The organism is Blautia sp. An249 (assembly GCF_002159835.1).
Taxonomy (GTDB): domain Bacteria; phylum Bacillota; class Clostridia; order Lachnospirales; family Lachnospiraceae; genus Blautia_A; species Blautia_A avistercoris.
Genome location: NZ_NFJL01000006.1, coordinates 115,343 through 173,013, shown reverse-complemented (window position 1 = coordinate 173,013; position 57,671 = coordinate 115,343). Strand labels below are relative to the sequence as shown.

The window sequence follows — 57,671 nt, the reverse complement described above, 5'->3', positions numbered from 1 at the left end:
CAATTGGCACATAGAGAGGACAGTCTCCGTCTTTTAATTCTTGAAAAATGCAATATGGCCTTAAGGCTTCTATCAATACAGCCGCATTTTCTTTTCTTCTTCGTTTGATAAAATCAATATCCAGATACTTTATTCTGTCAATATCCTCTGGAGCCGCCTTGTAAACTCCAACTAATTTATCAAGATATTTTTCAACTTCTGAAAACATTTCCATATATCGTTTGCTTATCGTTTTTCCATAGATATATTCTGACTTCTTCTTCATAGCCCGTCTACGAAGCTCTATTATCTCTTCCTTTCTTTCAACTGCTCTTTCTATAAAATCTCTTTTACTCCACGCAAATCCCCCTGAATAAACACCGCACCATTTTCGTAGGCTACCATAATAATAATCGGCGTCCATTTTTATTTCTGAAAAAAGAGAATGAGTAACATCTCTGATTACGATTCCGCTGTACCCATCGGGAACCGAACTATATCCGGAATATCCGAAATAATCCATAAGTAAGATGGCGTCACATTCGGTATTAACTGTTTGCTGTCGAATGCCATCCGTATAATAAAACATTACTCGAATACCAGAATCTATAAATGGTTTAATCATACTATCACAGCACCAGGATGGTAGTGCTGCCGTTTTAATTTTGTTAGATTTAAGAATAGCGCTTAAAGCACTACGCCCAGACAAATACCATTGTGTATTCCTAGGAAATAAATCATTTACATTATTGCTCACAGGGACATCCCAGAACTCACTGCCTATTTCCGTTCTAATCATGCTTTCCAATTCAAAAGAACTCCTGTCATATTTGGTTCATATGCTTTTACTCCATATGTTTGTCTAACATGGTTACGCCTTTCCTCGTTTTTGGAAATAAAAACTGATTTATTCCATTCCACACCATCCAAAGATTCAGACAGTTCAAACATGGTGCAATCTATTTTTTTTCTTCTAAGAATTTGATTATCATACGAAAAGTTATTTGAAAGTAAAGTGATACGCTTATTTTCATTTAAAGTCTGATAAATCAACAACATCATCAGGGGGTTTGTTTTATCATTAAGATCTAATGCTTGTATCCCATCAATGACAATATGGTCATATTCATATCCCAACTTATAACGTGTTATAAACATCTTATCTGCTTCGATTAGGCCATCATTATAATCAAAAATTACTTCTTTATTATCAAAATCTCTTATAGCCATTAAAGGAGTATTAATATCCATCCCCAATGTCAACGCAAATCCCCCAGCAAATCTTGATGCAATCTCCAATAATTTAAATTTTCCCTCTCCACTTTTTTTTACTTGAAAGAACCAAGGCCCTCGAAAAGATATCTTGTCATTGATCTGAATGGCAATGTTTTTAATCTCTTCGTTATTTATCAGACGCCTAGCATGGACATCAATACCAGCCAACATTCTGTCAGCTGCACGTGGGTTAATAAATCGTAATCTGCCATGACGATCTGTAAAACAATCGACTGTTACCTCTTCTCCTGGCAAGTATTCGCAAATTATCATTTTTTCTTGTGAGGCATAAAGCGTTAGCTGTTCCACATTATCAACTCGATAAGCATGCCTAGCTCCTTGATCATCATCTTTTTTTACAAAAACCGGATACTCTAAAACTTCTTCTATTTTGTACAACGTGGGGACGAAGTCACAACCTTTAAGAGCATCATAGGTCTTAGATTTGTATCTACACAAGACAGCTGTATCATAGCAAGAGCTAATTACTACTGCATTTATTTCATCAATATGCTGTTGAAAAAACAAGATCATATCCTCGTGTAGAGGAATGATGAAGTCAATCTTATACTTCACCAGTATTTTATTGAATTTAGGAATGAAATCGGATTCGTAAATAAAGGGGACATTACCGATATAATTCTCATACACAAAAGTCCCATGATCTTCATAACTTGAAGCACCATATATTTTATATTCATCGTTTCCCCTCAAGGCAAAATTAATATCAATCCCCGGAATCGATCCGCAGGAAAATACCATTACATTTTTCATAACATCCTCTCAATATTTCTCTATTCGAACTTTTGATATTATCTTTAGAATTTAAGATTATTTTATTATTGACTTTTTTTATCCCATTGTTGTTGTCGATATATTTCAAAATCCATCAACCCTTCATCACTACCTGATTCTTGGCGAGAGCCAATATCACTTCTATTAATAACTTTGTAAATTGTAAGAAAAAATATCTTGCAATCTAACAAAAAAGACAATTCATTAACATACTTTAAATCCCATGTAAATCTTTCTTCCCATGTTGTTACATTCCGTCCATTGACTTGAGCTAACCCGCTTAATCCTGGTCTGACATCATGGCGATGCATTTCATCATCGCTATAGAATGGCAAATACATCACTGACAATGGACGGGGACCAATTAAGCTCATATCTCCTTTAAGTATATTGATAAGTTCTGGTAATTCATCCAGACTTGTTGAACGCAACACTTTTCCATATCGATTCAGCCTCTTAGAATCTGGTAGTAGATTCCCATTCTCGTCCTTCTCCATGGACATTGACTTGAATTTAACCAATTTAAATATTACACCGTTTTTACCAGGCCTTTTTTGAAAGAAAAAAGGATTCCCCTTCATCTTGATCCACCCTAAGAATGACAAAATAAGCATAACAGGGCTTAAAAATAATAGTGCCATTAAGGAAATAACAATATCTAATATTCGTTTGATATATATTCTATACAACATATGATTATCTCTTTCAATACAATATCATCGCTTAGTTGCCTGCATTTTTTATATACTTTGATGGTATCGCTGCCAAGTCAATCCAATTTCCCATTTGAAGTTGCGCCTCGTATGGTTTAATATCGACACAACCTCCTCCATGAAAAAAAGTAATTTCGCCAAAATAAACCTTACCATCCAAATCGTATAAATCAACACGACAATGTGGGAATGGCTCTGACAACTTCGCCGCAATTTCCTTCATATATTCAAAATTTATGGGTCTTTTTATTAGCGCATTTACTTGTGACAAACAGCCTGAAGTAATTGAAGTCAACCTAAAATCCATATCATAGACATTTATAAAGCGTGTTCCAGAGGTATTTCTACGACCATTTTCATCACAAACTTCATTCTCTAAAAACAACAATTTAGGCTTCCCATGGAAACACATAAATTTGTAATCCCGTGGAAGTTTCCCATTCTTATCTCTTAATACCTGTTCGCACATAATTCTAGGAACAATATTTTTATAATTCCATTCCCTAGAATTCCAAAAATGATTTTGCCTTAAATCAAAATTGAAATCAGATATAAATCGTCTATGGTCAAAATTGCTTCGAGGGCGATAAATGCAATTTGTTCCTGACCCATGGGTACATTTAATAAACACTTCCTTTGAAAATGAATCTAAAGGCACCTGTTCAGCTTTATCGTATACACCGTATAGTTTATTCAAAATATCAGGATAACCACACTCCGCCACATATTCTCTTACTTGATACTTGTCTGTGCAACGTGTCATAAGCGGATTGCGTACATTTAATTTAATCCACCACAACTTTTCATTAAATAAATGAGGCTCTTTTAAATTAAGTGTAAGACCCGTATATCGTTTATACATCTGCTTTGCATATAATTCATCCGGAATAAACTTCTGTAAGCCCACAATTGCCACACTGCAACGATGAAGAATTTGATGAAACAATGGATGTTTCCTTGAAAAACGGCTCAGCGCAATTAGTATGTCTGTATAATTTTTAATCATCACCATCGATTTTCTCCAACATTATGTTTATCACATTTCCCGGTATGTAATTCCTAGCTTCTTTTAGACAATTTATTCTCATACCATCAATAATTTCAGGTTTGTTATAAATTTCTACAAGCTTTCCTTCTAATTCTTCCCAATTTTCCATTGCAAAGGATATTCCAGTTTTGTTTTCAGTCAAAACATCCTCATAAGATTGCCATCTTGCCGCAAGTGTAGGTGTTCCCGCCGATAAGGCATCCAATATAGATCCAGGATAACCTTCTGTACGATATGTTGTCGGAAAAACATGGAGAAAATAATTATGCATCACTTCACTTGTTTTTAAAGGATCTACTTGGCCTTTATAATGAATATATGGGGTAAACTCCTTCTTTAACTTTTCAAATTGCTCTGCAAAATGAGTTTCAATAGAACCATAAATATCTAGACTAAAGCGCGGCTGATCCTGATTCAACTTATTTACTATTCTAACCAGCTCGCGTATGCCTTTGCGCTCTGTCACTCTAGACATAAAAATTAGAGGATAAGGCTTAACAAAATCAACCTTCAACTTATCTTCTGTATAAACCTTTATTCTTTTAAAATTAGGAAATATTGTTGTTTTATTTACTCCTATTGTTCTTAATTGTTCAGCGAGTATCCTTGTTTGAACAAATAAGCCATCCAACTTTATTGTCCAATAACGGATAACTTTGTGCTTTTGCAGAAATTCAGGCAACCATCCTCCGATAACGTTATAATAAACTTTAGTACCTGTAACACCTTTCAATACTACTCCCAAAGGTACTAATGCATAAATAGCACGTAGATCCGGAAAAATAATCACATTTTCACTATATAATAGTAATTTCACAAATTCATAAAATGTCTGAATCGGCTTTTTCTTCCACTGCGTATAATCAACTTTACATAAAGTGTTTCTTCCTAATTTATTTTCAATCTCAGTTACTATTGATATACTTCTTATAACTTGCCCGTTCAAATAACCTTTGTCTAAATCAAAATTACCGCATACACCTATTTTATACTTCTTCATATTTTATCCTTACATCTGGTATAGATAAGTTACAAATTCTCCCTATACCACTCAATCGCAACCTTAATCCCTCTCTCGAAACTCCAGTCAGGATCATATCCAAGCAGCTCTTTCGCTTTACTGATATCCGCATTGCTATGCTTGATATCGCCCGCTCTGTCCGGCCCATACTTCGGCTCTATTTCAACACCAAGTGCCTTAGTTAAACCATAATATATATCGACCAGATACTCCCTGCCGCCATACGCAATATTAAAAGCCTCGCCGGCAACAGATGACGGAGCAAGACAGGCTTTCAGATTTGCTTCAATGACATTCTCAATGTAAGTGAAATCCCTACTCTGCTTTCCATCGCCGTTAATGGTCGGCTGCTCGCCGTCCAGAAGCTGTTTGACGAATTTTGGAATAACTGCAGCATATACACCATTCGGATCCTGACGACGACCGAAAACATTAAAGTAACGCAAACCGTACGTGTCCAAGCCATAGTGCTTGGTATACTGTTTCGCCCACTCTTCATTGGCTCTTTTGCTGACTGCGTAAGGAGATAAAAGTTTTCCTTCTCTTCCTTCCTGCTTCGGCAAATTCGGCTCATCTCCATATACGCTACTACTGGATGCATAGACAAACTTCTTCACACCGTTCTTTCGTGCTGCTTCCATCATATTCAAAGTCCCTTTGATATTGTTATCGCAGTAGTACAGTGGCATCTCAATACTCCGAGGAACCGAGCCCCAAGCCGCCTGATTTAGAACATAATCCACACCCTCACAGGCTTTCATACATGTATTCAGATCCTTAATGTCACCTTTTATAAATGTATAGTTTGGATTATCCAGAAACAGATCCACATTCTCCTGTTTGCCGGTTGAAAGGTCATCCAAACAACGAACCTTATATCCCAACTTTAATATCGATTCACACAGGTTAGATCCTATAAAGCCTGCTCCACCTGTAACAAGGAAGGTGCTTTCCTCCAAAAATTTCACATTCTCGTATCCCATGATTACAGCCTCCAGTAACTATATCCAACAGCTTCATATTCTTTTCGGTTCAGCAAACCTTTCAGATCAAGTAGAACCTTCTTTTCTTCTCCAAAGAAGCTATCAATCTGATCCATGGTAAGAGATGCAAATTCTGTATGAGCCACTGCCAGTACCACAGCATCCATATCTTTAATCGCATCCATAGTTACAAAATCTACATCATACAAACGTTTCGCCTCAGCTGCATCTGCAGTAGGATCCGCAATCATCGGATAGATTCCATACTCATTAAGTTCGTTGACTATATCAATTACTTTCGTATTCCGGGTATCCGGACAGTTCTCTTTAAATGTAAAACCCAAAATTGCAACTTTCGCTCCTTTGACAGCCTTATCTGCTGCGATCAGATTCTTCACCACATTCTCTGCCACATATTTGCCCATGTCATCGTTAATCCGGCGTCCTGAAAGTATGATCTGGCTGTGATATCCTAATTCCTCTGCCTTGTAAGTCAGATAATAAGGATCCACTCCAATGCAATGGCCACCTACAAGACCGGGGTAAAACTTCAAAAAATTCCACTTCGTTCCCGCTGCTTCTAGAACAGACTTGGTATCAATTCTCATCTTATTAAATATGATGGACAGCTCATTCATGAAAGCAATATTGATATCACGCTGACTGTTCTCTATGACTTTAGCTGCTTCAGCTACCTTAATGCTTTCTGCTCTATGTACTCCAGCATTAACAACAATCTCATAAACTTTAGCAACGGTATCGAGTGTCTCCTCATCCATACCGGATACAATCTTTGTGATTGTTGAAAGCCTGTGTACCTTATCACCCGGATTAATACGTTCCGGCGAATATCCAATCTTGAAATCTGCACCACACTTTAAACCGGACTCACGCTCCAGAATTGGTACACAGATATCTTCGGTTACTCCTGGGTAGACCGTTGACTCAAAGACAATGATTGAACCTTTTGTCAGATTTCGTCCAAGTATCTCACTTGCGCCCTCTATCGGAGTAAGATCCGGTGTATGGTCGTCATTGACAGGGGTAGGAACCGCTACAATATGAAATTTCGCTCTTTTCAAATCCTCTTCATTAGCAGTAAATTCAACCGTCGTATTCTTTATAACCTCATCTCCAACTTCATTAGTTGGGTCAATTCCAGATTTATAGGTCTCGATCTTCGTGGCGTTCAGATCAAATCCGATTACTTTTATTCCACGTTTAGCGAATTCTACGGCAATAGGCATTCCTACATAACCGAGACCTACTAAAGAAAGGGATTCTTCCTGGTTTTTTATTTTTTCGTACAGATCCATTGTTTTTTCTCCTCATCTTTCCAATTCATGAAATAACTTTTTAAAAACCTGTGCTGTTTACTTAGCCGAAAGAAACCTTTAATATCATTTAAAACAGCTTTTCACTATCTCAATAACCTTATCCTGCTCTTCTACCGTCATCTTGTTATCAGATGGTAAACACAGTCCTCTCTCAAAGATATTCATACCTACATCCAAACAGCCACATTCAATATAAGCATTACTCCGGCCACGTCCATTCCTATCTCTCCTCACAAACCCATTCATCCGATAGATTGGCTGCATGTGCATCGGCTTCCAGATCGGTCTGCCCTCAACATTAAAAGCCATCATTGCTTCCAGAATTTCCGTTGGGCAGCTCTTGCCAGACTCCGTCTTATACAATGCTTCCTGCTCCCCACGTATCTGCGGACACATTGCATCTTTGTCAATGATCAGACAACTCAGCCAGTAATTTGGTTCAATCTCCGCACCGGCTAGTTCGACCGGATTCATCGACATCGGCAAGCCCGCCAGTTTCTCCTTATACCTCTCATAAATCACTTTCTTCTGCGCTCTATGCTCCTCTATATAGGGAAGCTGCCCCCTTATCACACCAGCAATAATGTTGCTCATGCGGTAGTTGTATCCTATCTCCTCATGCTGATACCAAGGAGCATTCTCCCGGCTCTGTGTAGACCACTTTCTAGCCTTGTTCGCCCAATCGAATTTATCTGTCAGCAACATTCCTCCAGAACTTCCACAAATCAATTTATTACCGTTCATGGACACTATTGAGACATCACCAAAGCACCCCGTCTGGACACCGTTATATGTAGCAGCCAGAGATTCTGCCGCGTCTTCCACAATCAGCGCACCATGTTTATCCGCTATATCTCTGATCTCTCGTATTTTCCCAGGCGTACCATACAGATGAGCCACCACAATGAGTTTTACATCCGGATAAATTTCAAATGCTTTTTCCAACGCCGCTGGGTCCATGTTCCAAGTATCGTACTCTGTATCAATAAATACAGCTTCTCCCCCCTCGTATGCCACTGGATTGACCGTAGCGTCAAAGGTCATATCGGAGCAGAATACTTTGTGACCTTCCAAAGTGCCGTGACCAACCTTGGGCTGACCATATAGCTGCTCTCCACAAAGCTTCACTGCCAGATGAAGGGCTGCTGTACCGGAAGACAATCCAATCGCATATTTACGTCCAATAAACTTGGCAATCTGCTGTTCAACAACATTGATATTTTCACCGACTGTACTTACCCAATTTTTATGAATCGCATCCACAACCCACTTCTCCTCGTCTCCATGCATGGTTGGCGATGAGAGCCAGATCTTTCTAGCAAATGGAGTAATACCTTTAAATCTCGGATCGTTCAAATAATGATTTTTATCCATTTTGTTTCCTGCTCCTCTGTAATTTATTGTCTATGCCGTAATCGGCAGACACCTCCAAAATGATGTTCCTTACCAGTAGTGTGACCGTGCGGTCCGACTTCAATATGTACCTAATCAACATCCCTTTATACTAAATTAGCAACACCGCTTATGGCAACCAGAGCCTTAAGACAAACCGCCTGTTTTATACGGTCATTCTTCGCTCTTAATGTGCTAATCCACCTCTGAACCACTCCATCATCTCTTTGAAACGCTTATCGCTTTCTCTTTCCAATAAAATCTTTAACAAGCTACAGCATTCATGTAACCCACATTCCTGCCAATGACTCTCCATCCACTCATGTTTTGCTAGTGGTGAAAATGAAACCTTCATAGTCGCTTTTCTTTCTTAAAATCATGGTCTATAATTATTTATCTATCAAAAAATACTGATTAACGATAATACTCTCTATCTTTTTATAGCTGACTAGAACAATAGTATAGTTGATGTTTATTTAACAATCTGGGACTAATTCCACAAAAAACTAACACCATGCTACTTTATATCGTAAATTCATGTCATCTATTTTCTACCGTCACTGCCGCTTCTTCCATCATGGCTGTTTGTTCTGCAAAATATCTCTCTTTTTTCTTTATCTTTTCTTCCGGTTTCTCCTCCGCCGGATGGAATGTGGTCACCATTTCTTCCACCATCCCCACAATATCCTCACTGTTTCGGTTGCAGGCTTTTGCCAGATGTGTCAGCTGCAGGAGGAACACTTCTGTATTGAAGGGAATGGGTTTTCCGATATGTATCAGTTCATTTTTCGTCTTTTTCATTCCCTCTTCCGCCATCAGCTTTTCTTCAAAGAGTTTTTCTCCCAGCCTTAATCCGGTATATACAACCTGTATGTCCTCGTCCGGCTTGTAGCCGGATAACTTGATTAGATTTCGGGCCAGTGTATCGATTTTCACCGGTTCTCCCATGTCCAGTACGAAGATCTCGCCTCCTCTGGCCAGGACTCCCGCCTGGAGCACCAGGCTTACTGCTTCCGGTATGGTCATGAAGTAACGGATGATGTCCGGATGAGTCACGGTCACAGGGCCTCCGGCTTCGATCTGCTTTTTGAACAGGGGAATTACGGAGCCGTTGCTTCCCAGCACATTTCCGAATCTTACGGCTACGAATTCCGTCTTCGTTTTCGTTGCGGAGATTTTCAGGTTTTCATCGTTTTCCTCTGAATGTTCGTGGAGAAAGGGCAGGATCTCCATCCTTCCGGCTTTGGCAATGACGTCCATACTCTGGATGATCATTTCACAGAGACGTTTGCTGGCGCCCATGATGTTGGTGGGGTTCACTGCTTTGTCCGTACTAATCAGTACAAATCTCTGTGTTCCGTTTTTCAGCGCCGCATAGGCGGTTTTATAGGTACCTATTACATTGTTTTTAATAGCCTCATTCGGACTTGTTTCCATAAGTGGTACGTGCTTATGAGCCGCTGCATGGTAAACGATTTCCGGATGATAAGTTTCAAATACCTGGTTGATTCTCCGGCTATCCCGGACAGAACCAATCAGCGCAGTCAGATTCAGATTGGGATACTTTCTTTTCAGTTCCTGCTCAATATCATATACGCTGTTTTCATAAATGTCAAAGACAATTAATTGTTTTGGCTCATGTCCTGCAATCTGCCGGCACAGTTCGCTGCCGATGGAGCCGCCCCCGCCGGTTACCAGGATGGTTTTTCCTCTGAGATAGCGGAAGATTTCTTCCAGATCCACTTTAATAGGGTCTCTTCCCAGTAATTCTTCTACAGCCACGGCTTTCATCTTACTTAATGAGACTTCGCCGTTGGCCAGTTGGTAAACACCTGGCAGACTTTTCAGATCGCATCCGGTTTCCTTACAAATGTTTAAAATATCCCGGCGTTCTTCCGGTCTGGCTGTGGGGATGGCAAACAGGATTTCATCGATGTGGTATTTTTTCACGTTTTCCATGATACTGTCTCTGCCGCCCACGATGGGCACGTTATACATGAAGCGTCCCCATTTGTTGGAGTTGTCGTCGATGATACAGCAGGGCACGGCCCTGGTCTCGGAAGAGTTTTTCAGCTCTTTGATGATGATCTGGCCGGCAGCTCCTGCGCCGATGACCATGGCGTTTCGCACATTTTCCCCGGTCTGTTTCTTTTTCTTTCTCAGCAGGATGATATAACGGTAGCTGAAACGGACGCCCACTACAGCCGCGAACTGAAGAGCTGCTCCAATCAGATAGTAAGAAACCGGCATCCTCTGGCAGAATACGGTGATTCCCACAATCTGAAACAGGCTGGTAATTGCTGACGCGCAGACAATCCTGTTTAGTTCGCTCAGGCTGGCGAATCTCCACAGGCTTTTATATAAACGCAGTCTGTAAAATACTATGATAGAAAATATGGTATATACAGGGGTAAACTGAAGGAATGAAGACAGATAGTCCTGGGGAATATGGGAGAATTGAAGATCAAACCGCAGCCACAGGCCAAAGAAATAGGCAAAGTTAACCGCAACAATATCATAAGCCACCAGATAAAGGGCAATCAGCTCCCAGTGCTCGAATTTTTTCTTCCTATTAAATAATGTACCTCTCATATCTGTATCCCCTTACTCTTGTGAAAAAAGCCTGCGGGAGCATTTCCTGCAGGCTGCACAGAAAACTTCTTAATTAAATCCAATGGAATTATATCACAGTTAATAGGAATTTCAATTGGGTTTTCCATAATTGGAAAAATTAGCGCCTTTCCGGTTATGATTTAACCGGTTCTTCCCCGTACTGACGGAAAAATTTATGAAGCTTATTTAAAGCGGCAGTTAAAGAGCGTTCTTCTTCTTCGTTTAAATTTTCCAGTACTGCCTGCACCATCTGATCGTGGAACTGTTTGTGATGATAGAAGGCCCTTTTTCCTTTTGGTGAGAGAGAAATCAATACCACCCTGCGGTCTGTCTCACTTCTCTGTCTTACTACGTAGCCTTTCTTCACCAGGTTGTTAATGGCGATTGTTAAAGTTCCCACCGTGATTGACAGGTCTTTCGCCACTGCCGACATGCTTCTGGCTTCTTTAATTCCCACCGCTTCCAGGATGTGCATATCGTTTCCTGAAATATCTTTGAAATCAGAAGTTATGATTGCTCTTTCTTCTATTTCCTGTATCTCATGAAATAAATCCACTAATATTTTATTTACTGCCTCATAGGTTCCCATTCTTTCACCTGCCCTTTCCGGCTTTCTCTGCGAATATTATACACTATTTACTTTGATATTCAAAGTACTTTTTCAAAGGAATTATTTTCCTTTTTTTCCCACTCTCTCCCTTGCGGGAGTTTTTCTTGTCAACTCCCATCTGTTTTTGCTATAATAGGGAAATACAGAAACAGACCACCTTAGAATTTAAACATTAGTTTTGAAAAGGAAATATCATGAAAAAAAGAAGAAAGAAAAATCTACCTTTGAATTTTACTGAAAGAAGCAAGGCCAAAGTCAGTCTGATCTGTTCCATTGTGGTTCTTGTGCTCTTATGCATCGTTTTCCGCCAGATGGATCAGATGTTTGTAAAGCAGGAGGCTGAAAAGGAACAGAAACGGCAGGAAGAGGAGGCAAAAGCCCAGGCAGAGAGCCGGGAGGTCTATACGGCCAATATTGCTGCTGTAGGGGACAATCTCTATGGAAGCAGTCTCTATGCTTCCGGTCAGTCAGATACAACCAGTTCCTGGAATTTCGATCATGTTTACAGTCAGGTAAGCGCAGAGATCCAGGCGGCCGATCTGGCGCTTGTCAGTCAGGAAGCCCTGTTTACATCCAATCACGATGAGGTCAGCTCCTCCGATACCTGCGCCGCGCCCACAGAAGTCGGCGACGCTCTGGCCAATGCAGGTTTTGATGTGGTGGAGCATGCCTCGGAACATGCTTTTGATTATGGGAGCAGTCTTATTGACAATACGCTCAACTTCTGGAGTACGAACCACACCAATGTAACTCCTCTGGGAATTCACAGTTCTCAGGAGGAGGCCGGACAGTTAAAAGTGGTGGAGGTAAATCAGATACGAATTGCTCTTTTAAATTATACCTTTGGGGTAAACAGTGATTCTTTCTCTTCGGGGGATTCTTACCGCATTGATGTATTCGACAAGAGTAAGATAGATTCCATGCTTCAGGCGGCCAGAGAATCCAGCGACTGCATTATCTTCTGTGCCCACTGGGGCGAAGATGCCGATACCTCTCCTTCTGAGTTTGAAAAGCAGTGGGCGGTATATCTGATGCAGCAGGGCGTGGATGTACTTTTAGGCAGTCATCCCAGAACCCTTCAGCCCTATGGAACCCTCTCGGACGGCCAGGGAAATGAGATGTTAGTTTACTACTCTCTTGGAAGTTTTGTATCCAACGAGGAATCCCTGGAGCGCCTTTTGGGCGGTATGGCTAAGTTTACCATTGAAAAAACCGTTGACGGCGAGGAAACTACGGTTTCTGTCACGAATCAATCTCTGGAACCTACGGTGATGCACTATAATTATGATACCGGAGACTATGGGGTTTATATGCTGGCCGATTATACCGATGACCTTGCCTCTTCCCACAGTGTGCGGTATACCGTGGGAGACTCCTTCAGTGTCCAGGGGCTGCAGACAGAGTTTGATACGATTCTATCTGAGAATGTGACGCCATCCACGGTTACCACTGAAATAACGGATTCTTCCGCCGACGCCGAAGGTTCTGACTCTCAGACGGATAACGCAGAGAACAGCGGCGACGGTTCTACTGACGAGTCGGAGGATGATTCCTACGAGGATTCCGGCTCTTATGACGAGTCCTACGATGAGTCTTATGATGACTCCGGCTACTATGACGAGTCCTATGATGAATCTTACGACGACTCTGAATATTATGAATAATCCATTGCAGTTTTAAAAAGGTGTATCTGACCGGTTCTGTTCCGGGGTCAGATACACCTTTTCTTCTAAATCATTCTATTTTACGGCCTCCATCAGCACATCTCCCACTTTCGCATTTTCTGCCGGATGTCCCTGAATTCTGGAGTAATCATCTGTATTGGAAATGATGACCGGGGTAACCGTCCGATAACCGTCTTCCTGGATTTTTTCCATATCGAACCTTGCCAGCAGTTCTCCTGCTTTGACATTGTCTCCCTGATTTACCAGGATGTCGTAGTGTTTTCCATTGAGCTGTACGGTGTCGATGCCCACATGGATTAAAATTTCCAGTCCGTTTTCTGATGTCATACCAATGGCATGTTTGGTATCGAAAATCATGCTGATCTGTCCGTCAAAGGGCGCGTACACTTCTCCCTTAGCCGGTTCTATGGCTATGCCGTCGCCAAGCATCTTTTCTGAGAATACGCCGTCTTCTACCTGTTCCAGAGGAATTACATTTCCGGGGATGGGCACCAGAATATTCTCTGTCTGAACGTCTTTCTCCTGTGGTTCTTTTGCAGTTACTGCGGCAGACTCTTCCGTCTCTTCTTCCGCATGAGGATGAGCCAGATAATCTTCCAGATTGGATTTAATAACTGCTACCTGAGGGCCGTAGATAACCTGGATGCCCTGGCCTTTTTTCACCACGCCTCTTGCGCCTGTCTGTTTTAAGATGCCGTCATCCACTCTGGACGGGTCTTCAACGGTGATACGAAGCCGGGTGGCACAGCAGTCCACGTCGCTGATATTTTTCGCCCCGCCAAGTCCTTTGGTTATAGCGGCGCTCACCGGATCTTCTCCTGCTCCTGAACCGTCTTTTCCTGACTGTCCGGCTTTTCTTGCATTTACGTCTGCTTTGGTATACAGTTTCGTTTCTTCGGAATCGTCCTCACGTCCCGGTGTCTTCAGATTAAATTTCTTAATCAGGAAGGTGAATGCAAAGTAATAAAGGACGAAGTAGAGCAGTCCGGCCGGGATGATAAGAAGCCAGCTTGTCTTTGCATTTCCCTGGAGGATTCCAAAGAGGAATAAGTCTAAAAGTCCTCCTGAGAAGGTGAGTCCTACTGCGATTCCCAGAATGTGGGCTACCATATAGGCGGAACCTGCCAGGATTACCTGTACGCCGAAAAGCATAGGCGCTACAAATAAGAAGGAGAATTCCAACGGCTCTGTAATACCGGTAAGCATACAGGTTAAAGCAGCTGACAGCAGAAGCCCTCCCGCTGCTTTCTTCTTTTCCGGTTTTGCACAGCGGTACATAGCCAGCGCTGCTCCCGGAAGACCAAAGATCATGAAAATGAATTCACCAGAGAAGAATCTGGCTGCATCTGCACTGAAGTGTACGGTATCCGGAGAAGCAAGCTGAGCGAAAATAATATTCTGGGCTCCCTGGATCAGGTTTCCGTCTATGGTCATGGTTCCGCCTACGGCTGTCTGCCAGAAAGGCATGTAGAACACATGGTGCAGTCCGAATGGGATTAAGGCCCGTTTAATAATTCCGAAGAATAAGGTTCCAATATAGCCGGAGCTGTTTACCAGTCCTCCCAGGGCGTAAATTCCATTTTGCACTGCCGGCCATACGAAATACATTAAAATACCTACAAACATGTAAACTACCGTAGAGATAATCGGAATAAACCGGGAGCCGCCGAAGAAAGACAGGGCATTGGGCAGCACAATCTTATAAAAGCGGTTATGCAGGGCAGCCACTCCCAGGCCTACGATAATACCGCCGAACACGCCCATCTGCAGGGTCTGGATTCCGCAGATGCTGCTGATGGTTCCTTCCAGCACATCGGGAGCCAGGGAGCCGTCTTCTAAAATCTGACCGGTTACTTCCAGCATGCCGTTAATGGAGATATGCATAACGAAGAAAGCAATCATCGCCGATAAGGCGGCAACTTCTTTTTCTTTCTTAGCCATACCGATGGCCACGCCCACGGCAAAAATCAGGGGCAGGTTGTCGAAGATGGCGCTTCCCACCTTGTTCATAATCACCAGAAGGGAATGAAGGGGCGTTCCCGCTCCTAAAATCGCGCTCAGGTGATAAGTCTGAATCATAGTTTCATTGGTAAAAGAACTTCCCAGTCCCAGCAGAAGACCGGCTACAGGAAGTACGGCGATAGGAAGCATGAAGCTTCTGCCCACTCTCTGAAGAACGCCAAAAATCTTGTCTTTCATAAAATAACCTCTCTTTCTTTTCTTCTTTATTATGAACCGGCTCTCCCACACCTGTCTGCCGGAACATTTCTGTTTTCTTTTTTACTCTGCACAACTGATTCTTCTTAAATGCACGGTAAGAAATACCATTTCATCTGCGCTGACCTCATGATGGAAGGTGTCCTGGATATAATCCCGAATCACTTCTGCACAGTGATAATCGGTAAAATACCGTTCCTTAATCATATCGTGGAAAACCGGATCCTCTTTCTTTGCCGATTTATTCTTATACAGCCGCTGGCCGAAGAATTTCAGATGGGTCAGAAATCTCTCGTAGTCCAGAGAATCCTGGTTCAGCTCAATTTCATAATATCTGCGGACAATGGACAGGATTCCCGCTATCAAACGGGTGATTTCCATGGTGCTGTCCATCTTGGTATCCAACTGGGCATTTACTATATGGAGGGCGATAAATCCGGCCTCATCCTCAGAAAGTCTGGTTCCCAGCCTTTTCTCAATAATGTCCAGAGCCCTGACCCCGCATTCAAATTCCCTGGAATAAAAGTTTTTAATCTCCCAGAGGAGAGCATTCTCGTACTCAATCTTCTGTTTCTTCCGTTCGATGGCGAAACTGATATGGTCTGTCAAAGTAATGTAAATCCTCCGGCTGAGCTTCTTATTCAGATCGTTTTCCACCTGCTCGATTATCTCTGTACAGGTTTCAAAGTGTTCCGGCGGAATCTCAGAAAGGAGTTCCTGGAGTTTACTGGTATCCTTCTGGCTGTCCATCCGGTAAATTTTCTCCACGTCCTTTTCCTCTACGGTCATCCCTTTTTTCTTCTGGAAACCGATTCCCTTTCCCCGGACGATAATTTCGTTTCCCTTGTCATCTACGGAACAGACAATATTGTTATTCACCACCATTTGTATCAAATATTTCAAACTTTATCCCCCTCATTTTTATTCATGAAAGCCGGATGGCTCCGTGCTTCGCACTTTCTCCATCCGCAGTCGGTACTCGCACTTTTCGGCCTGCCTTTCGGCATTCCCCGTGCTCGTACCTTCTTGCCCGTCCTATGTCTGTACGTCTGTGCAGGCTAGCCTGCCAGCCGTACAGCCGCAGTCCGGGGCTTTCATTGTAAAAAAATAGACCAACCCTGTATATAGAATCTCCTTCTATTTACAAAGTTGGTCTTGCCTTCATTACAAGTCACAATCCAATCAAATGAATTATCAAGTTTTCTAGATTATAGCATTCCGGCATATACCCGTCAATTGGGAATATTGAACAGTTTTTTCGCATTTTTATTTGTTACTTTTACAACTTCCTGGGCGGTGATCCCTTTGATTTCCCCGATGGCTTCTGCTACATAGGGAAGATTCAGGGAGGAATTTCTTTTTCCCCGGTTGGGTTCGGGAGCCAGATAGGGGCTGTCTGTCTCCAGCACAAGCTGCTCCAACGGGGCGTATTCTACCACTTCTTTTAATTTCTTTGCATTCTTAAAGGTGACTACGCCGCCGATTCCCAGCAGAAGCCCCATGTCCAGGTATTCTCTGGCAATTTCTTTTCCGTAGGAAAAGCAGTGGATGATTCCCCCGTACATGCCCGCTTTCATAAACTCCCGAACTATCTCCAGGGTATCTCTGGCAGCTTCCCGGCTGTGAACCAGGAAGGGAAGCTGCTCTTTCCTTGCAAGCTCCATCTGCTTCCGAAACCAGGTCTTCTGCAGGTTCTGAACCTCTGCCTCTTTGTGCCAGTAGTAATCCAGGCCGATTTCTCCAATGGCTGCCGTTTTGGGATGACCGCAGAGTTTTTCTATCTTCTCCAATACCTGGGGACTCATTTTCTCTGCATCGTCGGGATGAACGCCCACAGCCCCATAGAGAAAGTCATAAGTCTCCATTAACTGTACCGTCTTCTCTATATCTTCCACAGCGGCACAGCAGTTTATAATATATTCTATCCCGTTTTCTTTCATAGAGCCCAGGAGCTCTTCCCGGTCTTTGTCAAATTTCTCATCATCATAATGGGCATGTGTTTCAAATATCATCTGGATTCCCCGTTTCTATTTTCTGTTTTTTATTCTTTTTAATAACTGAATCACCGGAAGGTTTAAAAGGGCCAGTCCGTATACGGTCAGAAGCTGGGGAACTGTCATGGCCGTTACCTGGAATACGCCTTCCAGAGGCGGAATCAGAAGCACCAGATTCAGCAGAACAAACCCTGCCAGGAAGGCGCCCTGAAGGTATTTATTATTAAAGAATCTTCTGGTAAACAGTACCGGGCTTTTGGCTTTACAGTTATAGCCGTGTACCAGACGGGACAGACATAACACAGCAAAAGCCATCGTGCTTCCAAGTCCTGCTCCTCCCTGATTCAGGCCGATTAAGAATGCGGCCATAGTCATCACTCCGATAATCAGTCCGTCTCTTCCTATACTGGTCAGAAATTCTCTGGTCAAAATAGATTCGTTCATGGGACGGGGTTTCTCATTCATAACTTCCCGGTTATGGGGTTCCAGTCCCAGGGCAATGGCCGGAAGGCTGTCCGTAAGCAGGTTGATAAACAGCAGATGTACCGCTGCAAAAGGAACCGGCAGTCCGCACAGGGAAGCAAACAGTACTACTAAAATCCCCGCAAAGTTTCCGGACAGCAAAAACTGAATGGATTTTTTAATATTGGCATAGACATTTCGTCCGTTTTCCACCGCTTTTACAATGGTGGCAAAGTTATCGTCCGTAAGAATCATGGCGGATGCGTCTTTGGATACTTCCGTTCCGGTGATACCCATGGCTACGCCGATGTCCGCCTGTTTCAGAGCCGGCGCGTCGTTCACCCCGTCACCGGTCATGGCTACAATGTTGCCCTTTTTCTGCCATGCCGTTACAATCCGGATTTTATGTTCCGGTGATACACGGGCGTATACCGACTTGTTCTCCACGAATTTCTCCAGTTCTTCCTCGCTTAGATTTTCGATTTCCGCCCCTTCACAGGCTTCGGATTCGTCTTTTAAGATTCCGATTCTCTTTGCAATGGCGGCGGCGGTCACCTTGTGATCTCCTGTGATCATAACCGGCTTGATTCCGGCCCGGATACATTCTGCCACGGCCTGCGCGCTCTCTGTCCGGGGCGGATCCATCATGGAAATCAGCCCTACAAAGGTTAAGTCTGTCTCATCTTCCAGGGTCAGCTCTTTTTCCTGTTCAAACTTCCGGTAGCCGATACCCAGAACACGAAGTCCGTTTCTGGAGTATTCCTCATTTTGTCTGCGGATTTTTTCCTTCTCTTCTTCTGTGATGGGACAGACCGTCTCTCCCTTCTGAATGTAAGAAGTTCTCTCCAGCATCACGTCTACGGCCCCTTTTACAGCCATTGTATGACCGTCCTTCAGACAATGGAGGGTGGACATCAGTTTCCGGTCGCTGTCAAAGGGCACTTCGCTCAGACGGGGATAGGCCTTCCGCACTCTCTGGGCCGGCACGCCCAGTTTATCACCCAGGTTAATCATGGCCGTCTCGGTGGGATCCCCCAGCTCCTGGCCGTCAATATTGGTGGAGTCATTACATAAAACGCTCAGACGCAGGACCTGTTTATGAACCGGATTGGCCGGGTCAATGTCTTCTGCTTTTACGTCCTGGCCGTCTACATAGTAATTTTCCACGGTCATTTTATTCTGGGTCAGGGTTCCCGTTTTATCGGAACAGATGACGGATACGCTACCCAGTCCCTCCACTGCCTGCAGTTTTCGGATAATGGCTCCCTCTTTGGCCATTTTCTGGGTGCCGAAAGCCAGTACAATGGTAACAATGGAACTTAAGGCTTCCGGAATAGCCGCTACCGCAAGGGCCACTGCGAACAGGAACGCTCCTGCAATGTCGCCTCCCTGTGCAATCTGGATTCCAAACAGGGCCGCACAGAGCACTAATATAATCATAGAAAGTTTGGTTCCGAATTCGTCCAGATTTACCTGAAGAGGGGTTCTCTTCTCTGAGGTGTTTTTTAACAGGCTGGCAATCTTTCCTACTTCTGTTTCCATTCCGATGGCTGTTACCAGGAAGGAACCTCTTCCGTAGGTCACAAAGCTGCCCGAATATACCATGTTAATCCGGTCTCCCAGAGAACATTCTCCTTCCAGGGCGTGGCTGACTTTATCTACACCCACACTCTCTCCGGTCAGGGCACTTTCATCCACCTTCATGCTGGCGCTTTCCAGTATCCGGCCGTCCGCGGGAATATAGTCTCCGGCCTCCAGATGCACCTCATCTCCTACGGTTACTTCCCGGCTGGGAATCTCCACAATCACGCCGTTTCGCAGAACCTTTGCCATAGGCGCTGACAACTGTTTTAAACTGTTCAGGGAATGTTCCGCCTTTACGGTCTGAACCGTTCCCAGGATGGCGTTCATGGTTATGACAATCAGGATAACCGCTGCGCTCTCTTTCTCTCCCAGCAGCATAGAGACGATGGCGGAAATGATTAGAATAATCACCAGTACGTCTTTAAACTGTTCCAGAAAAATCTGGACGGGATGCTTTTTCTTTCCTTCTGCAATTTCATTAAATCCATACTTCTCCTGGTTTCGGGCCACCTGCTCCTGGCTTAACGGATCCTGACTTCCGTTTATCTCTGACCGGACGTCAGCAGCTGATGCCTCATAAAAATTTTTCATTTTCTCATCCTTTCTTCTGAATTATTCATATCCGCAGATCCATTTTTATTCTACAGAATATCCATAGCGGAGCGTTTTTTATATTATAGGAATGCCATTGGAACCAGTACAAGATGGAATACTTTCCTATGATATAAAAAAGAGACTTTTACTGCATCTTCTGATACAATAAAAGTCTCGCTATTTCATCACGATACGGATAATAAATATTATCGGGACTGACGTATTCGTGCGCATGTCTCCATGCCAGCTACTCCCTTTTATTTCTAACTGGTCTTACTATAAAACATTTCAAAATTGATGTCAAGGGATTTTCCCAATTCTTTCTCAGCAGATTTCTGCTCCTGCAGGCACATCTTTTTCCGGAACTACAAGGGAAAGTTCTCCGTTTTCTCCCTCGGCGCACAGAATCATGCCTTCAGATAATACGCCTGCCAGTTTCGCCGGTTTCAGGTTCACTAAAACCATGACTTTTTTCCCTACCATATCTTCCGGACTGTAATTGGATTTAATTCCGGACACGATCTGTTTTACCTGGCTGCCGATTTTTACCTGAGAGCACAGAAGCTTCTTGGATTTCTTTACTGCTTCGCAGGATATAATCTCTCCCACCTGAAACTGCATCTTCATAAAGTCATCGAAGGTGATTTCCTCTTTCGGTTCCACATCGATCACCGGCTCTTCCTTCTCTTCTTCCACAGGAGGATGAAGTTTTTCCACTTTTTCCAGTACTTCTTTCACATCCAGACGGGCAAAGAGGATTTCCGGTTTCTCTGTTACCTTATTGCCGGAAGGATAAAGACCAAAGGTATCCAGATCCTGATAACTCCGTTTCGGCGCCTGAAGCTGTTCCAGAATCCGTCTAGTGGTATCCGGCATAAAGGCTTCCAGTAAGGTGGCTCCCATGCAGATTCCTTCTACCAGGTTGTACAGAACCGTAGCCAGACGGTCTTTCTTTGCTTCGTCTTTGGCCAGAGCCCACGGCATGGTCTCATCAATATACTTATTGCACCGTTTAAACAGGGCAAAGATTTCTGTCATGGCATCTGCCACCCGCAGATCTTCCATTTTCTTCCCGGCTCTTTCTTTCGTGGCAACTGCAAAGGCTTTCAGATCCTGATCCACCTCTTCTTCTGCCTTCTTATCCTCTACCACGCCGCCGAAATATTTGTTGGACATGGAAATGGTACGGTTTACCAGATTTCCCAGGGTGTTGGCCAGCTCTGAGTTCAGACGTTCCACCATCAGCTCCCAGGTAATCACACCGTCGTTTTCAAAAGGCATTTCATGAAGAACGAAATAACGAACCGCATCTACGCCGAAGAAATCCACCAGTTCGTCTGCATAGAGTACGTTTCCTTTGGATTTACTCATTTTTCCGTCCCCCTGCAGCAGCCAGGGATGTCCGAAGACCTGCTTCGGCAGCGGAAGATCCAGAGCCATCAGGAAAATCGGCCAGTAAATGGTATGGAAACGGATAATGTCTTTCCCTATTAAATGAAGATCCGCCGGCCAGAGCTTTCCGAACTTCTCGCTGCTGTTTCCGTCGCAGTCATAACCGATTCCGGTAATATAGTTGGTCAGGGCGTCCAGCCAGACATAAACTACATGTTTGGGATCAAAATCCACCGGGATTCCCCACTGGAAAGAGGTTCTGGAAACACATAAGTCCTGAAGTCCCGGAAGCAGGAAGTTGTTCATCATCTCATTCTTTCTGGACTCCGGCTGAATAAATTCCGGATGGGTATTAATGTATTCGATAAGGCGATCCGCGTATTTACTCATTTTAAAGAAATAAGCTTCTTCCTTAGCCGGAACGCAGGGGCGTCCGCAGTCCGGACATTTCCCGTCCACTAACTGAGACTCTGTGAAAAAGGACTCACAGGGAGTACAGTACATTCCCTCGTAATATCCTTTATAAATGTCCCCTTTGTCATAGAGCTTCTTAAATATCTTCTGTACCTGCGCTTCGTGATCCGCGTCTGTGGTACGGATGAATTTATCATAGGATGTATTCATCAAATCCCAGATAGACTTAATTTCACCAGATACTTTATCTACAAACTCTTTGGGCGTTACATTGGCTTCCTGCGCTTTCTGTTCAATCTTCTGCCCGTGTTCGTCCGTTCCTGTCTGAAAGAATACATCATAGCCCTGCAGTCTTTTATAACGGGCAATGGCGTCTGCCAGAACTGCTTCATACGTATTTCCGATATGGGGCTTTCCGGAGGTATAGGCAATTGCAGTCGTAATATAGTACTTTTCACCCATGGCATTCTTCTCCTTTTCTTTCTTATGATATAGAAAAAAGATTAGCACAATTCACCGGATTTGTAAATATCTGAGGGGTTTTTCATAACTGGACAAAAATTATCGAATTTCATGTTGACAGGATACTTTTTTTGTGTTATAAAAATATTAGTAACTATTACTGTTATCATTGTATCAGAGAGGAAGATTCTATGGCAAATTTAAAATACAGCCGCCAGCGAGAGGCGATTAAAGAGTTTCTCTGCTCCAGAACGGATCATCCCACTGCGGATATGGTATATGAGAATATTCGGTTAATCTATCCCAATATCAGCCTGGGAACTATTTACCGTAATCTCTCTCTTTTGGTGAATCTGGGTGAAATTAAGAAATTAGATAATATCGGCGGCGCCGACCGCTTCGACGCCACTGTCACCCCTCATAATCACTTCATTTGTACCGAGTGCGGATGTGTCCTGGATTTGGAAATGGACAGCATTGACGAGATTATGGAGATTGCTTCCCGTAATTTCAGCGGACAGATAAAGGATTATAACGCCAGATTTTACGGCATCTGTGAAGACTGTATAAAGAAAGAGAAGAATTGAAAAAATAAACTTGACAATGCCAATGGAATATGGTAAATTAAAATAGTAATAATTACTATTATTAATAACTATTAAAATAAATTTATAAAAGAAAAGGAGAAATGCGAAATGGCAAAATGGGTATGTAATGTATGCGGTTATGTTTATGAAGGCGAGACAGCTCCGGAAGCTTGTCCAATCTGTAAGGCTCCTGCTGACAAATTCACCAAACAGGAAGAAGGAATGTCCTGGGCTGCTGAACATGTAGTAGGCGTTGCAAAAGGCGTTAGCGAAGACATCCTGGCAGATTTAAGAGCAAACTTCGAAGGAGAATGTTCTGAAGTTGGTATGTACCTGGCTATGGCAAGAGTTGCCCACAGAGAAGGCTATCCGGAAATCGGATTATACTGGGAAAAAGCTGCTTACGAAGAAGCAGAACATGCTGCAAAATTTGCTGAGTTATTAGGCGAAGTAGTAACTGACAGCACAAAGAAGAACCTGGAAATGAGAGTTGCTGCTGAAAACGGCGCTACTGCCGGTAAATTCGATTTAGCAAAACGTGCAAAAGCTGCTAATCTGGATGCTATCCATGACACTGTACATGAAATGGCAAGAGACGAAGCCCGTCACGGAAAAGCATTCGCCGGACTGTTAAAGAGATACTTCGGTGAATAATTGATTCTTTTCTAAATCAGAGAAACTTTTAGGAAGGAGGCTGCTGCAGGGAAATTTTTCATTCTAAAGATTTCTGAATTGCACAGCCTCTTTTTTACAAATAAGGAGGATGACTATGTCTAAATATGCCGGAACAAAAACAGAGAAAAACTTAATGGACGCTTTTGCCGGAGAATCTCAGGCAAGAAATAAATATACGTATTATGCATCTCAGGCTAAGAAAGCCGGATATGAGCAGTTAGCCGCTCTATATCTGGAGACTGCCGACCAGGAAAAAGAACATGCAAAAATGTGGTTTAAAGAATTCCACGGAATCCATGATGTGGAACAGAACCTGGAAGATGCTGCTGCAGGCGAAAACTATGAGTGGACGGATATGTATGCCAGAATGGCAAGAGAAGCCCGCGAAGAAGGTTTCGAAGAGCTGGCAGTTAAATTCGAGGGAGTTGCCAGAGTGGAGGCCGCTCACGAAAAACGTTACCGCAAACTTCTGGAATCCTATAAAGCAGGAAACACCTTCAAAGGCGACGCTCCTTTAGGCTGGAAATGCCGCAACTGCGGATATGTTCATGAAGCTGAGGAAGCTCCTGAGGTTTGCCCTGTCTGCGCTCATCCACGTGCTTACTTTGAACGCAAAGTGGAAAACTATTAATCTTTTCTTTTTACATAAACGGGACCGCTGCCAGATGGCAGCGGCCCTGTTTTTCTATTTCTGTTCTCTCTATTTTCTCACGTCCTGTACGCCCTGTGTATTGTAGCTTCCCCATAAGTTGGTTCCGTCACTCTGTTTTACATAAGCACGTACGGTATAGGCATAAGTAACGCCCTTTGTTCCTGTGGTGTCTGTAAAGCTTCTCGTATTTGCTCCCACGGTTCCGATGGTCTTCCAGCTTCCGCCGATGGTCTTTCTGAATACCCGGTAGCCGTCTGCAAATTCACTGGCTCCTGCTTTGGAACCTGTCCAGCTTACAGTTACTCCCCTGCTGTTTCCTACGGTCTGTACAGACGGTGCGGACGGTACTGCCATACCTGTGATATTCTTCTGATAATCACTGTAGGAAGATCCGGCAAATGCCTTCACGGTATAATAGTAATTAACGCCCATCTTCGCTCTTTGGTCACGGAATTTCAGGGTACCGCCGTTTACGGTTGCAATGGATGCAAAGGAAGTGCCTGCTTTTGCTTCTTTCCGGTAGATCACGTATTTATCTGCCCCCGCTACTTTGTTCCAGCTTACTTCTACGGTGCAGTAGTTTACGGAACGGGTGGAGACTGCCGGCGTCTTTAAGGTGTCAACCGGAATCTTCACAGTTACATCTTTCGGATAACCGGTTGCTGTTCCTGCTGCGTTTTCTTCCATAAATCCTTTTACTGTATAATAGTAAGTTTCTCCCGGCTGTGCTTTTACATCTGTATAGGAGGTTTCTCCTGCTGCTGCGTTTGCCAGTCCTGCGAAGGCTCCTCCTGCTGTTTTCCTGTAAATCCGATAGCTCTCAGCTCCCGGGATTTCTTTCCAGCTTACAGTTACCGTCTGATCGCTGTTTACTTTTGCGCTTACCTCAGGCATTACCTGTGCAAAGTCTTCTGCATTCACCGGAGTGGTTACCTGTACGTCTGTGGGGTATAAGGTGCTGGCTCCCTGTGCATTTTCCAGCCAGAAACCTTTCACTGTATAGTAATAGGTGGTGCCGGATTTCGCTGTTTCGTCCACATAAGAAGCGGCGTCAGCTCCCACATTGGCAATTCCTTTAAAGGCTCCGCCCGCTTCTTTGCGGTAGATGCGGTAGCTCTTAGCATCCTTAATGGTTTCCCAGTTTACCGTCACGTTTCCGTTTTCCTCTGCCTGTGCAGTTACTTCCGGCATGATTTTCTGGAATGCGTCCACATCTCCCGGTACCGTAACCGATACGTCTGTGGGATACTTCGTGGAAATTCCTTCGCCGTCAGCTTCCCAGAAGCCTTTTACCGTATAATAATAGGTTTCTGACGGCTGTACGTCTTTATCTACATAGGAAAGGACATCTTTTCCCACAACCCCAATCCGGCTGAAGGATTCTTCACCGGAAGCTTTCCGGTAAACTACATAGCTGTTAGCATTTTCTACCTGGTTCCATTCTACCAGAACCTGATTTTCATCTTTTACAGAGGCTGTTACTTCTGTGATTGTATCCTGGAAGTTCTCTTCCGGAGTGGCCGGTACATATTCTGCATCCAGTTTCCATTCACGGATAGCCACAGAGGCTCTGCCGCCGTTGTCCATGGTCAGACGAAGTCCTGTTGTGGTTACTTCTTCAAAAGGATATACATTATCTACGTCCTGTGTAAAGGTGTCGTAAGCTTCTGTCGGTGTAACTTCTGTCCATTCGCCTTCCTCATTGAGATATTCAATCTTCAGTCCCTGGGGTACCTGAGCTCCGCCGCCGTCGTCATACCAGTTGACAATACAGCTTCTTACAACGATCGGTCTCTCGAAAGAATAGCTTACCCATGGATTGGCAAGAACTTCATTCTGTTTCCAGCAGCACCAGAAGGTGGAGGTATCTCCGTCGTTAATCTTATCATTCTGATTATAGCTTGGATTATAGTAGATGGAATCTACTGTTGCATCCATGGCGATCAGGCTGCTTTCATCCAGTTCATCTCCGTCTTTTACGTAGACGCGCATGGTATCATAGCCTCTGTTATTCCATGCATAATAAGGAATAAAAGTAAGTTCTGTATCGTTCTTTTGGCCGCCTGTCAGGGTAAAGGCGTCTGCATGAATGATCATACCCTTCTTCACGCCGTATACATCTTCACCGCTGTCTCCATTGGTTAATACATTGTCAACCACTTCTTCTGTGAAAGAAGATTCATCACCTAAAAATGCCTGTGTTAAATCCGGATTATCAATTCCTTCTGCTGCGTAAACAACCGGACCTCTCTTGACTGCTGCCAGTCCCTGGTTGGTAACTACACGTTCGTCAGAATGATATTTTTCTGTGGTCATCGGGAATTCAATCTCTACTTCATCTCCTGGCTGCCATGCACGGGAGATTACCACATAGCCGTCTTCCAGATTTTCTTCGTCACAGGAAACTTCCTGTCCGTTTACTTTTACTGTATTCTTTCCGGAATCTGCCCATCCCGGTACTCTTAATTTCATGGCAAATTCGCTGCCGTCTGCTTTATTTACCGTTAATTTCGCATTTCCGTACCACGGCATTTCAGAATCGATTGCTACTTCTACTGCATTTGAGCCGATGGTTACGTCTGCCTGGTTTCCAATATACAGGTTCACCGTTAATCCGGAGTCATCCTGTGCATAGATGTATCCGCCTAAGGATGCGATGGTTCTCATCAGGTTTGGCGGACAGCAGGCACAGCCAAACCATGCAGAACGGTGCTGATTGCTGTCACTGCTCATAGGATTGGAGTAGAAGAATTCATCTCCTTCAAAGTTTACTCCGGAAATGACACTGTTGTATAAAGCAGTTTCCACTGTATCAATGTAGGTACTGTCTCCGTACAGCAGGTTCATACGGTTGCCCCACATCATGCTTCCGATATTTGCACAGGTTTCTGCATAAGCTGCATTATTGGGCAGATACCAGGAACTTCCGAATCCTTCAGAGGAGGAGCCTCCGCCGGAGGAACCAATTCCTCCTGTTACGTAAGTCTTGGTCTGTAAGTCGTCCCAGATTGCGTGAAGGGAAGTATCATAGGTATCGCTGTCCATGATGGTCTGGATGTCTGTCATACCGGAATACATGTACATAGCTCTTACCGCATGTCCCACAGCTTCTCTCTGATCCTGCACCGGAGCCTGATCCTGACGGTAATTAATGTCAAAACTGTCATAGCATCCGCCGTGGTTCATTCCCTGGCCTCTCTGATCCAGGAAGAATTTTGCCACGTTCAGATAATCGGTGGATCTGGATGCATAATCTTCTCCGTCTACGGTACCCACTTCTTCGCATACCTGAGCCAGTTTTACCAGGGCAAGCTCAATTTCCTGGTGTCCCGGATAGGATTCCCATTTGCCTTTTCCGAAGAGGCGGTTTACCATATCGGCATTTCTGACTGCCACTTTAAATAATCTTAAATCTTCATAGTTGGTTGCACGTGTATAAGCCACGGCTGCTTCATAGAAATGGCCGAAGCAGTATAACTCATGCTGGGCAAAATCTGTCATTCTCTTCTCCGGTCCGAAGGAGTCCAGAGTAAAGAACGTATCCAGATAACCGTCATACTGATCCAGTTCTTCGTTATCTATGGGATTTCCTTCCTCGTCCACATATTTCTCCTGTGCACCTTCCACATAAGGAATCCACTCGTTTAACTTTTCCCTCAGTCTTTCCTGCTGAGCAATGATTTCCTCATCTCCTGCGGGATCGATCTGAAGGGCGTAACTCATGGCTTCCATCATCTTATAGGGGTCGGTATCCATAAAGCAGTAACCGCCCTGGAAGGAGTCTGCTGCTTCTCCCTGGTTTTTCAGAGCCGCATTCTTCAGGTTCGGCAGTCCTCCTGTGGCGCTTTCTACGTTTTCGATCCCTGTTTCCATTACTTTACAGATAATCTGTTTCTGTTTTGCAGACCAGAATTCATCCTGAATCTTCACGTTATTGAAGGTCACGGATTTCGCTACGGAATCTCTGTGTTTTTCTGGAATGGTTATGGTAAATGTTTTTTCTGCTGTTGCAGATCCCAGAGTCAGAGTGGCTGTCAGTTCTGCGCTGACTGCTTCGCTTCCTCTGGTGACTTTCAGTTTCTGGCCGTCTTCTAAGGTTACGGCGCCGTCTCCGCCGTCCAGTTTCCACTGAATGGTGCTGTTATTCAGTCCCTTTGTCTGGAGTGTGGCGTCATAGTAGAAGGTTCCGTCATCCGGCAGGGTCAGGGCATCCACTGCTTCCTGGAGTTTATCCTCCTGGGTAATGCCGAACATCTCTTCTACCTGTTCCTGGGTGGCTGCTGCATTATATACGGTAATGTCATCCAGAGCTCCGTCCATATTGCTGATGTCGTAACCGCTCTGTCCGATATATTTATTGCAGTCTGTAGGGGTGATAACTCCGTCCCCTTCTGTTTCTCTCATAACCGTTTCCTGTTTATGTCCTTCTTTATAGAAGGTAAAGGTTTTTGCTGTGCTGTCGTAAACAACTACTGCATGCACCCATTCTCCTTCCGGGAAGAAATCGGCGGTAGTTCCTGCTGATCCGCGGTAGTAGCCTCCTGCCATCATATTGACAGCTCCGTCCATATTTAAGGTAAGGTACCATCCGTCTGCACGCCAGTTTGCCTGGTCTTTGCACCAGAACAGAATCTGTTCCCCATTATATCCCCCTTCCGGTGCTTTCGCCCAGAAGGAAATGGTCAGATCCTGAGACTGCAGTTCCGTTCCCGCACCCAGGTCAATGGCTCCCCCGTTTAACTGAATACCGGTGGTTCCTTCCTCATGGCCTTCTACAAACTCAGGGGTTCCGTTGGTTTCTATAAATGTGGGAGTTACTGTCCCGGTATTATCTGTTAATTGTGAATTTTCAAAATCCAGTTCTAAGATCTTGGCTGCTTCCAGCTCATCGGCTGACAAAGCCGCCGGCACTCCCTGTGCACCCGAATTCGTTTCATCTTCTAAAACCGTATTTGTGGACTCCTCTTTCAGTTCCTGTTCCTCTTCCAACAGTGCGCTCTCTTCTTCAGGATCCTGGCTTAAGGTACCCAGTTCTTCCTCTGTTTCTTCTTCCAGCACCAGATTCGAAGGCGCTGCTGCCATGACCGGTGCGGAAGTTACAACCATGCTGGCAATCAGTGTTCCTACAAGAATTTTACTTTTTTTCCTTTTCAATTTTTTACCTCCTTTTGCTATAAATTATTGCGTTTTCGATCCCTCCTTTTCAGATAATTTCTCGTTTCTTTGGTGTATCTATTATACAACTAACCCCCTTTTATTTCCTTACTTTTTTTTATTAATCATGTATGTCTTTTTACTGATTTTGTCCTCCTCGGCTCTGCAAGTTGTTTTTTTTAGATACAAGTTTGTTTTTTTACGATTTCACCCTCTCTTTACGAAAAAAAGCCGCCCGGAAAAATTCCGGGCAGCCCCTGTTCGTTCTCTTTGAGATATTATTCGGCTTCTACTGCGGATCCCGTTGCGGTATCTACTGCCGAACCGGTTGCAGTTTCTGCTTCCTCTGTTTTAAATACAAAGCTGTGGTTATCTGTGATTGTTAAAGTCTCTTTTACCTTTTCGTCTACTTCAATCTCTGCTTCTTCCATCCACTTCTCTGTTGTCTCTGTATAGTATTCCTGTTTCTTATCGTTGGTCAGGGTTTCTTTTTTATTCTCTGTGGCCTCTTCATCCAGTACCTGATCCATTCTGGCCACATAATAAGCATTATCTCCTTCAATGACTGCGTCTGCGACCTGGCCGTCCTGGAGATCTTTTACTGCGTCTATCACTTCCTGAGGTACGGTGTCTGTTTCGTCTTCTCCGCTGGATGTATAAGACAAAGTGGTGGCAGAGGCATTATCTGCGTCAACCAGCTCGGCTACTGCCTGCATATCTCCTTCCGGAGCAGACTGTACCTGCTGCAGCATTTCTTCCGCTTCTGCTTTCTTAGCCGCTTTCTCTTCTTCTGTTGCTTCCTCAGCGTCTTCTTCCACTTCCGGAGTTACAGTGATATACGTTACTGTTGACTGGTTGGCTTCCTCATCAGTAATTTCAATCTCTGCTTCCTCCACAATGGGATTATACATACGATCGTTATAGGTGGTAAGCTCCAGAAGCTCTTCTACCTGCTCCTGGGTAACACCGATTTCTGCAATGGTTTCTTCTGTATTGTTTTCCATGAATTCACTGGCAGCGTCCTGAATCTTCGCCTGATCCTCTTCCGATAAGGTCACTTCGTATTCCTCTGCCTTATCCCGCATGATATACATCAGCTCAATCTGTTCCAGAATCTGATCCACTGCCTGCTCTCCGTAAGTTTCCCCGGATTCTTCATCTGCTACGGTTTCCCACATACCGTTTGTGCTTCCCAGGCCGTACTGCTCATACATCATTGCTGTCTGGGCCTGCTGATAACGGGCCATGAAGCTGACAATTCCCATGGGAATTTCTTCTCCGTTTACAGTTGCTACTGTCTTAGTTCCATCTAATTCTTCTGAGCATCCGGTCATCGTTCCCAGACACAGTGTTCCGGCAAGTACTCCCAATGCAATCCTTTTGGTGTAATTTCTCATTTTGTCCTCCGTTACCTGTATATCTTAATTCTTTGGCTATGCCTTTCCCGCAGGCATACGCCGCTTCTATGAGTATAATCTTTTTCTGGCCTCAGGGCAAGGTAAATCTGTAAATTTCATCAATTAAACACAAAATTCCATTCAAATCTTTTGCCTGTCCCTCATAGAAGAAACAAGGGGGTTCTTCTGCCCGGAAACTCAGGCCCCGTCTATGGGCTGCCAGAACCCTGGGAATCCCCTGAGGATTAATCTTTGCCTTTTCGTAAAGGGTAATCTTCACCGTTTTTCCCAACTGTTTAATTTCTGTAATATAAGCTTTATGGGCCAGGGCTTTCAGATTGGCGATTCCCATCAGGTTCATTACCGGTTTCGGCGGATCGCCGAAGCGATCCAGAAGTTCTTCCAACATGTCTTCATACTCTTCTTCATTTTCAATTCCTGCAATCCGTTTATAAATATCCAGCTTCTGAAACTCGTTGCCGATATAGGTATCCGGAATAAAGGCGTCGATGTCCAGATCAATGGTGGTCTCAAAATCATCCATAACAACCTGGCCCTTCGCTTCTTTAACCGCCTCGCTTAACATCTTACAGTATAAATCATAACCCACCGCCTCCATATGGCCATGCTGTTCTGCACCCAGCAGATTCCCGGCACCCCGGATTTCCAGATCCCGCATGGCAATTTTAAAACCGCTGCCCAGATCGGTAAACTCCCGGATGGCCGCCAGACGCTTCTCCGCCGTTTCTTTTAATACCTGGTTTCTCCGGTACATTAAAAAGGCATACGCCGTCCGGTTGGAACGGCCGATCCGTCCCCGGAGCTGATAGAGCTGAGACAGTCCGTAGCGATCCGAGTCGTGGATAATCATGGTATTTACATTGGAGATGTCCAGGCCCGTTTCTATAATCGTTGTGGATACCAGCACATCCACTTCTCCGTTAATAAACTGATACATCACTTTTTCCAGCTCTTTTTCACTCATCTGGCCATGGGCGAAAGCTACTTTCGCTTCCGGAACCAGTCTGGCAATCCGTCCGCTCACATCTGCAATGTCATTTACCCGGTTATAGACGTAATAGACCTGACCGCCCCGGTTTAATTCCCTTTTTACGGCTTCCCGCACAGTTTCTTCTTCATACTCCATAACATACGTCTGAATGGGCATCCGATCCATGGGCGGCTCTTCCAGAACGCTCATATCCCGGATTCCGATAAGACTCATATGCAGGGTACGGGGAATGGGTGTGGCGGTCAGTGTGAGCACATCCACGTTGTGCTTTAACTGTTTGATTTTTTCCTTATGCCCCACTCCGAACCGCTGCTCCTCATCTACAATCAGAAGTCCCAGATTTTTAAATGTTACATCCTTCGACAGCACCCGGTGGGTTCCGATAACCACATCCACCCATCCTTTTTTCAAATCTTCCAGGGTTTTCTTCTGTTCAGCAGCCGTCCGGAATCTGCACAGAAGATCCACCCTTACCGGGAAGTCTTTCATTCTCTGCATAAAGGTATTGTAATGCTGCTGCGCCAGGATCGTGGTAGGTACCAGATAGACCACCTGTCTGCCTTCCTGAATGGCCTTAAAGGCTGCCCGCAGGGCCACCTCGGTTTTTCCGTATCCCACATCGCCGCAGATAAGCCGATCCATGATCCTGTGACTTTCCATATCCCGTTTGGTGTCTTCAATGGCTGCAAGCTGATCTTCTGTTTCCTCATAGGGAAACATCTCTTCAAACTCTTTCTGCCACACCGTATCCGGCCCGTAGGCATATCCGTCCGTTTCCTGCCGGGCGGCATACAGGGCCACCAGATCTTTGGCGATATTTTTTACTGCTCCCCGTACCCGGGTTTTCGTCTTATTCCATTCCTGTCCTCCCAGACGGTTCAGCCGTGGCTTCTGGGCGTCCGCCCCTGCATATTTCTGCAGCATATCCAACTGGGTAGCCAGAATATAAAGATTGCTTCCTCCCTGGTATTCAATCTTAATATAGTCCTTTACTACCCGTTCCACCTCTACCTTTTCAATTCCCCGGTAGATTCCCAGCCCGTGCTTTTCGTGAACCACATAGTCCCCCACGGACAGCTCTGCAAAGTCCTGGATTTTCTTCCCGCTGTATTCTTTCTTCTTCCGTTTCTTCTTCTGCTCTTTTCCGAATATGTCTGTATCGGTGATCACCACAAACTTTACCAGGGGATATTCGAATCCTTTTCTGGCGTGTCCGTACACTACCATAATCTCTCCCGCATTTACGATCCGGCCGTAGTCTTCACTGTAAAAGGCTGTCAGATTCTGCTCCAGCAAATCCTTCGCCAGACGCCGGGCTCTGGTGCGGGATCCGGACAGAAGAATTACGGCATATCCGTCTTTCTTTAGCTGCTTTAAGTCTTTGACCAGAAGCTCAAAACTGTTATTGTAAGAGTTTACAGATTTAATCTGGAAATGGAACCGTTTCTTTACCTTCCATTCTCCGGAGATGGCGTCCAGAGTGGATAAGGCTGCGCTTCTTCTGCCGAGAATCTGTTTCTGCACCTCTGTAAACTCACAGAAGAGAGCCCGCAGTCCTCTGGATTCTCCTTTCTCCTGCCGGTGGGCCAGACTGTCCTCCAGTTCCTCTTGTACGGCAATTGCCTGTTCCTTAATTCTTCCGGGCTCATCCAGAAAAATCAGGGAATCCTCCGGCGGAAAATATTCCAGAAAGGAAACCATTCCCTCCTCAGAGATTTTTTCACAGGCAGGATAGATTAAAATCTCTTCCAGATTCTGCAGAGAACGCTGGCTTTCCACATCAAAACTGCGGATGGAATCTACTTCATCGTCCCACAGTTCAATCCTCCAGGGCGCATCTTCGGTCAGAGGATAAATGTCAATAATTCCTCCCCTGACAGAGAACTGTCCTGACACCTCAACCTGCGCCGCCCGTTCATATCCCATTTGGGACAGGCGCTGTTCCAGTTCCTGAAGATTGATAATGCCGCCGGAGGAAACAGCAATTCTTTCCCGGCTTATCTCTTCCAGGGGCATCAGGTAATCCATACATCCGTCAATACTGGTAATGATAGTTGCCGATTCTTCTTCCAACAGGGCTTTCACAGCCCTCATTCTCTGTTTCAGCAGCAGATTTCCATGAATATCCGCCTGAAAAAACAGCAGATCCTTGGCGGGATAAAAAAGGGCAGAAGGTTCATAAAAACGATAGTCTTCATACAGCTCTTTGGCCCGCTGCTCATTTTCTGCAATCAGCAGACGGCGTTTGAAAAGCCCAGAAAGTCCATACGCTAAATGGGCTTTCTGGGATTCCATACATCCGGTAATCTGTACCATTGCCTGATTCTTTTTTAATGTTTCCTGCAATTCTTCATATTCCGCCAGCCTTTGTAATGGTTGGACAAATGCTTTCATATTCTTTCCCCGCTATCCTTCCTGTTTCCGGTTATACTGGTTCATAGCCGCGTCCACACCGTCTTTTAAGATCATTTCCACCGCATCGCAGGCTCTCTCTATGGCGTTATCCACCAGTTTCCTCTCTTCGGTGGAAAAACGCCCCAGCACATAATCGGCCAAATCCCATCCTTTGGGCTTCGCCCCTACGCCCACCTTTATCCGGATAAATTTCTGGGTGCCAAGCTGCCGGATCAGATCTTTGATTCCGTTGTGGCCTCCTGCGCTGCCCTGCTTTTTGATTCTTATCATTCCCGGTTCCAGATCAATGTCGTCATAAATGACGATCAGTTCCTGCTCGTAGGAAACTTTAAAGTAATCTGCCAGGGCTTTCACCGGGCCTCCGCTTAAATTCATGTAGGACAGGGGTTTTGCCAGAATCACTTTTTCTCCTTCCAGAACTCCCTTTCCGTACATGGCGTTAAACTTCACCCAGCCTCCGGGAATCTGACGGCGATCCACCAGTTCGTCGATGGCGTCGAATCCCATATTGTGTCTGGTCTTTTCATACTGTTTTCCTGGATTTCCCAGTCCTGCAATCAAATACATGTTTTCCTCCGTTAATTAAAATATACCATTTCCTCCGGCAGGGGATCGCAGGGCTGTACATGTTCCGCATAAAGAACGATCCCTTTGCCCCGGTAGGCGGCCTGCTGCTCCACCTTTATCCGGGCGGTAACTTCCACCCACTGCCCTTCCTGCAGCTTGGGCGCATACCCGCTTTTGCAGATATAGCCCAGAAACGTGGTATCGTCTGCACAGCAGGTCATGGCCGTTCTTCCCGGTACGAAGCATTTGGCCTGCATGGCTTTGGGTTTCAACACCCGTCCTTTGAATTTTACTGTTTTATCCACATAACGTTCCGGATGATCCATCGTATCCACAAACCAGATTCCATAATCTTCCGGTAATATCTCAATCACGTCCGCCTCCAGATCGAAGGGCATTCCGTCTCCGAAAATATCCTCAATCTCTCCTTCGTCGTCCTCGAAAATGATCTCTGCTTTCTGATTGGCTACCTTAATACCTCTGCGGTAAGAAGCCAGAGGATCCCCCTCTTTGCATCGGTTAAATACAATCATTTCCGCATTACGGACCATATCCATAAACTGGGATTTCATATTATTCATATAGACAGAATAGGTGCTGGCGTCCACAATGGTAATATGCTGGGCAATTCCCCATCCCTGGGGAAGCTGCATCTGTTCAAACTTACTGGCCAGCCACATTCCATTATATTCTATAATCACTCTTTCCGGATTATGAAGAATGTCCATGGCCTGTAGTCTCTCAGGCGTCAGGTCTTCTTCCTTTTCGATAATCTCCACTACGGTGTCTGACACTTCCAGGACCGAAGGATCGTATTCCACTTCCCCTTCCTCACATAAAATCAGCAGGGTTCTTCCCTCTATGCAAAAATAGTCCTGCTCCAGAGTGAACTTCAGAAAAGAGGTCTTTCCGCTCTCTAAAAAGCCCGTAATAAAATAAATGGGAACACGGATTTCGTCCATTTTTCTCCTCCTTATACTCCAAATAACTCTGCCAGTTTCTCTTCTTTCAGTTTTGACCCGATGACACAAATACGGCCTGTATAGTCCGGAGCGCCTGTCCGGATTTCCACCTCTCCCGGAACCATATCAAAATAGGTCCATTCTCCCTGGGAATCGGAAAGCATTCCTTTGGCCCGCAGAATCATGCCGAACTCTTCAGAAGCTGACAGGAGTTCCAGTTTTTTCTCTATTTCTTCCTTCTCAAACTTTTTCGTTGTTTCTCTGCCCCAGCTTGTAAAGACCTCGTCTGCATGATGATGGCCATGATGGTGATCATGATGACAATCGTGGTCATGATGCGGACCATGCTCGTGATCATGGTGGTGGTCATGCTCATGGTGCGGGCCATGCTCGTGGTCATGGTGGTGGTCATGCTCATGGTGCGGGCCATGCTCATGGTCATGGTGATGGTCATGCTCATGGTGCGGACCATGTTCATGGTCATGGTGGTGATCATGGCCGTGGATATGGCCGCATTCCGGGCATACTTCTTCTTCCAGAAGCTCCTGCTCCAGGGAAACCGGGTTTTCCATGACTTCCAGAATCTTTTTACCCGTTAAATTTTCGATGGGAGTGGTAATAATGGCAGCCTTCGGATTTATGCTTCTTAACAGTTCCATGCACTGCTGGGCCTTTTCTTCGTCCACAAGATCCGTACGGCTTAAAATAATCGCTCCCGCATACTCTACCTGGTTGTTGAAAAATTCCCCGAAGTTGCGGATATACATTTTGCACTTTTTCACATCCACCATGGTGGTATAGCTGTTCAGAGTGATTTCCACTTCATTCTGCACGCCCTGTACCGCCTTGATTACGTCAGATAACTTTCCTACTCCGGATGGCTCAATTAAAATCCGATCCGGATGGTACGTATCTACCACTTCTTTCAGGGAAGCTCCGAAATCTCCCACCAGAGAACAGCAGATACAGCCGGAATTCATCTCCCGAATCTGAATCCCTGCCTCTTTGAGAAAGCCGCCGTCAATGCCGATTTCACCGAATTCATTTTCAATCAGAACTACCTGCTCTCCTGAAAAAGCTTCTTTTAACAGTTTTTTGATTAGTGTAGTCTTACCGGCCCCTAAAAAACCGGAAATAATATCAATCTTTGTCATAGCTGTCTCCTCTCACAAATTTTAACCAGCAGTCGTTAAAGACCCCTGGTTATTTTTTTCCTTTATTTTGCTGCAATACCGCAAAAGCCTCTCTTTTTTCTATACTTGGCAAAATGCACAAAATATAAAACAGAGGGATATGACTATCTAAAATCTCTTTCAGATTCCTCACATCCCCCTTGTTTCGCTTTGCACTACGCTTTTGTCAGTTATCAGCCGTTCAGCATGAAGTCCATTAATTTTTCTACGTCTTCTGCGTCTGATGCAACCAGTTCCAGTTCCGGAATTTCTCCATTGGAGAAAATGGTTGCCAGAGAAACGTATTTTGTAAGCTGTGATTTCAGATTTAAGCGGTCGCCTTCTCCTGTCACTAACTCTACTCTTCCTTTGCAGCTATCAACAACTTTAAAAAACTTTTCAACATCTGTAATATTGGATACTTTCATTTTTGAAATCTCCTTTCCAATTTTATTGAAACTTTAATTATTCATCACTTCGCGGTAATTATACCCCATTCTGTGAGGAAATGCAAATCATTTCCTTTATTTTCCCGAAACTATTCAGCCATAGGGCTGTCCGTGAGAGAAAATCATGCTCGCATGATTTTTCAATCGGGCAGACCTATGAGCTGAGCGCAATAGTTACGCTCTTTCTAGTACAGGAATACGGCAACTCCGTACGGCGGCAGTGGGTGCGCCATGGAGAACGGACGGTTGTCGCACTCTTTCTTTTCTGCCTGGTAAACCTTAGGCTTATCCAGCAATCCGTTTTCATCCATAATCAGCTTGTACTGTTTCTTTCTGGGCACTCCTACCCGGTAATCCGGCCGCTCCATAGGTGTAAAGTTACATACAAACAACAGGTTATTTCTCTTGGTAGGTGACTTCCGTACAAAACTGAAAATACTTCTGTCTCCGTCATTGGCGTTTATCCACTCGAATCCTTCCGGATTGGTATCCATTGCGTAAAGAGCCGGATATTTTCTGTATATTTTCAGCAGGTCACGCACAAAGGACTGCAGATCCTGATGATTTTTCTCTCCCAGAAGGAACCAGTCCAGTTCCCTCTTCTCACTCCACTCCTGAAGCTGTCCGAAATCCTGTCCCATAAACAGCAGTTTCTTTCCCGGATGGCCGGTCATAAAGGCATAGGCTGCCTTCAGATTCTTAAACTTGTCGTCCAGATAACCCGGCATCTTGTTGACCATCGAGCATTTTAAATGAACCACTTCATCGTGGGAAATTACCAGAATATATTTCTCACTGTAAGCATAGGTCATGGAGAAGGTCATCTTATTATGATTGTACTTTCTGAAATAAGGATCCTGTTTCATATACTCCAGGAAATCGTTCATCCATCCCATGTTCCACTTCAGAGAGAATCCCAGTCCGTCTTCTTCCGCTTTTCCTGTTACCATGGGCCACGCGGTAGATTCCTCGGCGATCATGACGGTTCCGTGATTTCTTCCTAACACTACCGTATTCAGGTGTTTGAAGAATTCAATGGCTTCCAGGTTTTTGTTCTCGCCGTATTTATTGGCAACCCACTCGCCGTCTCTCTTTCCGTAATCCAGATAAAGCATGGAGGCAACCGCGTCCACGCGAAGGCCGTCCACATGACATTCCTCCACCCAGAACAGAGCGTTGGCAATGAGGAAGTTCTTCACCTCCGGTCTGCCGTAATTGTAGATCTTGGTTCCCCAGTCGGGGTGCTCTCCCTGTCTGGGATCGGCATGTTCATATACGGCATATCCGTCGAAGTTGGCAAGTCCATGGGCGTCTTTGGGGAAATGGGCGGGAACCCAGTCTAAAATAACCCCGATTTTCTGACGATGCAGATAATCCACCATGTATTTAAAATCCTGGGGCGTTCCGTACCGGGAAGTAGGCGCATAGTATCCGGTTACCTGGTATCCCCAGGAACCATCGAAGGGATGCTCTGCAATTCCCATCAGTTCTACATGGGTATACCCCATCTCTTTCACGTATTTTGCCAGTTCATGGGCAAATTCCCGGTAATTGTAGAATCCGTCCTCATCTTCTTCTGTGAGAGGATGTTTCTTCCAGGAGCCGGGATGCACTTCATAGATTGCCATAGGCTGCACTTTTTCATCGAACTGGGGACGATTTTTCATCCAGGTTTCATCTTTCCAGGTATAGTCCGCGATATTGGTTACCCGGGAAGCCGTGCCCGGACGAAGCTCTGCCGCATTGGCGTAGGGATCCGCCTTATACAGTTCTTCCCCATTGGCGCCGATAATGTAATACTTATATAAATCTCCCAGTTTGGCCTCGGGAATAAATGCCTCGTAAATCCCCATAGGTCCCAGCTTTTTCATGGGATTTGCTTCTGTATCCCACTGGTTAAAATCTCCGATTACCGATACACCCTTTGCGTCCGGCGCCCAGACAGCAAAATAGATACCTGTTTTTCTCCCTCTCTTGGCAGGATGGGCTCCCAGTTTCTTATAAATGTCATAATGTACCCCCTGACCGAACAGATACTGATCCAGTTCTGTAATTTCAATTTTCTCTGTTGTAGCTTTCTTCTTCATTAAGCTCCCTCCCTGTCAATGAAATTCTAATAATTTACTTTCGCTGGGCTTGAGCGTCAGAAGAATTTTCCCATTCTCTGGCTCCCATACCTCATCGTCTGTAAGACTTCTATATGTTTTTTCCGAAAACGGCGCCGGTATCTGTATCTTCGCCTCTTGTTCATCATTATTTACAGCCGCTATAATACCGCTGTCTCCCTGTATCCTGGCATAGGCATACTGCCGGTTGGTTAATACAAGCTCTTTGTATTCTCCATTGGAGCAGGCCGGATACTCCCGGTGAATTTTCCCCAGAAGCTGTATCCATTCCATCAGCTCCGGATTGGGGACTTCTTTTAACACTTCTTCCAGATTTACCGCCGGCCTTAAATAATCGTCGTTGGGGCCTTCTTTCTTCCCTTCGATTCCCCATTCTGATCCATAATAAATGGAGGGAATCCCCGGAAGGGTGTATAAAAGAGTATACACCAGGGGAAGATGTTCTTTATGGGTCAGCTTGCTTGCCAGACGGTCCACATCGTGATTATCCACAAAGGAATAAAGCTTCGCCCCTTTATAAATGCCTCCGTTCTGATCGAACTGGCGCCTTATGGTATGGGCAATTTCAAAGTAGTTGTGATCATTATGGCCGGAATACAGTCCTTTATGCAGTTCGTAATTGGTCACGCTGTTTAACATCCCGGGCTTTACATAACGGCTGTAATCCCCGTGGATCACCTCGCCCATCAGCCAGAAATCTTCTTTCCTGGCATCCACGTACCTCCTCATCTCTTCCATAAAGGAGAAATCCAGGCAGTCGGCGCAGTCCAGGCGGATGCCGTCGATCTGAAATTCCTCAATCCAGAAACCGATTACGTCCAGAAGATACTCTCTGACTTTCGGCTCCCATAAATTCAGGTTTACTAATTCGAAACAGTTCCTCCAGGCCTCGTACCCGAATCCGTCATGATAGGGGTTATCCCAGCCGAAATTGATCCCTTTATACCAACTGCAGTAGGGAGAGTTTTCTCTGTTTTTCTGTATATCCCGGAAGGCAAAAAATTCTCTTCCTGTATGGTTAAACACACCGTCCACAACGATCTTAATCTTCCGTTTATGAGCTTCTTCTACGAATTCTTTAAAATCCTGGTTGTCGCCCAGACGTCTGTCTACTGATTTATAATCTTTTGTATCGTACCCATGAGAAGTCGATTCAAACAGGGGTCCTATATAAATGGCCGTGCAGCCCAGTTCTTCAATGTGGGGCAGCCATTTTATCAGTTCCCGGAAGCGGTGTTCTGCCGGTCCGCCCTCGTTCACCCGGGGAGCGCCCGTCATCCCGATTGGATACATGTGGTAAAACACTGCTTCCTCATACCATTTTCCCATTTTAAATCCTCCTAACATTTAATATGTCCTTCGAAGTCTGATTCTGTCGGATTCATGGTGATTTTGTACACCTTTTACTATAAAATCCAGAAACATTATAGCATAAATTATAATATATCCAAATAGCTCCGTCAACGAAATCCAACACAGATACCAAAAAAATATAAGAGGAGATGCTCTTATTTAAACATCTCCTCTTCTGTCTTTTCCTATTCTTCACTGTCCGGATTCTCCTGATAATCCTCTCCGGATGAATCGTCTGTGCTGTTTATCTCTTCGGCTTCCTCATTGCTGGTGCTCTCCACATAGTCTTCATAAACTTCGCCGTCTCCTTCGTCTTCTGTGTAATCTTCTTCCGTATAATCATCCTCAGAAGAGGAACCGGTTAAACTCTCTATGGTAGACGGCCAGAAATCGGAATACGATTTTCCTGCTTCCAGACTGACTCCCTTGGCTTCTGCCAGCTCGCTGACCGTTACCAGTTTATATCCCTGATCGATTAACATCGGAATCAGCTCAATGGCGGCGTCCACCGACGGCTCATGTATATCATGCATCAGAATAATGGAACCGTCGCCCAGGGTTTCATCATTCATAATGGAATCAATATCTGCCTGTGCATCCAGCAGTTTCCAGTCCAGACTGTCTGTAGACCACATAAAGCAGGGCAGTCCCACTGCGCTCAGTATGGAATCATCCTGGGCTCCGTATGGAGTACGGGCCACCGTAGCAGGCGATCCGCAGGCATCTTCCAGAGCCTGATTGGTCTTCTCAAACTGTTCGGATACCTGATCCAGACCCAGAGTGGTAAGCTGGGGATGACTCCAGGAATGATTTCCCAGTTCACAGCCGATTTCCTGCATTCTCTTGGGCGCATCCGGATAATTTCCAACGTTCTGTCCCAGCATAAAGAAGGTTGCATGGGCGCCGTATTCCTCCAGACAATCCAGAAGACGATTGGTATACTCGCCCGGACCGTCGTCAAAAGTCAGGGCAATCATCGGCCGCTGCTTCTGGGGATCCAGGGTTCCGTCATCGTTAAAGTAGTAATCCTGGGATCCATAAGTGGCCCATCCGCTCTCCAGATAACCATTCTCATCAAATCCATATGTACTGCCGTCGATTTCTGCCATGCCGCCTGCATAGTAGGAACCATCGGCATTCTGATACCATTTTCCATTCTCGTCTTCCTGCCATCCTACCGATGTGGAAGAAAGTTTTCCCGCGTCTGCTTCTCCTTTTATGGGCTGGCGGATGGCTGCCGAAGGATCCGCTTCCTGGGTCTTCGCCTGTACCTCCTGAGTCGTTCCTTCTTCCTTTCCTCCCAGCTTTCCCGTAATCGGACCGATAATTCCTTTCACCACGAAGACCACCAAAAGGACGGCTGCCACCGCACAGAAAACCAGCTTTGTTATCTTACGTATCAGCAACTGCCTCCGCTTCTGCCGCATTCTCCGCTGTATCACTCTTTTGTCCATTTATATAAACCTCTATCCCTTGAATTGAAATTTCCCATTTATCATACACCAGGCCTGTACAAAATACAATTCGTTTCCGGGAGAAAATTATTAAAAAACCGTTAATTTCTGCCACCCATTTTTTACGTTTCTTTTATCTCTTAAATTACCTGCAGCAAATCCAGGTTTTCACTTAGAATTAACAGATCTGCTTCTTTACCGGGAGTGACTGAGCCCACCGTTTCATAAATCCCAATGCTTTTGGCAGGATTTCTGGTTGCTGCAAAAACCGCCGTCTTCAGCGGGATACCGAAGCTGTGTACCGTCTTCATCACATCGAACAGGTTGGTGGCTGATCCGGCGATGGTCCCGTCCTTTAATGTGGCTTTCCGGTCTTTCACCTGTACTTTCTGTCCCCCCAGCTCGTAAGTTCCGTTCTCCATTCCCGTGGCCATCATGGAGTCGCTGATCAGGCAGACTCTCTCTTCCCCGAACATACGGAAAATACTGCGAACCATGCCGGGGTGAATGTGCAGCCCGTCCCCGATCAGTTCCACCATACAGGAATCGTCGTCTGCCGCCGCTCCCACCAGTCCCGGTTCCCTGTGTGCAAAGGGGAGCATGGCATTAAACAGATGGGTAACATGATGGGCTCCCAGTTCCATGGCTTTTTTGCAGGTTTCATAATCTGCCCCTGTGTGTCCCAGGGAGATGCAGGTTTCCCGGTGCAGCTCCTCAATGAAGCGCTCCGCTCCCCTGGTATTGGGCGCCAGGGTCACCAGTTTAATCCGATTGCCGCATTTTTCATTACATTCCCGGAAAAATTCCACATCCGGTTCCACGATATACCCTTCCACATGGGCGCCTTTTTTCGCCGGATCAATGAAGGGGCCTTCCATATTAATGCCTGCTACACGGGCACCTTCCCGATAATCTTCCACTTCCCGCACCGTCTGAAAAATCTTTAAAAGCTGTTCTTTGGGAAGTGTCATGGATGTTGGACAGTAGGAAGTTATTCCATGATCTTTCTGGTATTTCAGAATAATTTTCAATCCTTCCGAATCTCCGTCTGAAAAATCATGGCCGAACGCTCCGTGGCTGTGAATATCCACCAGGCCCGGAATCACCAGTCTTCCGCCGGCATCTACCACACTTTTATCTCCGATTTGATCCTCGGACCGGGCGATTTTATGATTGTCATCTATATATAGATCCTTTTGTACAAAATTTCCGTCTTCCTGAAAAACCTTTCCATTTTTAATGATCATAGGGCTTCCTCCTTCTTCTTTGTTCCCACTTATTTTTTCTTATTATAGACAGTGTTATTCTTCTTTTCAATATCAGCCATAATAATTGCAAATACTTTCACCCTTTATGCGTTTTTCCTATAACTGCCCAAGGGTAAACGGGGCAAATCAGGTAATTTTCACGTATATGTTGAAAGTACTTTCAAACTCGTTTCTCAATATTGAAATTATTTTCTTGAAGTTCTATACTGAGAGCAGAAAAACACAGAAGCAAATAACAACCGAAAGGAGAGGCGAACTATGGAACCTTATTTACAGGCATTAAAAGGACATCTGATCGTTTCCTGCCAGGCTCTTCCTCATGAGCCTTTACATTCTTCTTTCATCATGGGACGCATGGCGCGGGCCGCAAAGGAAGGCGGCGCTTATGGTATCCGTGCAAATACCAGAGAAGATATTGAGGAAATTAAGAAAAATGTGGATCTTCCTGTTATCGGAATTGTAAAACGGGATTACCCGGACAGCAAGATCTATATCACTCCTACTATGAAAGAAGTGGAGGAACTGATGGAGGTAAAACCGGAGATTATCGCTCTGGATGCAACCAGGGAGGTACGTCCCGGAAATCTGTCGCTGGAAGACTTTGTAAAAGAGATTCGCGCCAAATACCCCGGTCAGAAGCTTATGGCTGACTGCTCCACAGTAGAAGAAGCTCTCTATGCGGATAAACTGGGATTTGATTTTATCGGAACCACTCTGGTAGGATATACCGACCAGAGCCGTGGAGATAAAATCGAGGCAGACGATTTCAAAATCATCCGTACCATTCTGGAGAAGGTTTCTCATCCGGTCATTGCAGAAGGAAACATCAATACGCCCGAGAAGGCGAAACGGGTAATCGAGCTTGGCTGTTTCAGCGTGGTTGTAGGCTCTATTATCACACGGCCTCAGCTTATCACCAAAGCTTTTACCGATTGTCTGTCTGAGTTAGATAAATAAAAAAATTAAAATATATATGTCCCGGGGGACAGGAAGGAGATTCTTATGGGTAATTTAGAAAAGTACAAAGGAGTTATTCCCGCATTCTATGCATGTTATGAGGATAATGGAGACATCAGTCCGGAAAGAACAAGAGCCCTGACTCAGTACTTCATCGATAAAGGAGTAAAGGGTGTTTATGTCTGCGGTTCTTCAGGAGAATGTATCTACCAGAGCGTGGAAGACCGGAAGCTGACACTGGAAAACGTTATGGCTGTGGCAAAAGGCAAACTGACCGTTATTGCACACGTAGCCTGCAACAACACCAAAGACAGTATGGAACTGGCAAGACATGCGGAAAGCCTGGGGGTTGATGCTATCGCTTCTATTCCGCCTATTTATTTCCGTCTGCCGGAGTACTCCATCGCCGCTTACTGGAATGCAATCAGCTCTGCTGCACCGAACACCGATTTCGTTATTTACAACATTCCTCAGCTTGCAGGAACTGCCCTGACCATGAGCCTTCTGGCTGAAATGAAGAAAAACCCGCGTGTAATCGCAGTGAAGAACTCTTCTATGCCGGTACAGGATATTCAGATGTTTAAGGCAGCCGGCCAAGACAACTTCATGGTATTTAACGGTCCCGACGAACAGTTCATCAGCGGACGCATCATGGGCGCAGAAGGCGGAATCGGCGGTACTTACGGAGCTATGCCTGCTTTAATCCTGAAGATGGATGAACTGGTACGGGCAGCTAAAATGGAGGAAGCCAGAGAAGTACAGTACGCCGTAAACGAAATTATTTACAAATTATGTTCCGGCCGCGGCAACATGTATGCCATGATTAAAGAGGTGCTTCGCATCAACGAAGGACTGGATATCGGAAGCGTCAGAGAACCGCTCACCGGATTAAACGAAAATGACAAAGAAATCGCAAAAGAAGCCGCCAGGATGATTCAGGATGCGATTGCAAAATACTGCTAAGAAAAAATATTGGAAAAACAATATGAGGGAGGTAAGTTATGCAGGGTTTTACCGTTATTGATTTAGTGATTCTGATTGTATATCTGGCAGCCGTTTTATTTGCCGGTTTACATTTTGCCAAAAAGGAAATGAAGGGAAAAGAATACTTTAAGAGTGATGGAACCGTTCCGTGGTGGGTAACCTCCGTATCCATCTTCGCTACCTTATTAAGCCCCATTTCCTTCCTGTCACTGGCAGGAAACTCTTATGCAGGAACCTGGATTATGTGGTTTGCTCAGCTTGGTATGCTGCTGGCAATTCCTGTAACCATTAAGTTCTTCCTGCCCATTTACAGCAAGCTGGATATTGATACCGCTTATCACTATCTGGAACTGCGTTTTAACAGCAAGGGACTTCGTGTTCTGGGCGCCGTTATGTTCATCATTTATCAGATTGGCCGTATGTCCATCATCATGTATCTTCCATGTATGGTGCTCTCCAGCCTGATGGGCGTAAACGTGAATATTCTGATTATTATCATGGGTGTAATTGCAATTATTTACTCCTACACCGGCGGATTAAAATCCGTGCTCTGGACCGACTTTATCCAGGGTTCCGTCCTGTTAATCGGCGTAACCTTCGCGGTTATTTTCCTGATTGCACATATTGACGGAGGAATGGGAGCTGTTATGGACAGCCTGACAGCAGGACATAAATTCCTGGCTCCGGATGAACCGATTTTCAACATTAACATCCTGAAAAACAGCGTATTCTTAATGATTGTGGGCGCCGGATTCAACACCATGGGCTCCTATGTATCCAGCCAGGATATTGTTCAGCGTTTCACAACCACTACCGATACCAAAAAATTAAACAAAATGATGCTCGCCAACGGCGGATTATCTATCTTCATTGCAACTGCTTTCTACTTAATCGGTACTGCACTGTATGTATTCTACCAGGTACAGGGCAATCCTCTGCCTCCTGCAGCACAGCAGGATCAGATTTTTGCATCCTGGATTGCATTTGAGCTTCCGGTAGGTGTAACCGGACTGCTCCTGGCCGCTATCTATGCAGCCGCTCAGTCCACCTTATCCACAGGTCTGAACTCTGTGGCATCCAGCTGGACTCTGGACATCCAGGAACGTCTTTCCAGGAAACAGTTAAGCTTTGAAACACAGACTAAAATCGGCCAGTATGTATCTCTTATCGTAGGTATCTTCTCAATTGTTGTTGCCATGGTTCTGGCAAACGGCGGAGTTACTTCTGCTTACGAATGGTTTAACGGATTCATGGGACTTGTTCTCGGTATCCTGATTGGAAGCTTCATTCTCGGCGCATTTACAAAGGTTGCAAACACCTTTGGCACCACACTGGCATTTATCGCAGCATCTGTAGTTATGGTCTACATTAAATACTTTGTACCGGCGGAAAACGTATCCATCTGGTCTTACTCCATTATCTCTATCGCAGTATCCCTGGTGGTAGGTATTCCTGCAAGTATCATCTGGAGAAAAGTAAAAGGCGATACATCTGTTCCGGATTTGTCCACAACCATATACAAAAAATAATCTGTTCAGGGAGGTATTTCCATGATTTTTGCAAATAAAAACGACCTTAAGGATTATCCGTTTTTAGAGGAAGACATTAAACAGTGCTTTGCTTATGCCGCTTCTCATAATCTGGCAGAACTGGAAAAGGGAAGTTACCCCATCGACGGCGACCGGCTCTTTGTAAATATTGTAGAGTATGAAACCACCGCGGCCTCCAACCGTTTCTGGGAAGCTCACCGCCAGTATCTGGATCTCCACTTTATGCTGCGGGGGCCGGAACAGATTGACTTAAACTTTATTGACAATATGGAACAGAAAGAATACGTTCCAAAAGACGACTTCCTTCCGCTGGAGGGCGATCCCAACAGCCATGTTGTACTGGAAGAAGGCGATTTCTTAATCTGCTATCCCAAGGACGCACACCGAACTGCCGTCCAGGTTGGGGAGCCGACAGTCATTAAAAAAGCCATCTTTAAAATTCTGATTCAGAAATAAGTCAATTACAAGACTGTCTCAAAAACAGAGGAACTTCTTTTTTGAGGCAGTCTTCCTGTGTTATAATATAGGAAATGGAAAAAGAAAGGTTCGATTATATTTATGAAAGAATATATTTGTATTGATATTGGAGGTACTTCCATCAAACACGGAGTCATCCGGGAAGACGCTTCTTTTCTGGAAACCGGCGAGCAGCCCACCCAGGCCTGGCTCGGGGGACCCTCCATCATGGAAAAAGCCCGGGAAATTGCGGGAAATTATCTTCAGAATTATCATCCGGAAGGCATCTGCATTTCCACTGCCGGAATGGTAGACTGCCAGAAAGGAGTGATTACCTATGCGGCTCCTCTGATTCCGGATTATACCGGAACTCCCATAAAACAGATCATGGAGGAAGCTTTCTCCCTTCCCTGCGAAGTGGAAAATGATGTAAACTGTGCAGGACTCGCGGAAGATGCTTTCGGCGCAGCCCGCAAAACCTCCTTAAGCGTCTGCCTGACCATCGGAACCGGTATCGGCGGAGCCATTATTATGGATCATAAGGTCTTCCACGGATTCTCCGGAAGCGGCTGTGAAGTGGGATATATGCATCTTCCCGGCGGTTCCTTCCAGGAGCAGGGGGCAAGCAGTATCCTGGTTAAAAAAGTGGCCCAGAAAAAAGGCTGTGACAGCCAGTCTCTGGACGGCCGTAAAATCTTCCAGGCAGCTAAGGAAGGCGATCCCGTCTGCATTCAGGCCATCGGGGAAATAACTGAGATTCTGGGGATGGGAATCGCTAATATCTGTTACGTACTAAACCCGGAAATCGTTGTGCTGGGCGGCGGCATCATGGCGCAGAAAGAATACCTGGAAGAGAAGATTTCCAACGCCCTGGATAAGTATCTGCTTCCTTCCATCCGGAAAAATACCCGCCTTGCTTTTGCACAGAATCAGAACCAGGCCGGCATGCTGGGCGCCTTTTGTCACTATCGGAAACTGCACAGTTAAAGCGTTAAAACCATATAAGAGGAATCCCTATGAAAAAGTACGAGAAAAACATTCTTCCTTATATAGAATCCATCTACAGCACCTTTACCCCTCTGGAAAAAACCATTGCCGATTTTTTCCTGAATAATCATGAAAAAATGGATTTTTCCTCCAGACATATATCCGCTCTGCTCTACGTATCGGAGCCCTCCCTCTCCCGCTTCGCCAAAAAATGCGGATACCAGGGCTACCGGGAATTTCTCTTTTACTACCAGCGCAGCCTGGAAGCGCAGAGCTCGGAGCCCGTCCTTACAGACAATTCTGCCAAAATCGTTCTCACCACCTACCAGGAGCTTCTGAATAAAAGCTATTCCCTGGTAGACGAACGGCAGATGGAGCGTCTGTGCCAGATCATTTCTGAGAAAAAGCGGATTTTCGTCTACGGAAGGGGAAGTTCCGGCCTGGCGGCTCAGGAAATGCAGTTTCGTCTGATGCGAATCGGAATTCCCATCCAGTGCATTACCGATACGGATCTGATCCGTATGAATTCTGTCTTACTGGACGAGCAGTGCGCGGTTATCGGCATCAGTGTCAGCGGCCGTACCAATGCCATTTTAGACTCTCTGAAAACCGCCCGGGAAATCGGCGCCGCCACCATCCTCTTTACCGCCTATAAGCAGAAAGATTTTCCCCGGTTTTGTGATGAAATTATTCTGTGCGCGGTAAAAGAAAATCTGGACAACGGCAAAGCTATCTCCCCTCAGTTTCCCGTTCTTGTCATGATTGATTTATTCTATGCCCATCTCCTGAAATACGACACCATCCACCGGGAAGCCCTCCACGACTACACACTGAAAGTCCTGTCTGCAAAAGAGCCTCCAACCCGGCAATAACGGGGGCTTCTTTTCAAATTTTCATTCTGATCCGTTTGCTTTTTCCCTTCGTTCTATTTATAATAAAAGAAATATGCAAAAAAGAGGTATCAAGACTTATGAAAGGAAAATTTACCCGAAATTCTGTTATTCTGATTGTGGGTTCCCTTTCTCTGGCCGCCGTAGTGATTTTCGGAGGAACTTATCTCTATCTGGACCGCCAGAAAACTTCCGGTTCTTCCCAGACTTCTGCCTATGAACGGGAGGGCGGCGTACAGAGACAGGCTCAGGCCACTATAGCGCCTACATCTGCTCCCACTCCCACCAGTGAACCGGCGGTTGTGGCGGCTGCCGAAGAGGTACAGGAGCCTGAGAACGCCATCCATCGGTATGAATATATCATTGCAGACTGTACCTGGGAACAGGCCTGGCAGGATTGTATCAATCGGGGCGGTTATCTGGTCCGGATAGATTCGCCTGAAGAATTTGAACACATTATCACTGAAATCACTGCCAATGGCTACGATAAAAAAGTCTTCTTCCTGGGCGGACGAAGAGAAACCACTTCTTCTGAGTATTATTGGGTGGATGACAAAAATGTGATCACCGGCTCTCCCTTAAACAGTCCCGACTGTTCCATTTACAATTACTGGATGATGGGCGAGCCCAGTTATCAGGATGGAAACATTCCGGAAAACTGTCTGATGACTTTTTTCTACGAGAGTGAAAGCCGCTGGGTGATCAACGACTCTCCCAACGAAGTACTGGCTTTCGTTCCGGATTATCAGGGAAAGATAGGTTATATTTGTGAATATGAACAATAGAACAAAGAAAATACTGACCGGATTTCTGACCTTTCTCCTGCTGGTGATTACTGTCATCTGTTTCTGGACTGTTCACAGGATGCTGAAACCTGACCCCGGGGCTTCCGCCCGGGCTTATGAGAACTCAGAGAGTACCGGTTCCGGCTTCTTCACAGATTCCGAACAGTCTCAGGAAATACAGAAAACCGGAGAAACAGAAGAAACCGGCGCCGTTTTGGAAGTTACGCCCAAATCCGCTTCCACAGAAGAACTTATGAAACAGAAAATACAGAACCTGTTATCTTCCATGACTACGGAAGAAAAAGTTGCCCAGCTATTTATTATTACGCCGGACGCTCTCACCGGAGGTTCAGGTGTAACGGCTGCAGAGGAATCTGCCCGTACTGCTTTTGAGACTTATCCGGTGGGAGGAATCGTTTATTTTGAGAACAATCTGGCTTCTCCTGAGCAGATACGGACTATGAATCAGAATTTTCAGTCCATCAGCCAAAATCGGCTGAATCTGCCTCTTTTTCTTACAGTAGATGAAGAAGGAGGAACGGTCACCCGTCTGGCCTCCAATCAGCAGATCGCCCAGGCGCCCGACTATCCCATTACCGATGTGGGCAATATGTGCGATATAGGAGCGTCAGGTGATCCCTCCCTCTCTTATGAGGCGGGACTTACCCTCGGGGGCTATTTATCCCATTACGGATTTAATGTGGACTATGCTCCGGATGCAGACGTGCTGGTAAACCCGGAGAATACTGTCGTGAAATACCGCTCCTTCGGAAGGGATCCCCAGATGGTCTCCCAAATGGTAACGGCACAGATAGAGGGATTTGCCCAGACAGGAGTTCTGACTGCTCTGAAACATTTCCCGGGACACGGTGCCACTTCCGAGGATTCCCATGAGGGATTTGCCTATTCGGACCGGACTCTGGACGAGCTGAAAAGCTGTGAGCTTCTGCCTTTCCAGGCCGGAATTAAGGCCGGCTGCTCCTTTGTTATGGTAGGGCATATTTCCCTTCCCTCTGTTACAGGAGACGTTCCCGCTTCCCTCTCAGAAGAACTGGTCACCGGACTTCTCAAAGAGGAGATGCACTTTGAAGGGATTGCTGTTACCGACGCCATGAATATGGGCGCCATCAGCGGAAACTATTCTTCTTCTGAAGCTGCTGTCGCCGCCATCCGGGCGGGTATTGATATGCTTCTTATGCCCGCAGATTTTTATTCTGCCTATGAAGGGGTCTTACAGGCTGTTTCCGACGGAACCATCTCCCAGGAACGGTTAAACGATGCTCTTACCCGTATTTTACAGGTAAAATTAATACAATTACAGTCTGAAACGTAAAGGAGGTATTATGGATAATAAACCCAGTCTTAACTTCATTCTCTTTCTGGTTATTGCGGTCCTCTGCATCCTGTCCATCGGCCTGCTGGGGCTGACCACCCTGAAGAATATCCAGCTTACCGAAGAACAGGTGGCTACCACAGCCGAAAATATTAAGAAAGAAAAGGAAATCCTGGCGGATTTAAAAGAACAGCTCCAGGAACGGGCGAAACTGCAGGCCGGCGCAGATACCCTTTCCAGTCTGTCCAAAACCAAAGAGGAAAGCCAGGGAAATCCCAGTCAGGAACCGGCTCAGGAAACCGCAGAAGATACCGGCGAACTCTCTGAAGGAGATTCTCAGAACAAAGCTTCCGTCTTTGATCAGGCCTCAGAAGCTGTCACCGAATCGAAAGGAAAGATAATTGGTATTGATCCCGGACACCAGGGAAGCTGGGTGGATATGAGCGCCACAGAGCCGGACGGCCCGGGTTCTTCCAATATGAAAGCCAAATCCAGTACAGGTACCCAGGGAACTTATACCGGACTGAACGAATACGAGCTGAATCTGGATGTATCTTTAAAACTGAAAGAGATTCTGGAGGAACGGGGCTACCAGGTAGTGATGACCCGTACCGACAACGATACAGCCATCAGTAACGCGGAACGGGCCCAGATGGTTGCCGAAAACGGGGCGGACATCTATGTACGGATCCACGCCAATGGAGACGATTCCCATACGGTCAGCGGCGCGCTGACCATGTGTCCCACCCAGAATAATCCTTATGTGAGCGCACTCTACGAGGAAAGCAATCGCCTGTCTCAGTGTATTTTAGACGCTTACTGCGCGGCCACCGGATTTTCCAACAAGGGAATCCAGTATGTGGACAACATGACGGGAATTAACTGGAGTGAAGTTCCTGTAACCATACTGGAGATGGGATTCATGACCTATGAATCTGATGACCTTCAGATGGCGGACAGTGAATTTCAGAATACCATGGCCCAGGGAATTGCAGACGGCATTGACGCCTATTTTGGATACTAATTTGTAAAGGAGATTCATATGAAACTAAGAAATATTATCATTATTGTACTGTCTGTTATCGTTCTGGCTTTCAGCGCACTGTTTCTGATTTCTCTTAACAGACTGACTGATTTAAAAGCAGAAGTTGCCAGTCTGTCTGACCAGGTGCAGGAAATCGCAGATGAAGCCTCTTCTCTGGCCTCTCAGAGCGCCGCAGACAACAGTCAGACCACAGCACAGGCAGACACGGATACGGCTGCCAACCAGACAGCCCAGGCTGACGATGCCTCCCGGGAAACAGAGGACTCGGATAAGGAAACTGCAGAAATTGCCCCTCCTTCCGGTTTCTCCCAGTTAGAGCAGGAAGAGGCGGCTCCTATCACCGACGACTTATCCAATCTCCAGAGCCAGCTGGAACAGATTATCGGAACCTTTTCTGACGGTACCTGGTCTGTCTCTGTTACAAATCTGATTACCGGAGCTACCTGCCAGATAAACAACGGCCAGATGCAGGCCGCCAGTTTAATTAAGCTTTATATCATGGGCGCTGTTTATGAAAATTATTCGGAGATCACCTCTGCAAATGATTCCAACACTGTGGACTCTCTGCTTCGCTCCATGATTACGGTCAGCGATAATGAAGCTGCAAACCAGCTGGTATCCATGTTAGGCGGAGGGGATTCCGGTGCAGGTATGGCAGTGGTCAACACTTACTGTCAGGAACACGGATTCAGCGAGACCCACATGGGCCGCCTCCTCCTGGCTTCCAATGAAAGTGATGATAATTATACCTCCGCAGCCGACTGTGCCAAGTTCTTACAGGCCGTTTATCAGGGAGATCCAAGCTTCTCCAATACAGATTCCATGTACGCCCTGTTAAAGGCCCAGGAGAGGGTGAATAAAATCCCTCAGGGAATTCCCACGGCAGACGGCGCAAAGGTAGCAAATAAGACAGGAGAACTGGATACGGTAGAAAACGACGCAGGTATCGTCTATGAGTGTCCCCGTACAGACTTTATCGTCTCTGTTATGTCCGAGAATCTCTCTGATGTCTCCACCGCTCAGGGAAACATTGCAACGATTGCCCGTCTGGTATACGGATACTTTAATGAATAAGAAAAACCCGTGAAGCCTGCCTCTCTGTGAGGTTCTTCACGGGTTCTTTTTCTGTTCTGACCTGTCTCTTTTATTTTCTGCAGTTATAATACTCTTCAAACTTCTTTTTCGCCTCTCTGTACCTGGAACGGCTGATGGGTATTTTCAGCTCTTCTTCGGAAAGCAGCACTCCCTCTGCTGAGAACTTCCGGGCAAATTCCATGTTAATAAGATAACTCTGATGAGTTCTCAGGAAGTAATCCGGCAGCATCGCCTCCAGGTGATCCATCTTCATATAAATCACATAAATTTTTTCTCTGGTTACAATCTTTACAGTACGCTTATTGCTCTCCACATAAATAATCTTATGACATAAAATCCTCTGTACATTTCCCTTGCAGGAAACCACAATACTTTCCTGATCCTCTGTCTCCTCTTCCAGTAACATGCGGGAAATCCGGAACGCTGACAGCCCTTTGATTTTCTTATCTTTTATGATTTGCTGCAGTTCCTCCAAGGAGGAAATATCTTTTGTATTTTTTAATGCATCCTGAATCTGTCCGGCCCAGTCTTCACTATCCGGCAAATCCAGGTCATATAGTAATATTCCTCTCATTTTATCTCCTCTGTTTTTTCTGTTTGAAACAGTTTTTCTATATAAATTATATTATACTTAATTTACCCCCCCCCAACAGTTTTTTATGTCATTTTTGCTCCCGAAAATTACAAAAGGCAGAGCCTGGGCGGCTCTGCCTGTATTTTTATTCATCTGAATCGGTCACATATTCCTGCATATCTTCTTCGATTTCCAGTTCCTCAGGAGAATCTTCTTCAGAAATTATCACCGGTTCTTCTAAGAGTTCTTCCTCTTCCTGTTCTTCTTCCACACTTGTGTCCAGACGAATGTCACTGTAACGCTTCATACCGGTACCTGCCGGAATCAGCTTACCAATAATAACATTTTCTTTCAGACCAATCAGCGGATCCACTTTTCCTTTGATTGCTGCCTCTGTCAGAACCTTGGTGGTTTCCTGGAAGGATGCTGCGGATAAGAAGGAATTGGTTGCCAGGGATGCTTTGGTAATACCCAGCATTACCTGTTTGCCTTCTGCCGGTTCCTTGCCCTCTGCTTCCAGTTCTTCATTTCTTTCCTCAAATTCCAGTACGTCAACTAAAGTTCCCGGAAGGAATTCCGTATCTCCGTTGTTCTCGATGCGGATTTTCTTCAGCATCTGACGGACAATCACTTCGATATGCTTATCGTTGATTTCAACACCCTGGAGACGGTAAACTCTCTGAACTTCCTGGATCATGTAATCCTGAACGGCACGTACACCCTTAATCTTCAGAAGATCATGGGGATTTACGCTACCTTCTGTCAGCTCGTCGCCCGCTTCCAGTACCTGTCCGTCCATAACTTTAATTCTGGAACCATAAGGAATCAGATAGGTCTTGGAATCTCCGGTCTCCGGATCATTTACGGTAATTTCCCGTTTCTTCTTGGTGTCGCTGATAGTGGCAACACCTTTAATCTCTGTTATAATGGCAAGTCCTTTGGGCTTTCTTGCCTCGAAAAGCTCTTCCACACGGGGAAGACCCTGGGTAATATCACCGCCGGCCACACCTCCGGTATGGAAGGTACGCATGGTAAGCTGTGTACCTGGCTCACCGATGGACTGTGCCGCAATAATACCTACAGATTCTCCAACCTGTACGGATTCTCCGGTTGCCATATTTGCACCGTAACATTTTGCACATACGCCCACTTTGCAGCGGCAGGTCAGAATGGTACGGATTTTCACTTTATCAATGGCTCCGCCTGTTTCGTTGCTTACGCCCTCTTTCATAATACGGGCCGCACGTTTCGGCGTAATCATATGATTTGCCTTTACCAGAACTTCTCCGTCTTTGTTCTTAATCGTCTCACAGGAGTATCTTCCGGTAATACGTTCCTGAAGTTTCTCGATCTCTTCCCGACCGTCCATAAAGTCTTTGACATACATTCCGGCGATTTCTTCTCTGCCTTCGCAGCAGTCCGTCTCACGGACAATCAAATCCTGGGAAACGTCAACCAGACGTCTGGTCAGGTAACCGGAGTCGGCGGTACGAAGGGCTGTATCAGACAGACCTTTACGGGCTCCGTGGGCGGACATGAAGTATTCCAGTACGTCCAGACCTTCACGGAAGTTGGACTTAATAGGAAGTTCGATGGTATGTCCTGTAGTATCGGCCATCAGACCACGCATACCTGCAAGCTGTTTAATCTGCTTATCAGAACCACGGGCTCCGGAGTCGGCCATCATGAAGATGTTGTTGTATTTATCCAGACCGGACAGCAGGGCGTGTGTCAGCTCATCGTCTGTCTTCTTCCAGGTTTCCACAACTTCTTTGTAACGCTCTTCTTCCGTAATCAGACCACGCTTAAAGTTCTTGGTAATAACGTCTACTGTATCCTGGGCGTTCTTAATCATTTCCGGTTTCTGAGGCGGCACGGTCATATCGGAGATGGATACGGTCATAGCCGCGCGGGTAGAATATTTGTAACCCATGGCCTTGATAGAATCCAGAACTTCTGCTGTCTTTGTTGCTCCGTGGGTATTGATTACTTTCTCCAGGATCTGCTTTAACTGTTTCTTTCCAACCAGGAAATCAACTTCCAGAAGAAGTTCATTGCCCGGAATGCTTCTGTCTACGAATCCTAAATCCTGAGGAAGGATTTCGTTAAATAAGAATCTTCCCAGTGTGGATTCCACATTTCCCTCAACGGTTTCTCCATTTGGCATGACTCTGCTGCAGCGTACGGAAATTTTAGACTGCAGGGTAATGGCTTTGTTTTCGTATGCCAGAATGGCTTCGTTCACACTCTTGAAGTATTTTCCTTCTCCCGGATAGCCAGGGCGCTCCTGGGTCAGGTAGTAAATACCAAGGACCATATCCTGGGAAGGAACGGCCACAGGACCGCCGTCAGACGGTTTCAGCAGGTTGTTGGGTGACAGCAGAAGGAAACGGCACTCTGCCTGAGCTTCCACAGAAAGGGGAAGATGCACTGCCATCTGGTCACCGTCGAAGTCTGCGTTGAATGCGGTACATACAAGGGGATGAAGCTTAATGGCTTTACCTTCTACCAGAATCGGCTCGAAGGCCTGAATTCCCAGACGGTGCAGAGTAGGCGCACGGTTTAACATAACCGGATGTTCTTTAATTACATCTTCCAGCACATCCCATACTTCCGGCTGAAGCTTCTCCACCATTTTCTTGGCATTTTTAATATTGTGTGAAGTTCCGTTAGCTACCAGTTCCTTCATAACAAAAGGTTTGAAAAGCTCGATGGCCATTTCTTTCGGAAGACCGCACTGGTAAATCTTTAACTCCGGTCCTACGACGATAACGGAACGTCCGGAATAGTCTACACGTTTTCCCAGCAGGTTCTGACGGAAACGTCCGGATTTACCTTTCAGCATATCGGAAAGGGATTTCAGGGCGCGGTTTCCGGGTCCTGTTACGGGACGGCCGCGGCGGCCGTTATCAATTAAGGCATCCACTGCTTCCTGAAGCATACGTTTCTCGTTGCGGACGATAATGTCCGGCGCGCCCAGCTCCAGAAGCCGTTTCAGACGGTTATTGCGGTTAATAATTCTGCGGTATAAGTCGTTTAAGTCAGAGGTTGCGAAACGTCCTCCGTCCAACTGCACCATAGGACGCAGATCCGGCGGAATTACCGGGATTACGGTCATAATCATCCATTCCGGACGGTTTCCGGATTCCCGGAAAGATTCCACTACTTCCAGTCTTTTAATAATTCTGGCCCGTTTCTGTCC

Annotated in this window: 42 protein-coding genes (2 of these 42 running past the window's edge); 14 read left to right on the top strand and 28 right to left on the bottom strand. The window is 45.4% G+C overall.

The annotated features are described in order from the left end of the window. From B5F53_RS07890 to B5F53_RS07845, 10 genes are all read right to left on the bottom strand, one after another. Positions 1-787: the 5' portion of a hypothetical protein gene (locus tag B5F53_RS07890; protein ID WP_087222112.1), read on the bottom strand. It extends 227 nt beyond the left edge of the window; only the first 787 of its 1,014 coding nucleotides appear in the window; the start codon lies at positions 785-787; its stop codon lies off the left edge, out of view. Then, positions 775-2,028, bottom strand: coding sequence for an ATP-grasp domain-containing protein (locus tag B5F53_RS07885; protein ID WP_087222110.1), 1,254 nt, complete (start codon positions 2,026-2,028; stop codon positions 775-777). The genes B5F53_RS07890 and B5F53_RS07885 overlap by 13 nt, the downstream gene beginning before the upstream one ends. A 65-nt stretch (positions 2,029-2,093) precedes the next feature. Then, positions 2,094-2,741 carry a sugar transferase gene (locus B5F53_RS07880; protein WP_275532198.1) on the bottom strand — a complete coding sequence of 216 codons (648 nt, stop codon included), beginning with the start codon at positions 2,739-2,741 and terminating at the stop codon, positions 2,094-2,096. Between the two features lie 31 nt (positions 2,742-2,772). Continuing rightward, positions 2,773-3,774 (bottom strand): ATP-grasp fold amidoligase family protein, encoded by a 1,002-nt coding sequence (locus B5F53_RS07875; RefSeq protein WP_087222108.1) that lies wholly within the window; start codon positions 3,772-3,774, stop codon positions 2,773-2,775. Next, positions 3,761-4,810, bottom strand: coding sequence for a glycosyltransferase family 4 protein (locus tag B5F53_RS07870; RefSeq protein WP_087222106.1), 1,050 nt, complete (start codon positions 4,808-4,810; stop codon positions 3,761-3,763). The genes B5F53_RS07875 and B5F53_RS07870 overlap by 14 nt, the downstream gene beginning before the upstream one ends. 29 nt (positions 4,811-4,839) lie before the next feature. Further along, positions 4,840-5,814, bottom strand: a complete 975-nt coding sequence (locus B5F53_RS07865) for an SDR family oxidoreductase (RefSeq protein ID WP_087222104.1) — start codon at positions 5,812-5,814, stop codon at positions 4,840-4,842. Positions 5,815-5,816: 2 nt separating this feature from the next. After that, the gene (locus B5F53_RS07860) at positions 5,817-7,130 is read right to left on the bottom strand and encodes a nucleotide sugar dehydrogenase (protein WP_087222102.1); all 1,314 of its coding nucleotides are present in this window, start codon (positions 7,128-7,130) and stop codon (positions 5,817-5,819) included. An 84-nt stretch (positions 7,131-7,214) separates the two neighbouring features. Then, positions 7,215-8,525: a DegT/DnrJ/EryC1/StrS family aminotransferase gene (locus tag B5F53_RS07855; protein WP_087222100.1), complete on the bottom strand. Its 1,311-nt coding sequence runs from the start codon at positions 8,523-8,525 to the stop codon at positions 7,215-7,217. Between the two features lie 558 nt (positions 8,526-9,083). After that, positions 9,084-11,135 (bottom strand): polysaccharide biosynthesis protein, encoded by a 2,052-nt coding sequence (locus tag B5F53_RS07850; protein WP_087222098.1) that lies wholly within the window; start codon positions 11,133-11,135, stop codon positions 9,084-9,086. Positions 11,136-11,289: 154 nt separating this feature from the next. After that, positions 11,290-11,745 carry a MarR family winged helix-turn-helix transcriptional regulator gene (locus B5F53_RS07845; RefSeq protein WP_087222096.1) on the bottom strand — a complete coding sequence of 152 codons (456 nt, stop codon included), beginning with the start codon at positions 11,743-11,745 and terminating at the stop codon, positions 11,290-11,292. Positions 11,746-11,960: 215 nt separating this feature from the next. Between B5F53_RS07845 and B5F53_RS07840 the strand changes: the two genes are divergently transcribed. Beyond that, positions 11,961-13,430 (top strand): CapA family protein, encoded by a 1,470-nt coding sequence (locus B5F53_RS07840; RefSeq protein WP_087222094.1) that lies wholly within the window; start codon positions 11,961-11,963, stop codon positions 13,428-13,430. A gap of 75 nt (positions 13,431-13,505) precedes the next feature. Here B5F53_RS07840 and B5F53_RS07835 read toward each other — a convergent pair whose 3' ends face one another. From B5F53_RS07835 to metG, 5 genes are all read right to left on the bottom strand, one after another. Beyond that, the gene (locus tag B5F53_RS07835; RefSeq protein WP_087222092.1) at positions 13,506-15,650 is read right to left on the bottom strand and encodes a PTS transporter subunit IIABC; all 2,145 of its coding nucleotides are present in this window, start codon (positions 15,648-15,650) and stop codon (positions 13,506-13,508) included. Positions 15,651-15,731: 81 nt separating this feature from the next. After that, positions 15,732-16,571: a BglG family transcription antiterminator LicT gene (gene licT / locus B5F53_RS07830; protein ID WP_242970267.1), complete on the bottom strand. Its 840-nt coding sequence runs from the start codon at positions 16,569-16,571 to the stop codon at positions 15,732-15,734. Positions 16,572-16,900: 329 nt separating this feature from the next. After that, complete coding sequence (locus tag B5F53_RS07825) at positions 16,901-17,680, bottom strand: TatD family hydrolase (protein ID WP_087222089.1); 780 nt, start codon at positions 17,678-17,680, stop codon at positions 16,901-16,903. 15 nt (positions 17,681-17,695) lie between these two features. Next, positions 17,696-20,299: a cation-translocating P-type ATPase gene (locus tag B5F53_RS07820; protein ID WP_087222087.1), complete on the bottom strand. Its 2,604-nt coding sequence runs from the start codon at positions 20,297-20,299 to the stop codon at positions 17,696-17,698. Positions 20,300-20,626: 327 nt separating this feature from the next. Then, on the bottom strand, positions 20,627-22,618 hold the full coding sequence (metG, locus tag B5F53_RS07815; protein ID WP_275532197.1) for a methionine--tRNA ligase: 1,992 nt from the start codon (positions 22,616-22,618) through the stop codon (positions 20,627-20,629). Positions 22,619-22,761: 143 nt separating this feature from the next. Between metG and B5F53_RS07810 the strand changes: the two genes are divergently transcribed. The 3 genes from B5F53_RS07810 (at position 22,762) to rbr (ending at position 24,463) form a co-directional block, all read left to right on the top strand. Next, a complete protein-coding gene (locus tag B5F53_RS07810; protein WP_087222083.1) occupies positions 22,762-23,157 on the top strand; it encodes a Fur family transcriptional regulator in 396 nt (131 codons plus the stop codon). Between the two features lie 108 nt (positions 23,158-23,265). After that, positions 23,266-23,811, top strand: coding sequence for an NADH peroxidase (locus B5F53_RS07805; RefSeq protein ID WP_087222081.1), 546 nt, complete (start codon positions 23,266-23,268; stop codon positions 23,809-23,811). A 115-nt stretch (positions 23,812-23,926) separates the two neighbouring features. Next, entirely contained in the window at positions 23,927-24,463 is a 537-nt protein-coding gene (gene rbr, locus B5F53_RS07800) for a rubrerythrin (RefSeq protein WP_087222079.1), read from the top strand. A gap of 69 nt (positions 24,464-24,532) precedes the next feature. On the opposite strand, the gene B5F53_RS07795 is transcribed toward rbr, so the two are convergent. From B5F53_RS07795 to nagA, 11 genes are all read right to left on the bottom strand, one after another. Then, positions 24,533-29,638 carry a beta-L-arabinofuranosidase domain-containing protein gene (locus tag B5F53_RS07795; protein ID WP_087222077.1) on the bottom strand — a complete coding sequence of 1,702 codons (5,106 nt, stop codon included), beginning with the start codon at positions 29,636-29,638 and terminating at the stop codon, positions 24,533-24,535. 278 nt (positions 29,639-29,916) lie between these two features. Beyond that, a complete protein-coding gene (locus B5F53_RS07790) occupies positions 29,917-31,035 on the bottom strand; it encodes a hypothetical protein (RefSeq protein WP_087222075.1) in 1,119 nt (372 codons plus the stop codon). A 91-nt stretch (positions 31,036-31,126) separates the two neighbouring features. Next, entirely contained in the window at positions 31,127-34,441 is a 3,315-nt protein-coding gene (gene mfd, locus B5F53_RS07785) for a transcription-repair coupling factor (protein ID WP_087222073.1), read from the bottom strand. Between the two features lie 12 nt (positions 34,442-34,453). Further along, complete coding sequence (gene pth, locus B5F53_RS07780; RefSeq protein ID WP_087222071.1) at positions 34,454-35,029, bottom strand: aminoacyl-tRNA hydrolase; 576 nt, start codon at positions 35,027-35,029, stop codon at positions 34,454-34,456. 11 nt (positions 35,030-35,040) lie between these two features. Then, positions 35,041-35,991, bottom strand: a complete 951-nt coding sequence (locus B5F53_RS07775) for a TIGR03943 family putative permease subunit (protein ID WP_087222069.1) — start codon at positions 35,989-35,991, stop codon at positions 35,041-35,043. A gap of 11 nt (positions 35,992-36,002) precedes the next feature. Beyond that, entirely contained in the window at positions 36,003-37,145 is a 1,143-nt protein-coding gene (locus B5F53_RS07770) for a GTP-binding protein (RefSeq protein WP_087222067.1), read from the bottom strand. 212 nt (positions 37,146-37,357) lie between these two features. Beyond that, a complete protein-coding gene (locus B5F53_RS07765; RefSeq protein WP_087222065.1) occupies positions 37,358-37,591 on the bottom strand; it encodes a polya polymerase in 234 nt (77 codons plus the stop codon). 206 nt (positions 37,592-37,797) lie between these two features. Further along, positions 37,798-39,699: a 1,4-alpha-glucan branching protein GlgB gene (glgB, locus tag B5F53_RS07760; RefSeq protein ID WP_087222063.1), complete on the bottom strand. Its 1,902-nt coding sequence runs from the start codon at positions 39,697-39,699 to the stop codon at positions 37,798-37,800. Positions 39,700-39,714: 15 nt separating this feature from the next. Further along, a complete protein-coding gene (locus tag B5F53_RS07755; RefSeq protein WP_087222061.1) occupies positions 39,715-41,067 on the bottom strand; it encodes an alpha-amylase family glycosyl hydrolase in 1,353 nt (450 codons plus the stop codon). A gap of 209 nt (positions 41,068-41,276) precedes the next feature. Beyond that, a complete protein-coding gene (locus B5F53_RS07750) occupies positions 41,277-42,545 on the bottom strand; it encodes a polysaccharide deacetylase family protein (RefSeq protein WP_087222059.1) in 1,269 nt (422 codons plus the stop codon). Between the two features lie 140 nt (positions 42,546-42,685). Then, positions 42,686-43,792 carry an N-acetylglucosamine-6-phosphate deacetylase gene (gene nagA, locus B5F53_RS07745; RefSeq protein ID WP_087222057.1) on the bottom strand — a complete coding sequence of 369 codons (1,107 nt, stop codon included), beginning with the start codon at positions 43,790-43,792 and terminating at the stop codon, positions 42,686-42,688. A gap of 279 nt (positions 43,793-44,071) precedes the next feature. On the opposite strand from nagA, the gene B5F53_RS07740 reads away from it, so the two are divergent. From B5F53_RS07740 to B5F53_RS07695, 10 genes are all read left to right on the top strand, one after another. Next, positions 44,072-44,770, top strand: coding sequence for an N-acetylmannosamine-6-phosphate 2-epimerase (locus B5F53_RS07740; RefSeq protein ID WP_087222055.1), 699 nt, complete (start codon positions 44,072-44,074; stop codon positions 44,768-44,770). Between the two features lie 45 nt (positions 44,771-44,815). Next, on the top strand, positions 44,816-45,733 hold the full coding sequence (locus B5F53_RS07735; RefSeq protein WP_087222053.1) for a dihydrodipicolinate synthase family protein: 918 nt from the start codon (positions 44,816-44,818) through the stop codon (positions 45,731-45,733). Between the two features lie 38 nt (positions 45,734-45,771). Then, positions 45,772-47,283 (top strand): sodium:solute symporter, encoded by a 1,512-nt coding sequence (locus B5F53_RS07730; protein ID WP_087222051.1) that lies wholly within the window; start codon positions 45,772-45,774, stop codon positions 47,281-47,283. Positions 47,284-47,304: 21 nt separating this feature from the next. Beyond that, positions 47,305-47,760 carry a YhcH/YjgK/YiaL family protein gene (locus B5F53_RS07725; protein WP_087222047.1) on the top strand — a complete coding sequence of 152 codons (456 nt, stop codon included), beginning with the start codon at positions 47,305-47,307 and terminating at the stop codon, positions 47,758-47,760. A 102-nt stretch (positions 47,761-47,862) separates the two neighbouring features. Further along, positions 47,863-48,747, top strand: coding sequence for an ROK family protein (locus tag B5F53_RS07720; protein WP_087222045.1), 885 nt, complete (start codon positions 47,863-47,865; stop codon positions 48,745-48,747). A 29-nt stretch (positions 48,748-48,776) separates the two neighbouring features. Continuing rightward, positions 48,777-49,619 carry a MurR/RpiR family transcriptional regulator gene (locus tag B5F53_RS07715; protein WP_087222043.1) on the top strand — a complete coding sequence of 281 codons (843 nt, stop codon included), beginning with the start codon at positions 48,777-48,779 and terminating at the stop codon, positions 49,617-49,619. A 98-nt stretch (positions 49,620-49,717) separates the two neighbouring features. Beyond that, positions 49,718-50,422 carry a C-type lectin domain-containing protein gene (locus tag B5F53_RS07710; RefSeq protein ID WP_087222041.1) on the top strand — a complete coding sequence of 235 codons (705 nt, stop codon included), beginning with the start codon at positions 49,718-49,720 and terminating at the stop codon, positions 50,420-50,422. Then, the gene (locus tag B5F53_RS07705) at positions 50,412-51,755 is read left to right on the top strand and encodes a glycoside hydrolase family 3 protein (protein ID WP_087222039.1); all 1,344 of its coding nucleotides are present in this window, start codon (positions 50,412-50,414) and stop codon (positions 51,753-51,755) included. The genes B5F53_RS07710 and B5F53_RS07705 overlap by 11 nt, the downstream gene beginning before the upstream one ends. 10 nt (positions 51,756-51,765) lie before the next feature. Continuing rightward, positions 51,766-52,779 carry an N-acetylmuramoyl-L-alanine amidase family protein gene (locus tag B5F53_RS07700; protein ID WP_087222037.1) on the top strand — a complete coding sequence of 338 codons (1,014 nt, stop codon included), beginning with the start codon at positions 51,766-51,768 and terminating at the stop codon, positions 52,777-52,779. 18 nt (positions 52,780-52,797) lie between these two features. Then, a complete protein-coding gene (locus tag B5F53_RS07695) occupies positions 52,798-53,874 on the top strand; it encodes a serine hydrolase (protein WP_087222035.1) in 1,077 nt (358 codons plus the stop codon). Positions 53,875-53,944: 70 nt separating this feature from the next. Here the strand turns inward: B5F53_RS07695 and B5F53_RS07690 are convergent, their stop codons facing one another. Further along, a complete protein-coding gene (locus B5F53_RS07690; RefSeq protein ID WP_087222033.1) occupies positions 53,945-54,469 on the bottom strand; it encodes a LytR/AlgR family response regulator transcription factor in 525 nt (174 codons plus the stop codon). A gap of 145 nt (positions 54,470-54,614) precedes the next feature. Beyond that, a protein-coding gene (gene rpoC, locus B5F53_RS07685) for a DNA-directed RNA polymerase subunit beta' (RefSeq protein ID WP_087222031.1) crosses the window boundary here: on the bottom strand, positions 54,615-57,671 show its 3' portion. 627 nt of this gene lie beyond the right edge of the window; only the last 3,057 of its 3,684 coding nucleotides appear in the window; the start codon falls outside the window, past its right edge; the stop codon is at positions 54,615-54,617.

Bases quoted from the DNA above. Each gene is read 5' to 3' on its own strand.
- B5F53_RS07885 (WP_087222110.1), bottom strand. From the start codon at position 2,028: ATGAAAAATGTAATGGTATTTTCCTGCGGATCGATTCCGGGGATTGAT.
- B5F53_RS07880 (WP_275532198.1), bottom strand. From the start codon at position 2,741: ATGTTGTATAGAATATATATCAAACGAATATTAGATATTGTTATTTCC.
- B5F53_RS07875 (WP_087222108.1), bottom strand. From the start codon at position 3,774: ATGGTGATGATTAAAAATTATACAGACATACTAATTGCGCTGAGCCGT.
- B5F53_RS07870 (WP_087222106.1), bottom strand. From the start codon at position 4,810: ATGAAGAAGTATAAAATAGGTGTATGCGGTAATTTTGATTTAGACAAA.
- B5F53_RS07865 (WP_087222104.1), bottom strand. From the start codon at position 5,814: ATGGGATACGAGAATGTGAAATTTTTGGAGGAAAGCACCTTCCTTGTT.
- B5F53_RS07860 (WP_087222102.1), bottom strand. From the start codon at position 7,130: ATGGATCTGTACGAAAAAATAAAAAACCAGGAAGAATCCCTTTCTTTA.
- B5F53_RS07855 (WP_087222100.1), bottom strand. From the start codon at position 8,525: ATGGATAAAAATCATTATTTGAACGATCCGAGATTTAAAGGTATTACT.
- B5F53_RS07850 (WP_087222098.1), bottom strand. From the start codon at position 11,135: ATGAGAGGTACATTATTTAATAGGAAGAAAAAATTCGAGCACTGGGAG.
- B5F53_RS07845 (WP_087222096.1), bottom strand. From the start codon at position 11,745: ATGGGAACCTATGAGGCAGTAAATAAAATATTAGTGGATTTATTTCAT.
- B5F53_RS07840 (WP_087222094.1), top strand. From the start codon at position 11,961: ATGAAAAAAAGAAGAAAGAAAAATCTACCTTTGAATTTTACTGAAAGA.
- B5F53_RS07835 (WP_087222092.1), bottom strand. From the start codon at position 15,650: ATGAAAGACAAGATTTTTGGCGTTCTTCAGAGAGTGGGCAGAAGCTTC.
- B5F53_RS07825 (WP_087222089.1), bottom strand. From the start codon at position 17,680: ATGATATTTGAAACACATGCCCATTATGATGATGAGAAATTTGACAAA.
- B5F53_RS07820 (WP_087222087.1), bottom strand. From the start codon at position 20,299: ATGAAAAATTTTTATGAGGCATCAGCTGCTGACGTCCGGTCAGAGATA.
- B5F53_RS07810 (WP_087222083.1), top strand. From the start codon at position 22,762: ATGGCAAATTTAAAATACAGCCGCCAGCGAGAGGCGATTAAAGAGTTT.
- B5F53_RS07805 (WP_087222081.1), top strand. From the start codon at position 23,266: ATGGCAAAATGGGTATGTAATGTATGCGGTTATGTTTATGAAGGCGAG.
- rbr (WP_087222079.1), top strand. From the start codon at position 23,927: ATGTCTAAATATGCCGGAACAAAAACAGAGAAAAACTTAATGGACGCT.
- B5F53_RS07790 (WP_087222075.1), bottom strand. From the start codon at position 31,035: ATGAGAAATTACACCAAAAGGATTGCATTGGGAGTACTTGCCGGAACA.
- mfd (WP_087222073.1), bottom strand. From the start codon at position 34,441: ATGAAAGCATTTGTCCAACCATTACAAAGGCTGGCGGAATATGAAGAA.
- pth (WP_087222071.1), bottom strand. From the start codon at position 35,029: ATGTATTTGATTGCAGGACTGGGAAATCCAGGAAAACAGTATGAAAAG.
- B5F53_RS07775 (WP_087222069.1), bottom strand. From the start codon at position 35,991: ATGGACGAAATCCGTGTTCCCATTTATTTTATTACGGGCTTTTTAGAG.
- B5F53_RS07770 (WP_087222067.1), bottom strand. From the start codon at position 37,145: ATGACAAAGATTGATATTATTTCCGGTTTTTTAGGGGCCGGTAAGACT.
- B5F53_RS07765 (WP_087222065.1), bottom strand. From the start codon at position 37,591: ATGAAAGTATCCAATATTACAGATGTTGAAAAGTTTTTTAAAGTTGTT.
- glgB (WP_087222063.1), bottom strand. From the start codon at position 39,699: ATGAAGAAGAAAGCTACAACAGAGAAAATTGAAATTACAGAACTGGAT.
- B5F53_RS07755 (WP_087222061.1), bottom strand. From the start codon at position 41,067: ATGGGAAAATGGTATGAGGAAGCAGTGTTTTACCACATGTATCCAATC.
- B5F53_RS07750 (WP_087222059.1), bottom strand. From the start codon at position 42,545: ATGGACAAAAGAGTGATACAGCGGAGAATGCGGCAGAAGCGGAGGCAG.
- nagA (WP_087222057.1), bottom strand. From the start codon at position 43,792: ATGATCATTAAAAATGGAAAGGTTTTTCAGGAAGACGGAAATTTTGTA.
- B5F53_RS07740 (WP_087222055.1), top strand. From the start codon at position 44,072: ATGGAACCTTATTTACAGGCATTAAAAGGACATCTGATCGTTTCCTGC.
- B5F53_RS07735 (WP_087222053.1), top strand. From the start codon at position 44,816: ATGGGTAATTTAGAAAAGTACAAAGGAGTTATTCCCGCATTCTATGCA.
- B5F53_RS07730 (WP_087222051.1), top strand. From the start codon at position 45,772: ATGCAGGGTTTTACCGTTATTGATTTAGTGATTCTGATTGTATATCTG.
- B5F53_RS07725 (WP_087222047.1), top strand. From the start codon at position 47,305: ATGATTTTTGCAAATAAAAACGACCTTAAGGATTATCCGTTTTTAGAG.
- B5F53_RS07720 (WP_087222045.1), top strand. From the start codon at position 47,863: ATGAAAGAATATATTTGTATTGATATTGGAGGTACTTCCATCAAACAC.
- B5F53_RS07715 (WP_087222043.1), top strand. From the start codon at position 48,777: ATGAAAAAGTACGAGAAAAACATTCTTCCTTATATAGAATCCATCTAC.
- B5F53_RS07710 (WP_087222041.1), top strand. From the start codon at position 49,718: ATGAAAGGAAAATTTACCCGAAATTCTGTTATTCTGATTGTGGGTTCC.
- B5F53_RS07705 (WP_087222039.1), top strand. From the start codon at position 50,412: ATGAACAATAGAACAAAGAAAATACTGACCGGATTTCTGACCTTTCTC.
- B5F53_RS07700 (WP_087222037.1), top strand. From the start codon at position 51,766: ATGGATAATAAACCCAGTCTTAACTTCATTCTCTTTCTGGTTATTGCG.
- B5F53_RS07695 (WP_087222035.1), top strand. From the start codon at position 52,798: ATGAAACTAAGAAATATTATCATTATTGTACTGTCTGTTATCGTTCTG.
- B5F53_RS07690 (WP_087222033.1), bottom strand. From the start codon at position 54,469: ATGAGAGGAATATTACTATATGACCTGGATTTGCCGGATAGTGAAGAC.